The sequence below is a fragment of the Paenibacillus sp. FSL R7-0345 genome (assembly GCF_038595055.1).
Lineage (GTDB): Bacteria > Bacillota > Bacilli > Paenibacillales > Paenibacillaceae > Paenibacillus_AQ.
Map to the genome: position 1 here is coordinate 970,172 of NZ_CP152002.1, position 57,671 is coordinate 1,027,842.

Annotated in this window: 48 protein-coding genes (2 of these 48 running past the window's edge); 29 read left to right on the top strand and 19 right to left on the bottom strand. The window is 53.5% G+C overall.

Annotated elements, in window-relative coordinates:
* The 5 genes from NST84_RS04115 to NST84_RS04135 all read left to right on the top strand — a co-directional run.
* Nucleotides 1–1,410: the 3' portion of a DUF5696 domain-containing protein gene (locus NST84_RS04115; RefSeq protein WP_342564372.1), read on the top strand. It extends 1,170 nt beyond the left edge of the window; the window shows 1,410 of its 2,580 coding nt (coding positions 1,171–2,580); its start codon lies off the left edge, out of view; it ends in the stop codon at nucleotides 1,408–1,410.
* Nucleotides 1,407–2,306 carry a sugar ABC transporter permease gene (locus NST84_RS04120; RefSeq protein ID WP_342564373.1) on the top strand — a complete coding sequence of 300 codons (900 nt, stop codon included), beginning with the start codon at nucleotides 1,407–1,409 and terminating at the stop codon, nucleotides 2,304–2,306. Before NST84_RS04115 ends, NST84_RS04120 begins: the two co-directional genes overlap by 4 nt.
* Nucleotides 2,307–2,328: 22 nt before the next feature.
* Entirely contained in the window at nucleotides 2,329–3,333 is a 1,005-nt protein-coding gene (locus NST84_RS04125; protein ID WP_342564374.1) for a carbohydrate ABC transporter permease, read from the top strand.
* Between the two features lie 129 nt (nucleotides 3,334–3,462).
* Entirely contained in the window at nucleotides 3,463–5,385 is a 1,923-nt protein-coding gene (locus NST84_RS04130; protein ID WP_342564375.1) for a cellulase family glycosylhydrolase, read from the top strand.
* Nucleotides 5,386–5,505: 120 nt separating this feature from the next.
* Nucleotides 5,506–7,665: a class I SAM-dependent methyltransferase gene (locus NST84_RS04135; RefSeq protein WP_342564376.1), complete on the top strand. Its 2,160-nt coding sequence runs from the start codon at nucleotides 5,506–5,508 to the stop codon at nucleotides 7,663–7,665.
* A 105-nt stretch (nucleotides 7,666–7,770) separates the two neighbouring features.
* On the opposite strand, the gene NST84_RS04140 is transcribed toward NST84_RS04135, so the two are convergent.
* From NST84_RS04140 to NST84_RS04155, 4 genes are all read right to left on the bottom strand, one after another.
* Nucleotides 7,771–8,328 (bottom strand): SMI1/KNR4 family protein, encoded by a 558-nt coding sequence (locus tag NST84_RS04140; protein ID WP_342564377.1) that lies wholly within the window; start codon nucleotides 8,326–8,328, stop codon nucleotides 7,771–7,773.
* A 169-nt stretch (nucleotides 8,329–8,497) separates the two neighbouring features.
* Entirely contained in the window at nucleotides 8,498–8,848 is a 351-nt protein-coding gene (locus tag NST84_RS04145) for a nuclear transport factor 2 family protein (protein WP_342564378.1), read from the bottom strand.
* 132 nt (nucleotides 8,849–8,980) lie between these two features.
* Nucleotides 8,981–9,892: a YwqG family protein gene (locus tag NST84_RS04150; RefSeq protein WP_342564379.1), complete on the bottom strand. Its 912-nt coding sequence runs from the start codon at nucleotides 9,890–9,892 to the stop codon at nucleotides 8,981–8,983.
* 78 nt (nucleotides 9,893–9,970) lie between these two features.
* Nucleotides 9,971–10,888: an AraC family transcriptional regulator gene (locus NST84_RS04155; RefSeq protein ID WP_342564380.1), complete on the bottom strand. Its 918-nt coding sequence runs from the start codon at nucleotides 10,886–10,888 to the stop codon at nucleotides 9,971–9,973.
* A gap of 128 nt (nucleotides 10,889–11,016) precedes the next feature.
* On the opposite strand from NST84_RS04155, the gene yicI reads away from it, so the two are divergent.
* The 3 genes from yicI (at nucleotide 11,017) to NST84_RS04170 (ending at nucleotide 15,275) form a co-directional block, all read left to right on the top strand.
* Nucleotides 11,017–13,338, top strand: coding sequence for an alpha-xylosidase (gene yicI / locus NST84_RS04160; RefSeq protein WP_342564381.1), 2,322 nt, complete (start codon nucleotides 11,017–11,019; stop codon nucleotides 13,336–13,338).
* Nucleotides 13,339–13,728: 390 nt separating this feature from the next.
* Complete coding sequence (locus NST84_RS04165) at nucleotides 13,729–14,904, top strand: GDSL-type esterase/lipase family protein (protein WP_342564382.1); 1,176 nt, start codon at nucleotides 13,729–13,731, stop codon at nucleotides 14,902–14,904.
* Between the two features lie 56 nt (nucleotides 14,905–14,960).
* Nucleotides 14,961–15,275: a hypothetical protein gene (locus tag NST84_RS04170; RefSeq protein WP_342564383.1), complete on the top strand. Its 315-nt coding sequence runs from the start codon at nucleotides 14,961–14,963 to the stop codon at nucleotides 15,273–15,275.
* Nucleotides 15,276–15,352: 77 nt separating this feature from the next.
* On the opposite strand, the gene NST84_RS04175 is transcribed toward NST84_RS04170, so the two are convergent.
* The 3 genes from NST84_RS04175 to NST84_RS04185 all read right to left on the bottom strand — a co-directional run bounded on the left by NST84_RS04175 (nucleotide 15,353) and on the right by NST84_RS04185 (nucleotide 19,046).
* Nucleotides 15,353–15,448: a YjcZ family sporulation protein gene (locus NST84_RS04175; RefSeq protein WP_236337359.1), complete on the bottom strand. Its 96-nt coding sequence runs from the start codon at nucleotides 15,446–15,448 to the stop codon at nucleotides 15,353–15,355.
* Nucleotides 15,449–15,585: 137 nt separating this feature from the next.
* Nucleotides 15,586–17,226: a helix-turn-helix domain-containing protein gene (locus NST84_RS04180; protein ID WP_342564384.1), complete on the bottom strand. Its 1,641-nt coding sequence runs from the start codon at nucleotides 17,224–17,226 to the stop codon at nucleotides 15,586–15,588.
* On the bottom strand, nucleotides 17,223–19,046 hold the full coding sequence (locus NST84_RS04185; RefSeq protein WP_342564385.1) for a sensor histidine kinase: 1,824 nt from the start codon (nucleotides 19,044–19,046) through the stop codon (nucleotides 17,223–17,225). The genes NST84_RS04180 and NST84_RS04185 overlap by 4 nt, the downstream gene beginning before the upstream one ends.
* 134 nt (nucleotides 19,047–19,180) lie before the next feature.
* On the opposite strand from NST84_RS04185, the gene NST84_RS04190 reads away from it, so the two are divergent.
* From NST84_RS04190 to NST84_RS04205, 4 genes are all read left to right on the top strand, one after another.
* Nucleotides 19,181–20,062, top strand: a complete 882-nt coding sequence (locus tag NST84_RS04190) for a sugar ABC transporter permease (RefSeq protein ID WP_342564386.1) — start codon at nucleotides 19,181–19,183, stop codon at nucleotides 20,060–20,062.
* Complete coding sequence (locus NST84_RS04195; protein ID WP_342564387.1) at nucleotides 20,062–20,895, top strand: carbohydrate ABC transporter permease; 834 nt, start codon at nucleotides 20,062–20,064, stop codon at nucleotides 20,893–20,895. The genes NST84_RS04190 and NST84_RS04195 overlap by 1 nt, the downstream gene beginning before the upstream one ends.
* Nucleotides 20,896–20,961: 66 nt before the next feature.
* Nucleotides 20,962–22,269: an extracellular solute-binding protein gene (locus tag NST84_RS04200; RefSeq protein WP_342564388.1), complete on the top strand. Its 1,308-nt coding sequence runs from the start codon at nucleotides 20,962–20,964 to the stop codon at nucleotides 22,267–22,269.
* Between the two features lie 158 nt (nucleotides 22,270–22,427).
* Nucleotides 22,428–24,515, top strand: a complete 2,088-nt coding sequence (locus NST84_RS04205) for a beta-galactosidase (protein WP_342564389.1) — start codon at nucleotides 22,428–22,430, stop codon at nucleotides 24,513–24,515.
* Nucleotides 24,516–24,598: 83 nt separating this feature from the next.
* On the opposite strand, the gene NST84_RS04210 is transcribed toward NST84_RS04205, so the two are convergent.
* Nucleotides 24,599–24,820 (bottom strand): hypothetical protein, encoded by a 222-nt coding sequence (locus NST84_RS04210; protein WP_342564390.1) that lies wholly within the window; start codon nucleotides 24,818–24,820, stop codon nucleotides 24,599–24,601.
* A gap of 213 nt (nucleotides 24,821–25,033) precedes the next feature.
* On the opposite strand from NST84_RS04210, the gene NST84_RS04215 reads away from it, so the two are divergent.
* Nucleotides 25,034–25,951 carry a LysR family transcriptional regulator gene (locus tag NST84_RS04215; protein WP_342564391.1) on the top strand — a complete coding sequence of 306 codons (918 nt, stop codon included), beginning with the start codon at nucleotides 25,034–25,036 and terminating at the stop codon, nucleotides 25,949–25,951.
* Between the two features lie 888 nt (nucleotides 25,952–26,839).
* Here NST84_RS04215 and NST84_RS04220 read toward each other — a convergent pair.
* Nucleotides 26,840–27,676, bottom strand: coding sequence for an AraC family transcriptional regulator (locus NST84_RS04220; protein WP_342564392.1), 837 nt, complete (start codon nucleotides 27,674–27,676; stop codon nucleotides 26,840–26,842).
* Between the two features lie 120 nt (nucleotides 27,677–27,796).
* Between NST84_RS04220 and NST84_RS04225 the strand changes: the two genes are divergently transcribed.
* Entirely contained in the window at nucleotides 27,797–29,827 is a 2,031-nt protein-coding gene (locus NST84_RS04225) for a beta-galactosidase (RefSeq protein WP_342564393.1), read from the top strand.
* Between the two features lie 106 nt (nucleotides 29,828–29,933).
* Here the strand turns inward: NST84_RS04225 and NST84_RS04230 are convergent, their stop codons facing one another.
* The 4 genes from NST84_RS04230 to NST84_RS04245 form a co-directional block, all read right to left on the bottom strand.
* Nucleotides 29,934–31,124 (bottom strand): Ger(x)C family spore germination protein, encoded by a 1,191-nt coding sequence (locus NST84_RS04230; RefSeq protein WP_342564394.1) that lies wholly within the window; start codon nucleotides 31,122–31,124, stop codon nucleotides 29,934–29,936.
* Nucleotides 31,117–32,220 (bottom strand): GerAB/ArcD/ProY family transporter, encoded by a 1,104-nt coding sequence (locus NST84_RS04235; protein ID WP_342564395.1) that lies wholly within the window; start codon nucleotides 32,218–32,220, stop codon nucleotides 31,117–31,119. Before NST84_RS04235 ends, NST84_RS04230 begins: the two co-directional genes overlap by 8 nt.
* Nucleotides 32,221–32,246: 26 nt before the next feature.
* The gene (locus tag NST84_RS04240; RefSeq protein ID WP_342566342.1) at nucleotides 32,247–33,914 is read right to left on the bottom strand and encodes a spore germination protein; all 1,668 of its coding nucleotides are present in this window, start codon (nucleotides 33,912–33,914) and stop codon (nucleotides 32,247–32,249) included.
* A 148-nt stretch (nucleotides 33,915–34,062) separates the two neighbouring features.
* Nucleotides 34,063–34,761: a hypothetical protein gene (locus NST84_RS04245; RefSeq protein ID WP_342564396.1), complete on the bottom strand. Its 699-nt coding sequence runs from the start codon at nucleotides 34,759–34,761 to the stop codon at nucleotides 34,063–34,065.
* Nucleotides 34,762–34,943: 182 nt separating this feature from the next.
* On the opposite strand from NST84_RS04245, the gene NST84_RS04250 reads away from it, so the two are divergent.
* Entirely contained in the window at nucleotides 34,944–35,501 is a 558-nt protein-coding gene (locus tag NST84_RS04250) for a DUF1273 domain-containing protein (RefSeq protein WP_342564397.1), read from the top strand.
* Between the two features lie 35 nt (nucleotides 35,502–35,536).
* Nucleotides 35,537–35,857, top strand: a complete 321-nt coding sequence (locus tag NST84_RS04255) for a YciI family protein (protein WP_342566343.1) — start codon at nucleotides 35,537–35,539, stop codon at nucleotides 35,855–35,857.
* 23 nt (nucleotides 35,858–35,880) lie between these two features.
* Here the strand turns inward: NST84_RS04255 and NST84_RS04260 are convergent, their stop codons facing one another.
* Entirely contained in the window at nucleotides 35,881–37,338 is a 1,458-nt protein-coding gene (locus NST84_RS04260; protein WP_342564398.1) for an amidase family protein, read from the bottom strand.
* A gap of 172 nt (nucleotides 37,339–37,510) precedes the next feature.
* On the opposite strand from NST84_RS04260, the gene NST84_RS04265 reads away from it, so the two are divergent.
* Nucleotides 37,511–38,305, top strand: a complete 795-nt coding sequence (locus NST84_RS04265) for a DUF6612 family protein (protein ID WP_342564399.1) — start codon at nucleotides 37,511–37,513, stop codon at nucleotides 38,303–38,305.
* Nucleotides 38,306–38,415: 110 nt separating this feature from the next.
* Here NST84_RS04265 and NST84_RS04270 read toward each other — a convergent pair whose 3' ends face one another.
* From NST84_RS04270 to NST84_RS04280, 3 genes are all read right to left on the bottom strand, one after another.
* Nucleotides 38,416–38,913, bottom strand: a complete 498-nt coding sequence (locus NST84_RS04270) for a hypothetical protein (protein WP_342564400.1) — start codon at nucleotides 38,911–38,913, stop codon at nucleotides 38,416–38,418.
* An 85-nt stretch (nucleotides 38,914–38,998) separates the two neighbouring features.
* Nucleotides 38,999–40,408 carry a HAMP domain-containing sensor histidine kinase gene (locus tag NST84_RS04275; RefSeq protein WP_342564401.1) on the bottom strand — a complete coding sequence of 470 codons (1,410 nt, stop codon included), beginning with the start codon at nucleotides 40,406–40,408 and terminating at the stop codon, nucleotides 38,999–39,001.
* Nucleotides 40,396–41,076: a response regulator transcription factor gene (locus NST84_RS04280; RefSeq protein ID WP_342564402.1), complete on the bottom strand. Its 681-nt coding sequence runs from the start codon at nucleotides 41,074–41,076 to the stop codon at nucleotides 40,396–40,398. The genes NST84_RS04275 and NST84_RS04280 overlap by 13 nt, the downstream gene beginning before the upstream one ends.
* Nucleotides 41,077–41,243: 167 nt before the next feature.
* Here NST84_RS04280 and NST84_RS04285 point away from each other — a divergent pair, with 167 nt between their 5' ends.
* Nucleotides 41,244–41,960, top strand: coding sequence for a YceI family protein (locus NST84_RS04285; RefSeq protein ID WP_342564403.1), 717 nt, complete (start codon nucleotides 41,244–41,246; stop codon nucleotides 41,958–41,960).
* A 102-nt stretch (nucleotides 41,961–42,062) separates the two neighbouring features.
* Here the strand turns inward: NST84_RS04285 and NST84_RS04290 are convergent, their stop codons facing one another.
* Entirely contained in the window at nucleotides 42,063–44,174 is a 2,112-nt protein-coding gene (locus NST84_RS04290; RefSeq protein WP_342566344.1) for a penicillin-binding transpeptidase domain-containing protein, read from the bottom strand.
* Nucleotides 44,175–44,342: 168 nt separating this feature from the next.
* Between NST84_RS04290 and NST84_RS04295 the strand changes: the two genes are divergently transcribed.
* From NST84_RS04295 to NST84_RS04340, 10 genes are all read left to right on the top strand, one after another.
* A complete protein-coding gene (locus tag NST84_RS04295; protein ID WP_342564404.1) occupies nucleotides 44,343–44,738 on the top strand; it encodes a (deoxy)nucleoside triphosphate pyrophosphohydrolase in 396 nt (131 codons plus the stop codon).
* Between the two features lie 42 nt (nucleotides 44,739–44,780).
* Complete coding sequence (locus NST84_RS04300; protein WP_342564405.1) at nucleotides 44,781–45,131, top strand: hypothetical protein; 351 nt, start codon at nucleotides 44,781–44,783, stop codon at nucleotides 45,129–45,131.
* An 80-nt stretch (nucleotides 45,132–45,211) separates the two neighbouring features.
* Nucleotides 45,212–46,213, top strand: a complete 1,002-nt coding sequence (locus NST84_RS04305; protein ID WP_342564406.1) for a Gfo/Idh/MocA family oxidoreductase — start codon at nucleotides 45,212–45,214, stop codon at nucleotides 46,211–46,213.
* 594 nt (nucleotides 46,214–46,807) lie between these two features.
* A complete protein-coding gene (locus tag NST84_RS04310; RefSeq protein ID WP_342564407.1) occupies nucleotides 46,808–47,725 on the top strand; it encodes an ADP-ribosylglycohydrolase family protein in 918 nt (305 codons plus the stop codon).
* An 88-nt stretch (nucleotides 47,726–47,813) separates the two neighbouring features.
* Nucleotides 47,814–48,098: an alpha/beta-type small acid-soluble spore protein gene (locus tag NST84_RS04315; RefSeq protein ID WP_342564408.1), complete on the top strand. Its 285-nt coding sequence runs from the start codon at nucleotides 47,814–47,816 to the stop codon at nucleotides 48,096–48,098.
* A gap of 357 nt (nucleotides 48,099–48,455) precedes the next feature.
* Nucleotides 48,456–51,185 (top strand): discoidin domain-containing protein, encoded by a 2,730-nt coding sequence (locus tag NST84_RS04320; protein WP_342564409.1) that lies wholly within the window; start codon nucleotides 48,456–48,458, stop codon nucleotides 51,183–51,185.
* 190 nt (nucleotides 51,186–51,375) lie between these two features.
* Nucleotides 51,376–51,633: a hypothetical protein gene (locus NST84_RS04325; protein ID WP_342564410.1), complete on the top strand. Its 258-nt coding sequence runs from the start codon at nucleotides 51,376–51,378 to the stop codon at nucleotides 51,631–51,633.
* 99 nt (nucleotides 51,634–51,732) lie between these two features.
* Entirely contained in the window at nucleotides 51,733–52,764 is a 1,032-nt protein-coding gene (locus tag NST84_RS04330) for a DUF4097 family beta strand repeat-containing protein (RefSeq protein ID WP_342564411.1), read from the top strand.
* A 35-nt stretch (nucleotides 52,765–52,799) separates the two neighbouring features.
* Nucleotides 52,800–53,477, top strand: coding sequence for a response regulator transcription factor (locus NST84_RS04335; RefSeq protein ID WP_342564412.1), 678 nt, complete (start codon nucleotides 52,800–52,802; stop codon nucleotides 53,475–53,477).
* A gap of 16 nt (nucleotides 53,478–53,493) precedes the next feature.
* Nucleotides 53,494–54,963, top strand: a complete 1,470-nt coding sequence (locus NST84_RS04340) for an ATP-binding protein (protein ID WP_342564413.1) — start codon at nucleotides 53,494–53,496, stop codon at nucleotides 54,961–54,963.
* A gap of 519 nt (nucleotides 54,964–55,482) precedes the next feature.
* On the opposite strand, the gene infC is transcribed toward NST84_RS04340, so the two are convergent.
* Complete coding sequence (gene infC / locus NST84_RS04345; protein ID WP_342564414.1) at nucleotides 55,483–56,010, bottom strand: translation initiation factor IF-3; 528 nt, start codon at nucleotides 56,008–56,010, stop codon at nucleotides 55,483–55,485.
* 358 nt (nucleotides 56,011–56,368) lie between these two features.
* Between infC and helD the strand changes: the two genes are divergently transcribed.
* Nucleotides 56,369–57,671: the 5' portion of an RNA polymerase recycling motor HelD gene (helD, locus tag NST84_RS04350; protein WP_342564415.1), read on the top strand. It continues 1,127 nt past the right edge of the window; only the first 1,303 of its 2,430 coding nucleotides appear in the window; it begins with the start codon at nucleotides 56,369–56,371; its stop codon lies beyond the right edge, outside the window.

The following is a 57,671-nucleotide window of genomic DNA, read 5'->3' on the forward strand; positions in this document are numbered from 1 at the left end:
AAAAAGAATTCCTACAATTTCATTCACAGCAGCTATTCCTTGCGCGGCGAGGATGAGCTTGAGCTGTACACGGGAGCGACCATTCAGGAAATACAGCTGCTTAGCGAAGAAATTTACAAGGGCGATATTCAGGTCCGCTACAGCTTCCTGAATGGGGATAAAGCCAGCTATTCGGGGATGGCAGAGCTGTACCGGGATAAGCTGGTTGCGGAGAAGTCGCTCACGCCTCTGGCAGAGGAGCAGAGCATTCCGTTCTATCTGGATATGCTGGGCGCTGTCGACAAGCAGAAATCGCTGCTCGGCGTGCCTTACCGCTCCGAGATTTCCATGACCTCCTTCCGGCAGGCCGCACTGATTGCCGGGGAATTGAAGCAGGACGGCATCGGACGGCTGCTGATGCGGTACACCGGCTGGTCCGGCAAAGGCGTGAATCACTCCACGCCCGATAAGCTGAAGACCGAAAGCGTGCTTGGCAGCAAGTCGGAGCTGACCGCGCTGAGGGATCAGCTGGCACAGGCCGGCGGAACCCTGTTCCCGGATGTGGCTTTCCAGCAGATTTATCACAACGACGGCGGGTTCACACCCTCTTCCGATGCGGCAAGGTTTGTCACGCGGGAGGAAGCGGAGCTGTATCCTTACAACCGGGCGCTGAACCGGATGGATATGACGCTTGGAAGCTACTATTTGTTATCACCAGCCAAGCTGCCCTATTATGTGGACGCTTTTATGGATAAGTATGCCGGCTTTGGGATGGAAGGCGTGTCTCTGCGGGATCTCGGCAATGTGCTGAGCTCCGATTTCCGGGCCAGCCGGGTGATTCAGCGGGAAACGGCTAAAGCCATCGTGAAGGAGCAGCTGGACAGGATCAGCCAGGATGTCGGGCAGACCATGGTTTCAGGCGGCAACGCCTATGCCTGGCCTTATGCCGACCATCTGATTAATGTTCCTGAATCCTCAAGCGGGTTTGCGCTTACGGATGAAACGGTACCCTTTTACCAGATGGTGGTCCATGGCTTCATCAGCTATACCGGGGCACCGGTCAACCTGAGCGATGAGCAGGATATGCACACGCAGCTGCTCAGCTCTATTGAGCTGGGGTCAGCGCCTTATTTTTCATGGTCCTATGAGCCGTCTTCGAAGCTGAAGTTCACGCATTTTGACAGTATGTATGCGACCTCCTATAAGGACTGGTATGATCAGGCGGTTTCCATGTACAAGGAAGTGAATGAGGTGCTTGCCCCGGTACAGCGCGCGCAGATCGTAAACCATATACGCCATCAGGAGGGTGTTGTGGAGGTGCAGTACAGCAACGGGATATCTATCTATGTCAACTACACCGGCAAGGATGTCTCTGTGCAGGGAACAGCAGTCGGTGCCGGACAATATGTGATTGAAGGTGAACCGTCATGAACGGAAACAAGCTGAGCCTGCAGCATAAACGCTCTTTGCTGGGAATTGCTTTTATAACACCATGGCTGCTCGGATTTATATTCCTGTTCGCAGCACCGCTGCTGCGGTCCATCCAATTCAGCTTCAGTAAATTAACCGTTGATCCTTCGGGCTTTACGCTGGACGGAGTGGGCTGGGCTAATTTCAACAATGCTCTGTTTGTCGATGCAACCTTCAACCGCGTCCTGACCGAATCGGTCTGGGATATGGTGCTGAATGTGCCAATGATCCTGTTCTTCAGCCTGTTCTCCGCAACGCTGCTGAACCAGAAGTTCAGGGGAAGAATCGTCGCCCGGGCCATCTTTTTTCTGCCGGTTATTCTGGCCTCCAATGCCATATCGGCAGCAGAAGCTTCGGGGCTGATCAATCTGGTCGGTGATGCAACCGCGGTGAATGAACTGGGCCAATCAGGCTCCCAGTACAATGTCATGTCCATGGTGATGATTCTGAGCGATATCGGTCTGCCGCTGTCGTTCGTGGACTACATTGTGGATGCCATTCTGCGGATCTATGAGATTATAACCAGCTCGGGTGTGCAGATTCTGATTTTCCTTGCTGCACTGCAGTCCGTTCCCGGAGCGATGTATGAGGTTGCGAAGATTGAAGGGGCGACCGCCTATGAATCCTTTTGGAAAATCACGTTCCCGCTCGTGAGTCCGCTTATCCTGACTAATGTAATCTATACAATCATCGACTCCTTCTCGGGCAGTGCGGTAACGAAAATGATCTTCACAACGGCGTTCACCACCCAGAACTTCGGGCTGAGTGCGGCGATGTCCTGGATCTATACGGTGATCATAAGCATCATCCTGGTCATAGTGGGCTATGTGCTGTCCAAACGGGTGCATTACAACTGATTCATGCAAAGGAGGATACGGCATGCAGTCCCCGCAAGCTGTCCGTAAAGAAGCTCAGCATTACAGAATCCAGAAGGTGAGAGGCAGGGCAGTCGATATCCTGTACGCATTGTTCCGTTATGCGCTGGTAATAGGGATATCCTTCATCATTATTTATCCGCTGCTGATGAAGTTCTCCATTGCCTTCAAGGATAAGGCGGATATATATAACCCGACGATTTATATGATTCCCGTCCATTTCACGATGGACAATATCCGGATGGCAATGCAGATCCTGGATTACTTCCCGCTGCTCGGCAATACGCTGCTGTTCGTTGTCGTGACGACCCTGCTGACCACGGCCTCCTGTGCCCTGGCGGGGTACGGCTTTGCCAGATTTAACTTTCCGGGAAGCAACCTTCTGTTCGCACTGGTCATTCTGACATTGCTGGTGCCGACCAGCACACTGATGGTGCCGATGTACCTGCATTTCAGAAGCTTCGACATTCTGGGGATCATTCATCTGATCACCGGCAAGTCCGGGCTTAACCTGCTTAATACGTACTGGCCTTCCATTATTACCTCGGCAACCGCGATCGGTCTGAAGGCCGGCCTCTTTATCTATATCTTCCGCCAGTTTTTCAAGGGGATGCCGAAGGAGATTGAAGAAGCAGCCCTGATCGACGGCGCGGGCGGCGTAAAAACGTTCCTGCGGATCATGCTGCCCAATGCGGTCTCGCCGATGATCACAGTCATCCTGTTCTGCTTCGTGTGGCAATATAATGATACCTTTTTTACTTCGCTCTTTATGAGTGAGCTGGCGCTGATGCCTACCAAGGTAAGCTCGCTGGCGGCTCAGGCCAATGCCCTGATTCCGGGTATGCTGGGGGCAGGCGGGGGCGGGTCGGCGGTTAAGGCTGATCCAAACCACGTAGCCATGATTATTGACACCGGCATTCTGCTGGCCATTATTCCGCTGATTCTGCTGTATCTGGTTGTACAGCGGTATTTTGTGGAGAGTGTGGAGCGGAGCGGCATTATCGGATAAAACGGCTTCATGAAAAGAATGCTGGAGAGCTGCTTCGCTGCCTCCGGCATTTTTTTAAATATACAGAAACGGATCCTGTCCTGTTTAGGACGGCGTAGCCGTTTCTACTTGCAGGAAAGGGTGCGTACAATGAAAAATAAACATCTTTTCAGTCTGATCGTCCTGCTGCTGGCGGCTGCTCTGGCCTTGCCAGCACCGCTTGTTCACGCCAAGGCAGGGGATACTCCGCTGCAGGCTTATGTGGAAGCGTTGGGTCCCGGCTGGAACATGGGTAACACCTTTGAAGCCAGCGGGGATGAGACCTCCTGGGGCAACCCGCCTGTAACCAAGGCTTTTATTGAGCAGCTTGCCGCCGAGGGCTACAAGACGATCCGCCTTCCCATTACCTGGAGGCACCGGATGGGGGATGCCCCGGACTATGCCATTGATCCGGCCTTCATGGCGCGTATTCAGGAGGTGGTTGACTGGTCGCTGGAAGCGAAAATGCATGTGATGATCAACCTCCACCACGATTCCAACTGGATTATGAACATGGCGTCAGAGCATGATGAAGTGATGGCCAGATTTAATGCCGCCTGGACGCAGATTGCCGGCCATTTCAAGGCATATCCGGATACGCTGATGTTCGAGAGCGTCAACGAACCGCGTTACTCGGATGACTGGAGCAAGGATGAGCCTGAATATTTCACGATGCTGGATGAGCTGAACGTCTCCTTCCACAGCATTGTCCGCAGCTCCGGCGGCAACAACGGCAAGCGTCCGCTCGTGCTCTCTACACTGACTGCCGCCCCGACCGAGGCCAGGCTGCTGGAGCTGTCCAAGACGATAACGAAGCTTCAGGACAAGCGGCTGATTGCAACATTCCATTACTACGGCTATTATCCGTTCAGTGTAAACACAGCAGGCACTACAACCTTTGATGATACCGCCAGGCAGGATTTGATTCAGGCCTTCGACCGGGCGTACGACATCTTTACGTCCAAAGGCATTCCCGTTATCGTCGGCGAATACGGCCTGCTGGGCTTTGATAAATCACTGGAGACGGTGCAGCATGGCGAGATTCTGAAGTTTTTTGAGTACATCGGCTATTATGCCAGGGAGAAAAAAATGCCGCTGCTGCTGTGGGACAACGGACAGCACTTCGACAGACGAACCTTCAAATGGGTGGATGAGGAGCTGCATCAGGTGATGGTGCAGGGCTGGAAGGGGCGTTCCTCCAATGCGCAAAGCGATTCGGTTTACATTAAAAAAGACTCGACGCCGCAGGATACCGCGCTGGAGTTGAACCTGAACGGCAATGTCTTCAAAGAGCTGCTGGCCGGTGACAAGGTGCTTACGGAGGGTACGGACTATAGGCTAGAGGGAGAGCGGTTAATCCTTACCTCTGAACTGCTGAAGAGCCTGCTCACAGAGGAATACGGAGTGAATGCGGTATTGACCGCAAAATTTAGTAGCGGAGCTGACTGGCCCATAAAGCTGATTCGCTATGACACTCCTGTTCTGCGAAGCTCGCAGGGGCCGCAAGGAATCTATTCCCTGCCGGTCCTGTTTAACGGGGACAGCCTGGCTACCCTTGAAGCAGTCTATACCGCAGGCGGCAATGCCGGCCCGGATGAGTGGACCCCGTTCAAAGAATATATCCGCCATTTCTATCCGGACTACAAAACTGGCGAAATCAAGTTCACGGATGACTTCTGGGGCGGGGTGAAGGACGGGGAGATGCAGCTGCGGATGCATTTCCGCAGCGGCGAAATTGTTCCTTATACGATAACCAAGGAAGGCTTCTCGATTATCGGTGTGTCTGCTGAGGATGCATTGGCCGGGGTGGCAGTACAGCCGGCAGGACAACCGTCAGAGGCTCCTGAGATTTCTGCTAAGCCGGAGGAGTCAGCCGTTCCCGCACTTTCACCTGCCGGAGAGGAAGGTGGTTCTTCGCCTGGAATCGGTGGCAGCAAGCTGACCATGATAATAGTAGTTATAACGGGTCTGGTTGTCCTGGCAGCGGCTGGGATCTATTGGGGTAGAAGAGGAAAACGGAAGCGCGGCAGATGATACGACGGAGTTTTGTTACGGGGACGGAGTATGCCCTTTGGGCTATGCCTGATTCAAACGGCTTGAAGCGGGGCTATGGTATAGTAAGTACTAACTTATATCTTACATAGGAGGCCTCCCATGCTGAAATCATTGCAAGCCATTGAAGCTTACCGCGAAGGCCGGCTGCAGCCTTCGGCCGGACCGGCATGGCTGAATCTTATTGTGTCAGCCGAGATGCCGATCGTTAACCTGGAGCGGGTGGAATCGCTGCAGGAGCTGGATCAGCGCAATCCCGTGCTGGACTATGTGGAACGGAGTCTCAGTCTGCTTGACAGCCTGCAATTGTCTTACTGGATTAAGGAGCTGGCCGAGGAGACGCTGATCTGGTCGGAGACGGCCAAGGGCGGCACCCCGCGCCAGCGCCGGAAATGGCAGGAGGAGGGCATCAACTGCTTTGCCCATAATATAGGCTCCGCCCAGCTATACTGGCAGCACAACGCAGGGGAGACGTTTGATGTAACCGGAAGGCCGCAGGCATCTGCTCTCAGGGCGGCGGGTGTAGCGCAGGCGGAAACGCTGGTCATTGTACACCGGCTGATCGAGACGCACGGGCTGCTCGGCCAGCAGATCCGCGGCGAGGTTCCGCCGGAGGTCAACCAGCCGCTGGCTGCCATTGCCGAGGAAGGGCTGCTGACCGCAGATGAGCTGGAACGGCTGCTGTTTGCGCTGAACCACTGCATCATCGGTGCAGTCTCGCCGGTGCTGTGGCAGGATGTGCGCAGCGAGATCATGGAGCTGATCGCGGTCGTCGCATCCGGCGAGCCGGCTGAGCCGCTGCCGATGAAGGAGCGGCTGCGGCGCATGCGGTCCGGCCCGATCCTCCGCGGGGAGGATTTTGCAGCGGAATGGGGCCGTCTGGAGCAGGAGGGGCTGCCTGCAGAAATGCTTGAAGAGCTGCAGCCGGCTACCTTCTGGTATGCGGAATCCGCACTGCAGACCTTCTCGCTGGAGCAGTTTCTGAAGGTGCTGGCGCTGGCTGCCCGCGGCAGCGGTGGCGGCGACAGCAATGGCAACGGGAATGGCTTAGGTCATCTCAGCTTTGAAGCGGTGATGAATTCGATTTATTACGATTACAAGGGCACCAAGAAGATCAACGTATATAAGAAGCGGATTATCGAAAAGTATCTGTCCGGGCTAAGCTGGAGAGAGATTGCAGAGGGCAAGCTTACGCCAGGCAATCCGCATCTGCTGCACAGGCTGCGGCGGCAGGGGCATCTGCCGGATACGGTGTTTTTCGACTTCGAGTTCTCGCCTGCTGCAGAGAAGCTGATCGAGTTCTGTATGGAAGCCGAGAAGTCGGTGCTGTATGAGCGGGCCGTGCTCATGCTGTTCGATTTGTTTGAGCTGCGGCGTGACGCCTTTGACCGGTTCCATAATGAGGACAGCTACCTGAGCCAGATGAATGACACGGCCGATTATAAGTCCGTTATTCTTGATTATATTACCGGCAGCACCGTGCTGGACATTGGACCCGGCGGCGGTGTGCTGCTGGACCTGATCGAAGAGCGGATGCCCGGAGTCACACCGGTCGGTATTGATATCTCGAGCAATGTAATTGAAGCATTGCAGCAGCGCAAGGCACGGGAAGGGCGGCGCTGGGAGGTGCTGCAGGGCGATGCGCTGAACCTGAAGAAATATGTGGGCGCGGGCAGGGTGGACACGGTTATTTTCTCATCGATTCTGCATGAGCTGTACTCCTATGTGCCGATGGATGGTCAAAAATTTAATCACCGGACCGTTGCGGCAGCGCTGGTGAGCGCTTTTGAAGTATTGGCTGAAGGCGGAGTGATCATTATCCGTGACGGGATTATGACGGAGCCGGAGACGCAGCAGCGGAGAATCCGCTTCCTGGAGGAGAACGGGCTGGAGTGGCTGAAGCGGTATGCAGAGGATTTTGCCGGACGTGAGATTCAGTACCAGGTGCTTTCGGAACAGGAAGTACAGATGCCGGTGAACGATGCGATGGAGTTTTTGTATACGTACACCTGGGGAGCGGAAGCTTACGTTCACGAGGTCCAGGAGCAGTTCGGCTACTTTACCCCGTCACAGTATGAAGCTTTTATCCGCGAGCATTTAGGCAGCCGGGCGCAGATTGAGGTATCCCGCCACTATTTGCAGGAGGGTTACACCGAGGCGCTGCGCGAGCGGGTTAGCGTGATGGAAGAAGACGGAATAGAGGTGCCTCTGCCTGACAGCACGTGTTTTATTGTGATCCGTAAGGGGCAGGCGGCAGACTGAGCTTAGAAGGTAGTGGTATAAATCAGGCCTGAGACTGTATTGGCATAACGCCGAGCAGTTTCGGGCCTGTTGCATGCCCGGTATCTGGCGCGCCAGATACTCCGTCTACCCGTTCAGCTCATCGTCCACCGCAGTCGTTCCGCTGCACAGCTCAAGGAATGACCCGGCTATAACAATAGAATCGTCATAGCCGAGACTGCCGGAGTGGGACACCAGAATCGGATACTCCCCCTCGCTGTTCGCAGGACTGCGCATATTCCAGATATAATGATTGCCGCTCCCGTCCATCGCAAACGGCACTGCTCCCGGCATATACTCCGGAAACTCATAAGCGAGCATCATGGAGCGCAGCTCTCCGGCGCTGAAAAACTGGAAATACCGGCCGCCGTTTCCGAACTCGCCGCCATTAGAATACTGCAGAAAGTTCAGATAGCCTACCGGAAGCGGCATTTGTGGTATGGACCACAAGCCGGGATCAAACGGTGTGTACTGGGCATGCAGCGGATGCGTTGCCGGGAAGGGATTGCGCTGCCGCTTTATAATCTCCTGCTGCTCAATCTCTGTCAGCGGCTGATGCCAGCCGGCTGTGAAAGACTCCAGCTCCGCTGCGGAGATACCCGGCTGCTTCTGGTAGCTGCTGCTGAATACGTTGCTCCAATTCATATAAGGGGCCTCCTTATTAGTTTACCTGCTGAATGGATAATAACATTAAGCTTAATCAAGCAGCCGGGCTAATGCAATTACAGGCGGGAGAGCACCGCCTGCGGGAATGTAACTTTGGCAGGGGAATAGCAAAAAGGAGCCGCAAACGCGGCTCCAACGTGGCATCCATCTATTTTAGCGTAACATCCAGCGAACTGATTTTACCTTTACGAATCTTGAAGTCATGTCTGAACAGCTGCGGGGCGGGCACCCGGTTCCGGTTAAATTCGCCTTCCATCTCTGCCGTTACAGCGATCCTGTCTCCGGACTCCTCGATTTCATTAATGGTGAAGCGGACCTTGGCCGAGAACAGCTCTGCTTCGCCCCAGGCCTGAATGGCCTCCCTGCCCTGAATCTGCTTTCCGTTATCCCTGACTACGGCTTCTTCAGCGAACAAATCGATAAAAGCCTCCTGCTGATATTGATTGATGGTATTATAATATTCCTGTACTTCACTCGGCATAGTGACATGTTGGTTCATGGGATCTGCCTCCTGTAAGTAAATTTACCGGACGGGGAGACCCGTCCTTACAGGTACTTAACCGTATCGGGGAAGCGGTAAGCAGAGAAGACGCTGAATCGGAAGACAGGAATCCTGCTGACCCCCCCGGCCTCACGTCCCCACGCGGTACGTATAGACATTTTCAAATTGTAATTTTTTGAAATCATCCGCTTTGATAAAAAAGTGCAATAAACCCGACAAGTCCCATTCCATCCCGAGCGCATCGTCGGAGTCAGCCTGGAATAATTGAATCTCCCCGCTGGGATGGCCCCCGTATTGCAGCGCTGACATATGGCCCAGGAAACGGAATCCGATCCCGCGGTCGTAAATACTCATAAAATCCGGTTTGAATTCCAGTGAATAGCGGTCCAGGTCCGCTTTGTTGTTCATCAATTTGTTCGCTTCCAGATAATCTGAATCGGGAAGTGTTAATTCAAGCTTTTTTTCGAGCAGCGCGGACTTGAATATCTGCTCTTCCGATAGTGCTGCCGGCGGCTTCCTCCGGACCAGTTCAGCAGTTTCCGGTGCATAGTACACAACATTATTGTTCATCTTATCTTCATCATAATCCTCGTCGGTATACCATAACTCATAATCATACACATAGAAGAAGTAGAGAATCCCGGTGGACGGGTACTCCGGATTAACCAGATTCATAGGGAACTCTTCAAGATTAATCTGAGCGACAAACGACATGGGATGATTCTTCCACGAAGGCCACTGAAAGGAAGAGGGCAGATCGGGATATCCGCCGATTTTGCTGGTGCCCAGTTGGATGTCCGTGTCCGCTGTTATTGTTGGAACCATGTAGAATCCGGGCAGAATCTGATATTTTAACATGTCCCAATACTGTCCCAGCTCTGCTTCTTCCAGCATCTTGCGGATCTCATGTATCGAGGGGTCTGTAATCTGGTCAGAGGCCAGCGGGTGCTTGTATACGGGAGTATCAATGCCTGCTGCATTACCTGTAATTAAGAGGCGTAGTAACAAGATAACTGCAGTTAGTATCTTCAATATGTTCATAGTTTTCCCTGCCCTTCTAAATTGTTATTTTATAAGGACAGGTTAAATTTGTCAGCTTAAATTATTCTCCCTTTGACCTTATGGATGCAGCTGCCCCACACCCGTACCCTGCACAGCATCTTTACGGAATTCCGAAGGCGAGCAGCTCATTGCTTTACGGAACACTTTTATAAAATAGCTGACGTTATCAAAGCCGACCTCCAGCGCAATGTCGGAGATTTTGCGTTCAGTCTGCTGCAGCAGGGCGGCCGCCTGGCGGATGCGGTAGGAGTTGATGTAATCCACCGGCGTCTTGCGGGTCATGGCCTTGAAGAACCGGCAGAACTGGCCCTCGCTCATCGGAATCAGATCCGACAGGTCGCGGGTGCGGATCGGCTCCTGATAGTTCTCCTGGATATAAAGGATGACCTTTTTGAGCCGGTTGACCTTGGTGGTATCTGCGCTTTGCGATAAGCTATGGTTCACGGACCTGTCCGGTGCGGCGATCTGCGACAGCATAATTAACAGGGTTCCTTTCATAAAGGCCTCAAATCCGGGCATTTTATTAGCATATGCGTCCATCATCCGCTCCAGCTGGTGCAGGAGCTCCTGCTGCCAGGGAACGTCCGGCGTAAGATGCCGGGGAAAGCTCTGGCGCTTCTCCTGAAGCGGCAGGATGACCGTCTGCTGAATCGTATCGTACTGGGCACTGGCCAGCAGATCGGGATGGAAGACCAGCGCGCAGAAACGGCAAGGTCCTTCTTTCAGGACATGGGCGGCATGAATATCCCCAGACTCGATGAACACAGCTTCACCGACGCGGAGCGGGAAATAATCGGTATCCACCTGGAACAGAATCTCTCCTTCCAGCAGCATAAAAAACTCCGCTTCCTCATGCCAGTGTGTATCCAGAATGTGAGTTCCGGCCGGCAGCTCGATCCAGTAGGCAGCCAGCGGAAACATAACATCGCCGTGTACACGGTCTTCTTTTAACAATCGTTGGGATGTGCGGTCCATTAATAGGCCTCCTCGGCAGAAAAACATCAGAATAGTGTTATAAATAAGCTATATTATATTAGTTTTGTTGTTTTTTTATCGTTATAATGCAACTATAAACAGCAAATTGAAGGGTGGCAAGCACACACATGAAATTTACAGACGGCCTTTGGCTGGTTCGCGAAGGGATCAATATCAACGGCGCAGTGCAGAATTATGTAGTGGAAAAGACTGCTGAAGGTCTGACTGCAATTGCACAAACAACTCCAATTACAGGACGTGCGGCAACGCTGAACTCCACGCTCCTTACTGTTAAATTCCATTCCCCGCTTCCTGGTGTGGTAGGCGTGAAGATCATTCACAATGACGGCGTTATTGACCGCGGACCGGCTTTTGAGCTGACCAAGGGAACTGGCGATCACGTACAAATCGAAGAAACCGAAACACAAACCGTGCTGATCAGCGGCGGACTCCGTGTTGTCATCAACAAAGGCACACATTGGTCCGTAGACTTCTACCGCGGTGAAGAGCGCATTACCGGCAGCGGTTTCAAATCCATGGCTTACATTACCGATCAGGACGGCAACACGTTCATGCGTGAAGAGCTGGATATCGGCGTAGGCGAATATGTATACGGGCTGGGCGAGCGCTTCACTCCTTTTGTGAAGAACGGACAAGTTGTTGATCTCTGGAACAAAGATGGTGGTACCAGCTCGGAGCAGGCCTACAAGAACATTCCGTTCTATGTAACCAGCAAAGGCTACGGCGTATTTGTTAACCATCCTGAGCTGGTTTCGTATGAAATCGCTTCGGAAAAAGTGAAAAAAGCCCAATTCAGCGTAGCTGGAGAGAGCCTCGAATATTTCGTAATTGAAGGACCTTCGATTAAAGAGGTTATCAGCAAATATACTTCCCTGACCGGTAAGCCTGCGCTTCCGCCGGCATGGACCTTCGGCCTCTGGCTGACGACTTCGTTCACAACCGACTACGATGAAGCTACTGTTAACTCCTTCGTAGAAGGTATGGCTGAGCGTGATCTGCCGCTGCATGTGTTCCACTTTGACTGCTTCTGGATGCGTGAATACCAATGGACCGACTTCCAGTGGGACCCGCGCGTATTCCCGGACCCTGTCGGCATGCTGAAACGCCTGAAGGAGAAGGGGCTGAAGATCTGTGTCTGGATCAACTCCTATATCGGACAGCGTTCGCCGCTGTTTGAAGAAGGCAAGAAGAACGGCTATCTGATCAAAAAAGCGAACGGCGACGTGTACCAGACTGACCTGTGGCAAGCAGGAATGGGTCTTGTGGACTTCACCAACCCTGCAGCCTGTGAATGGTATGCCGGTTACCTGCGTGACCTGGTTGACATGGGCGTGGACAGCTTCAAAACAGACTTCGGCGAGCGTATCCCTACGGATGTTGTGTACTTCGACGGATCTGACCCGCAGAAGATGCACAACTACTACACCCAAATGTACAACAAGGTTGTGTTTGACGTACTGGAAGAGAAGCTTGGCAAAAATGAAGCAGCAGTGTTCGCACGTTCGGCTACAGCCGGCGGACAGATGTTCCCGGTTCACTGGGGCGGCGACTGCTATGCAGACTACGAGTCGATGGCAGAAAGCCTGCGCGGCGGCTTGTCGCTCGGTCTGTCCGGCTTCGGCTTCTGGAGCCATGATATCGGCGGCTTCGAGAATACGGCTCCGGCGCATGTATTCAAGCGCTGGCTGGCCTTCGGCCTGCTCTCCAGCCACAGCCGTCTGCACGGCAGCACCTCGTACCGTGTGCCTTGGGCTTACGATGACGAAGCGGTGGATGTTACCCGTTTCTTCACCAAGCTCAAATGCAGCCTGATGCCTTACCTGTATGATGTTGCCGGGCAGGCGCATGAGCAGGGCTGGGCTTCGATGCGGGCAATGGTAATGGAGTTCCCTGAAGATCCGACCTGTGAAGTGCTGGACCGCCAGTACATGCTTGGTGACAAGCTGCTGGTTGCTCCGATCTTCCAGGAGAACGGCGAAGTGAAATACTATCTGCCGGCCGGCCGCTGGACGCACCTGCTGAGCGGCGAAACCGTAACAGGCGGAGCATGGCGCAAAGAGAAGCATGACTTCTTCAGCCTGCCGCTGTTCGTCCGCCAGAACTCGCTGCTTGCTACAGGCAGTGAAGATACCCGTCCGGACTATGATTTTGCCGATGGCGTGAAGTTCGGCCTGTACTCGCTGGAAGACGGCGCTGCTACAACTGCGGTTGTCCGCGACATCAAGGGTGCGCCTGAGCTGACTGTTAAGGCTGAGCGCCAGGGCAGCAAGGTAACTGTAACTGCTGAAGGCAGCGGCAAAGCGTTCTCGCTGGCTGTGAAGGACCTGGGTGCCATCGCATCTGTAGAAGGCGCTGAGCAGGCGGATGAAACTACTGTGAATGTGGCTGCGGGAGATAAGTCTGTCTCCTTCACCATTACATTGAAATAGGTTAATACCAGCTCTCTAATGGCCGGGAACAGATTGTTCCCGGTTTATTAGGGAGTTTTTTTGGAGCATATAAAAGAACCTCTGAGAATAGGCGGATTCTATGTGATGATTGTGATTTTTCAGAGTTTTGCTTTAAGCTAAGTGGAATTATGCCATCTAATTGTCAGCCAACCGCTGCTTAGAGGGATACTAGGTGGAAAAACAACACTTAATTGTGCAGTATTCGCTGTATATGGGGTGTAAGGGCTAAAATAAGTGACGATTTTCCACTTAGTGATTAAAAAAGATGAAAAATAGTGAAATTAGATGGCGAAAATCCAACTAAACATTGGAGCCCGGCCTGGTTAGAGGGTACCGGATTGCCAGCGTAACAGAACAGGAGAAATGACTATGACCATTAAAGACAACAACGGAGTGCTCAGCCAGACTGAGTACTCATCGGCAACAGCAGTATCTGCTGCAGCGAATCAAATAATGATTTCTGCGGAGCCGTTCACTCATACATACCGGACTTATATACGTTTGCGGGAGAACGGCAGCCTGACACTGAAGTTCTGGCACAGCAACAGCGTGGATTCCACCTGGGATCTGGGGCAGGAAGCAAAAGGCGGCGAGCCAGGCGGGGAATGGGTGATTGAAGCCGCTTTTATCGCTGACGGCGGGCTGGTGCCGGACGGCACGGTAACGTCCGGGTCGCAGGTGACAGTCAGCTTTGCCGGAGCAGACTCCCGGCAGGTCGCTCCCGGCGAATGCTTCTGGAGCGATGAGGCGCAGCTTGAGCTGCCTGAGGGACATTATCTGGCGTTCACCTGGACGATCAGAACGCTGGCAGCAGGCAAGTCCTTCCCGTACAACGTGGAAGGGATGCTGGTCAGCGGATTCGATGCCCCGGGAAACCTGGCGGGCAGTGAGGCGGCCGCGGGATTCTCGGAGTCGGATAAGCTGCTGGTAGCACCAAGCTATATCGGCTACAAGAAGCAGGTAGCCAGGAAGCTTGTATTCCTGGGTGATTCCATTACCCAGGGCGTGCGCACAGAGAAGGATGCTTACACCTATTGGGCAGCACGTATAGCTGAAGGGCTGGGTACGGAGTATGGACTGTGGAATATCGGCTCAGGCTGGGGCAGAGCCTATGATGTGGCTGCAGACGGGCCATGGCTGAATAAGGCGAAGCAGGGCGATGAAGTACTGATGGTGCTTGGCGTCAACGACCTGGATATCGGCAAACGCACAGCAGAGGAGCTTATAAGCGACTTGACCGGGATTATCGCCAAGATCAAGGAGGCCAATCCGGCGTCCAAAATCATACTCAGCACCGTACCGCCGTTCAACTTCGCGGATGAGCGGGAGACCTACTGGCGCACAGTAAATTTGGCGATCCGCAATAATCCTCCTGCCGGCGTAGACCGGGTATTCGATATAGCCGCTGTATTGGCAGAGCCTGCACCGCAGGAGCACCGGATCCGTCCGGAGTACATGAGCAACGAATTTGATCCGCATCCGAACGGTCAGGCCGGCAAGGCGGTGGCTGAGGCCTTTTTGGCCTGGTACGGACAGGCCGAATAAAGAACCCTTGAAGCTCATTAGGCATACTATGGAGTACTTTAGATGAGGAAGGTAGTGTGCTAACAATGGGGATTCAGGCGGGGATGCAGCAAAAAGTGCTGTATCAGGCGGATAATCAGGCTGTCCAGAATTTGAAATCAGTCAGACATCATGTGCACAATGTGTGCAGACAGCATGTTAATCAGATTGTTCAGGTGCAGACGATGGACGGACAGATTGTAGTTGGCAGATTATTGGGCTGTGACAAGGGCTTCTTTTATATGGGAGTCCAGCAGCAGGGAGGACAGCGCGCCTTCTTCGGCGGCAGCGATGAAGCCCTTCTTACCCTTGTGCTGTATGAGCTGCTGGTTATTACACTTCTGTATACTTAATTTCTCTGGACCGGCACTAGCGGAGCCAGGCAGCCGGATTGCGGCTGCCTGGCTTCTTGCTGCATAGCTTCGATTATTTAGAATGTTCTAAGGATGATTACCAGCAGAATGTAGAGTACCAGGATTGTAGTAGTGGAAGTGAACATACCGCCGACATTTGCACAACCGCTCATTGTATTACCTCCTCCGCAAGATCATCTTACAGACCCATATTATGCATCATCCGCCTCTGGTGCATAGACATTTGACCTGCTTGATTATAATTTGGAGGTTCAAATAATGAACAGTCGTCATTCCGGCCTGCCGGACCTCAGAGAGCAACCTGAGCCCGGTAATCCTTCGGCGTAACTCCGGTCTGCTTCTTGAACACCTTGCTGAAATATTTCACATCATGGAAGCCGACCATTTCCGAAATCTGCAACAGCTTCAGGCTGGGGTTCTGCAGCAGAAGCTTGGCCTTTTCAATCCGCACGCTGACAATGTAGTCGGAGAAATTAATGCCGTACTCCTGCTTGAACTTGCGGGAGATATACTCACGGCTGACAAAGAATTTGCCGGCAACCTCCTGCAGCGAGAGGTCGGACTGGTAGTTCTGGTCGATATATTTAACGATCTCTGTCAGCGGATTGCGCTCCTTGATCTGTCTGGCCGACAACACCCGGGACAGGCTCTGCATCAGGGCATAGGACCAGTCCCGCCAGGCGAACAATGAGAAGGAGTAGCCGGTGGCGTAAGGAGCAGGATTATCGCGGTCGGCCAGCTCCAGCTCGGCCAGCGCGCTCTCGGCCTGGCTGCCCAGCGCTTCGCGGACGAGCCGGGAGCGGAACAGCAGGGCATCCGCTTTCCAGGAGCCGAGCATCTCCGGTGTGATAACGCCGCCGCGGCTGAGCTCCTCGGTCCAGTGCTGTGCGGCGGCGGACAGGGCGTCCGGGTTACCGCTGACGACTGCCATCTTCCAGTCCTCCTGGACATCGGCAAAGATCGGTCTCGCTCCGGCTGCGCCCGCATCCTGCCGGTATTCTGCCGAAGTTACACTGAAGTGGCTGTAATCCTCATGCCGCAGCAGATTGCGGCGCAGCAGGGCTTCAGCAGCCTCTGTGCGCTGTGCGGCCAGCCGGCCCGGCAAACTGCCGGCTGAGCTGATGCCGAAGTGCATCCGCAGCTGAAGGGTATGGAACAGGCCCTGGTTGATTTTGCCGATCAGCTCGGTAACGGATTCCTGCATATCCCACAGCAGGATGCCTATTTCCGGCGGACCGCCCCAATAGCGGAAGGCAATTCCCTTTTCCTGCGGCTGCAGAAATTCATTGCAGATATTAACGATGGCATAGTAGAGCAGCTCGCTGTCTCCGCCGAAACGCCGCAGCAGCGGGTTGTTGCCGGCATCCGTCTGCACCAGCAGCAGACGGGCGGCTCCGGCACTGCCGGGGATAACGCCTTCGGCAACCAGCCGGCGCAGCGTAGTCTCCGCGGTGACCGGATCATCAATCAGCGCCGACAGCAGCCGCTCGCCGTAGATCGGCTTGATCTCGTTCAGCCGGATGCTCTGCCGCTGCCGCTGTGTGCGTTCTTCGGCCTCCGAGCGCCAAGCGGAAACAGCCTTGGCAACGGCTGTATTAATCGCCTCGGGCTCAATCGGCTTGAGGATATAATCAATTCCCCCATGCCGGACTGTTTCGCGTACAAAGTCGAAATCATTGTGTCCGCTGACGACAATAAACTTGGTGCTTCCGGCGAATTCATTAACCCAGGTCATCAGCTCAATGCCGCTGCCGGATTCCATCATCATATCCATAATGACCAGCCCGGGCTTGTGCTCACGGATCAGCTCTATCGCCTCATTGCCGCTTCCGGCCTCCATAATCTCCCTAATCTGATGACCTTCCCAGTCGACCAGCAGCCGGACCGCCTTCCTGACTCTTGCCTCATCATCCACAATCAGCGCCTTCATATCCGTTCACTCTCCGTTAGTATGTCAATTTCCAGTCTGACCATTACGCCGCCTGCCGGCAGGTTGTCCACAGTAAGTGCAGCATCTTCCCCGCATACCAGCCGCAGACGGGCCAGCACGTTGCCGAGACCGATGCCTGCGCCGGGCGCGTCCCGTCTTTCTTCACTGTTTTTTAGCACAGAAACATCAAGCGGATCAGGCCGGGTAAGCTCCTGGCGCAGCCTTTCCAGCTTGGCAGCGGGGATGGAGGTCCCGTTGTTCAGGATCGTCATTTCCATTCGTCCATCGTCCAGCCTGGCTGCCGTAATCTCGATGAATCCGTCTGTCCGGGACAGATTAAAGCCGTGCTTGAAGTAATTTTCCACAATCGGCTGGAGAATCATCTTCGGCATAAATGCGCCAAGCAGCGCCTCTTCCATATCGTAGCGGAAAGTGAACTTATTTTCAAAACGCTCCCGCTGCAGCTCGATGTAAGCCTTGACATGCTCGAGCTCATCCTTGACCGTGACAATTTTCTCATCGTTATGCATGCTGTACCGCATCATCTTGGCCAGTGCCGAGAGCAGGGAGTAAATCTGCGGAACCTTCATTTCAAGAGCCAGCGTACCGATAATCTGCAGCGTATTGTTCAGAAAATGCGGGTTAATCTGCGACTGCAGCGCCCTCAGCTCATTGGTTTTATTGGATAGCTCCAGCCGGTATTCCCGCAAAATCAGATTGTTGATCGTGTCCATCATGCTGCGGAAATGCTCAGTCAGCACACCGATCTCATCATTGCCGGCCGGGCGGATATCCACCTCCAGATTACCTGTCCGCACCTGGTTCATATAACGGGTCAGCTGCTTGATCGGAGCCGTGATCCGGAACGAAATCAGCACCGTCAGGGCGATGATCATGCTCATCAGCAGGAACAGCAGCATAATGTTGATGCCTGCGGCTTCTTTGGCTTCACGGAACAGGTAGGAGACCGGAATCTGCTTAATCAGCGTCCAGCTGAGGCCGGTGCTTTGTATTTTTTGATAAATAAAAACAGATCCGCCCTCCTCAAAATACCCCTGAGGCTCAGTGTTCGCGGCAATCTGCCTGCTGTACCACCGTGCATTTAGCGGCTTGCCGAGAGCGGCTTCATCCCGGTCATAGACGACTGTTCCGTCACTGTCCACCAGATAAATGTTCTCCTGGTCCTGCTCGTACAGCTGTTCCACAATTTCAGTGAGCGCCGCCAGCTTGACATCAACGGACAGATAGCCGAGGGCTTGTGAGGAAGGGATGCGTTCAATCCTGCGGTGAAACGTGAACACCGGCTCGGGGACGAACTGGGTCAGCGGCAGGGTCAGCCCGTAGACATTACTGATATGCGTACTCTGCACCTTAACCGGTGAGGTGTCCGTCAGATTGGATTCTTCATAGGGAGTGCTCCCCAGCCAGCGCTTGGGCGTGGTGTTGTCGGTAATCAATGTAGCTTTGCCATCCTTGACCCCGTACAGATACACCTGCGAGATATTGGGCAGTGAAGTGGAGATGTAGCTAAGCGAATTATAAATAGCGATATCGGAGGAAAGATCGTCATATCCGGCCTCAAGCAGGCGGTAAAAATCAGAGTCGGAATATACGCTCAGCGACAGCCGGTTAATCTCCTGAATCAGACTGTCTATATTTTTGTAGCCTTGATAGAGCAGGTTTTTGTTCTCGTCGACAGCCCGTGTCCGCAACGACTGGGTTGTATAAGAATAGCTGATATACATAGTCGCCATAATACAGACAAGGGTCGGGAGGAGTAGAAAAACGATCAGTTTGGTGCGGATATTGTTCCATTTCATCGATTTGTGTCACATCCGATCAATATTTTACACCTGAAAGATCACTTGCGTAGGTGTAAGCGGCCCGTAAAAAAACGGATAATATGAATAGATCATAAACAAGTAAGTGAGTAAAAGAAAGGGGGGGCCAATATATGCGCGGCAATAAGTTGTCCCAACTCGGTCAACAGCTTTTTTTCGTTGGCCCGGCATTATTGTTTTTTACGATCGTCATGATTATCCCGTTTGTGATGGGAATGTATTATTCCTTCACTGACTGGAACGGTGTATCCGGGAATGTCGCCTGGGTAGGCTTTGACAATTTTAAAATGATTTTTACAAATGATTCTGATTTCTGGTCATCCTTCTGGTTTACCGTGCGGTTTACGCTGCTGGGGGTTGTACTGACTAACGTAGTGGGCTTTTTCCTGGCTTACTTCCTGACCAAAGCGCTAAAGACACGCAACATGCTGCGGACCATCTTTTTTATGCCTAACGTAATCGGCGGCCTGTTGCTTGGATTTATATGGCAGTTTATCTTCATCAAAGGTTTCTCCACTATGGGCGATCTTACCGGCTGGTCCTTCTTCAATCTTCCGTGGCTCGGCGATGCGACAACCGGCTTCTGGGCTATCGTCATCGTGTTCGTCTGGCAGTCCTCCGGTTATCTGATGGTTATCTACATTGCATCGCTTAACAATGTATCCAAAGAGGTACTGGAAGCAGCTCAAATCGACGGTGCCTCCCGCAGCCAGACCCTGCGCAACATCATCGTTCCGCTGATTATGCCTGCTGTAACAGTCGGACTGTTCCTGGCCATATCCTGGTCCTTTAAAATGTTCGACCTCAACCTGTCCCTGACCAAGGGCGGACCGTTCAAATCTACAGAGTCTGTAGCGATGAACATCTATAACGAAGCCTTCCTGAACAACCGATATGGACTTGGTACGGCAAAAGCATTGCTGTTCTTCCTGATCGTTGCCATCATTACGGTCATTCAGGTACGGATTACGAAGAGCAAGGAGGTTGAAGCGTAATGAAAACCGAAGGCAAAGGCAAGTGGAATTACGGCCTGGAAGTCATTATGATTCTCCTTGCGCTGCTGTTCCTGTCACCGTTCTATTTCCTGCTGGCTAACTCGGTGAAATCGTTCGGGGAAATTCTTAGCAATGCGGCGGCCTGGCCGTCCGAATTCGTCTGGTCCAACTACTCGCAGGCCTGGAAGCTGGCCCGTTTCTCGGAAGCCTTCCGGAACTCGATTATCATTACAGTGATCTGTGTAATCCTGATCGCCCTGTTCGCTGCTATGGCGGCCTACCGGATGGTCCGTGCAGATTCGAAGTTCAACCGGGTTCTGCTTCTGCTGTTCGTAGCAGCAATGGTCGTGCCATTCCAGACCATTATGATTCCAATCCTGCAGGTGGTTAACTTCTTGGGGGTTAACAATTCTATTCCCGGCCTGGTGATGGCCCAATTGGGTCTCAGCATTCCGATGGCGATCTTCCTGTTCCACGGGTTCATCAAATCCGTACCGCTGGAGATCGAAGAAGCGGCAACTGTAGACGGCTGCAATCCGCTGACAGTGTTCTTCCGGATCGTGCTTCCGCTGCTCAAGCCGATGCTGATGACCATCATCGTACTGAATGCACTGGGCATCTGGAATGACTATTTGCTTCCGTCCCTGATTCTTCAGGCACCTGAGCTGCGGACCATTCCGCTGGCAACGTTCTCGTTCTTCGGCCAGTATACGAAGCAATGGGATATGGCGCTTCCGGCGCTGACGCTTGGCGTAGCCCCAATTGTTGTGTTCTACCTGTTCATGCAGCGTTACATTGTTGAGGGAATCGCGGCGGGTTCGGTGAAGGGTTAATCCCTTCCCGAATCCTTCGTTCCATAGATTTATCAAGCATTTAATTTTATCAAGGGGGAAAATAGAATGAATAAGAAACGTACTGCAGTGATGATGTCCAGCGTAATGCTGATGTCTGTTGTGCTCGCGGCCTGCGGCGGCAATAACAATACCGCTTCCAATAACGCACAAAATGGAAGCGCTGGCAACTCCGCTTCCGGAGAAGTGAAAACGGTTAAAATCTTCCAGTTCAAAACGGAAATCGTAGAAGGCCTGAACGAGCTGAAGGTTGAATTTGAAAAAGAATATCCGAACATCAAGCTGGACATCCAGACTGTCGGCGGCGGTGCTGACTATGCTGCAGCCCTGAAGACGAAATTCGCTTCCGGCGATGCGCCTGATATTTTCTCAAACGGCGGTTATGCGGAAATGGAACTTTGGGGAGACAAGCTCGAAGACCTGTCCGACCAGCCTTGGGTTAAGGATCTGATTCCTTTGGCAGCTGAGCCAATGACCAAGGACGGCAAAACCTACGGTATGCCAATGAACCTTGAAGGTATCGGTTATGTCTACAACAAGGACCTGTTCGAAAAAGCAGGCATCACTGAAACGCCTAAAACCATCACTGAGCTGGAAGAAGCGGCTAAAAAGCTGCAGGCGATCGACGTTATTCCATTCGGTAACGCTTATCAGGAATGGTGGCTGCTGGGTAACCAGGGGATTAGCGTAGCTTTTGCACAGCAGGATAATGTAGATGAATTCATCGCCGGTCTGAACGGCGGAACAGCTTCGATCGTCGGCAACCAGGTGTTCAAGGACTGGAGCAACCTGCTGAACCTGACTGTTAAATACGGTCAAAAGAACCCGCTGACTACCGACGCTAACACTCACCTGGCTATGTTCGCTAACGGCGAAATCGCTATGATGCAGGAAGGTAACTGGGCACAGACGCTGGTGGACAATATCACTCCGGACATGAACATCGGTATGTTCCCTATGCCAATCAATGATGATGCCGAGAAGAATGACAAGATGACTGTCGGTATCCCGGCTAACCTGGTTGTGAACAAGGATTCCGCATCCAAAGAAGAAGCTAAGACGTTCCTGAACTGGCTCGTAACTTCCGACTTGGGTAAAGAATATATCACGAAAAAATGGAAGTTCATCCCTGCCCTGTCGACTATCGAAGCAACACCTGAAGATATCGGCGACCTTGGTTCTGACGTATTCAAATACGTGCAGGAAGGCAAAGTCTACGGACTGCAATCCTCCAAGTTCCCTGACGGTGTAACTCAGGAGTTCGCAAGCGTAATCCAGCAGCTGATCGCAGGCAAGGTTGATCAGGCAGGCTGGGAAACAGCTATGCAGGGTGCTTGGGACAAGCTGAAGAAGTAAGGATTTGATTTTGGGCCAGAGATATAGAGTCCTATAAAGGACCGTTAAAGTTGGATTTAGTGGACTTGCCGGGGGCGTTCCCGTCTTTCGCATCAGTGATGTGAGGCGGGGGCGCCTTTTTGGTAAGATGGAACCATGCAGGAAAGGAGAGGGAGCAAATGGGGATGAACGGTAACAGTAAAGAAGAGAGCGGTTACAGTATGGGGGACAGTGATTACAGCAAGGATAAGATTGATTACAGTGGGGAAAAGAGTGATTACAGCAACGTGCAGATCGGCGTTGACTATTATCCTGAGCATTGGGATGAATCCCTGTGGGAAGAAGATATGCAGTTAATGAAGGAAACGGGTGTCCGGGTGGTCAGGGTGGCTGAGTTTGCCTGGAGCAGACTGGAGCCGACAGAAGGGGAGTTTGACTTCGCCTGGCTCGACCGGGCAATTGATCTGCTGCACAGCTATGGTATGCAGGTAGTAATTGGAACGCCTACGGCAACACCGCCGCGCTGGCTGACAACGGGGTATCCCGATGTGCTGCCGGTATTTGCTGACGGGCAGATCTATCATCCGGGCGTGCGCGGGCACCGCTGCTACAACAGCACGTCACTGCGCATGTACGGCACGCACATCGTTGAGAAGCTGGCCCGCCATTACAGCGGGCATCCGGCTGTAATCGGCTGGCAGACCGACAATGAGTTCGGGATGATCGACTGTCACTGTGATGCCTGCAATGTGGCGTTCCGCAGCTGGGTTCAGGACAAGTACGGCAGCCTGGAACGGGTAAATGCCGAGTGGGGAACGGTGGTGTGGAGCGGAGAATACAGTGACTGGAAGGAGCTGACGGTGCCTTATGGGGGATCAAAGTTCCAGAATCCCTCGCTGCTGCTGGATTTCCAGCGCTTCCAGTGGGACGCGGTAGTGAAGTTTCAACAGACCCAGCTTGAGGTGCTGCGCGCCGAATGTCCGGGACATTTCGTCACGCATAACTTCCACAGCTATCCGCAGCGGCTGGATATGTATGCTGTCGGCGCTGATCTGGATGTGGCTTCCTTTGACTACTATCCGAATACCTCGCCGGATAAGCAGGCGACGACTCCTTACAGCGGGGCGCTGTCGCTGGATGTGACCCGCGGAATCAAGCGGAGTAACTTCTGGATTATGGAGCAGCTTAGCGGACCTCCAGGGTGCTGGATGCCGATGTGGCGTACGCCGCATCCCGGATTTATCCGTGCCTACGCCTGGCAGAGCATTGCCAGAGGGGCGGACACGGTTGTCCATTTTCGCTGGAGAAGCGCAGTTGCCGGTGCGGAGCAGTATTGGCATGGGCTGATTGACCACAGCAATGTGCCGGGACGCCGGTTTACCGAATTTGCACAGCTGTGCAGTGAGGTAAATCAGCTTAGCGGTAAGCTGAAAGGAACAGTGCTCAAGCATGAAGTGGCTATTCTGCATTCTCACGAGCAGAAGGCAGCACTGGATATCCAGCCGCAGGCTGAGGGGTTCGATTACTATGAGAACATCAAGCTGATCCACCGCGCCCTAACCAAGCTGGGCATCGGCTGCGATGTGATCCGCGCAGGCGAGCCGCTGGGCGGCTATAAGCTGGTCATTGCGCCAAGCCTGTACCTGCTTGGCGAGGAACTGGCCGGGCAGCTGGAGGACTTCGCAATTGCCGGCGGCACGCTGATCCTGACGAACCGTACCGGGGTGAAGAATCTGGACAATGTGTGCGTCATGCAGCCGCTGCCAGGTCTTCTGAGCCGCGCTGCCGGAGTCTGGGTACATGAATATGATCCGGTCGGCGGTGATTTTCATATGATCAGGGATCAGGAAAGTGACACTTTTGCCTGCAGCCAGTGGTGTGATCTGCTGACCCTGGTGACCGCAGAGCCTGTCGCCTGGTATAGCGACGATTTCTATGCCGGTACTCCGGCAATCACGGTCAACCGTTTCGGCAAAGGCGAGGTGTATTACTTCGGCACCCATGCCGAGGAACGTTACTGGTCAGGACTGCTTGGCAGTCTGGCCGCTGCTCACGGGATTAAGCGCTTCGCCGGTCTTCCGGACGGCGTTCAGGCTTCTGTACGCACAGGGGAGAACGGCAGCTTCCTGTTCCTGCTGAACCTCAGCCGGACGGAGCAGGCCGTGCCGCTGGCCCAGGATTACCGCAGTGCGTTTAGCGGAGAGGCGCGCTCCGGCCTGCTGCTGCTCGCGCCTTACGGGGTGGAGATTCTGGAGATGGAGGGCTAGCGGCCAGCCAGAAGCTAACGGACTGAGCAGCTCTTATTTGGGGCAAATCATACTTTTTTGCAGGCTGAAGGGGTGCTCATTGCTTAAGCTGAAGGATGCCGTCTTCTGCCTTTGCTGCTGAGGCGCCGTGAAAAGGGAACAGGGGCAGTTAGCGGTTTTCTTTCAGAACCGGGCTCCTGAGCTTCATCCACGCCGCGCACAATAGCGAGCAACTCATGCACACTGGTGATCCGGCTGATATCAATCGTCTTTTCGCTGCCATCCTGCCCTCCCGGTACTTTAAAGCTCCAGCGTTTGGTATCCATCTGATTCACTCCTTAAAAGTTTTGCAGGGTAGCCTTCACTCATATGACTTCCTAAACTGCCTGATATTGATTTTGCGGAATAGCTGGGGTGTGACAGCGCCGTCATCTTTTATAATTCCATCATATTCCTTGCAGCTTATCTTGTATAATGAAGGGAAATGATGGAGGGCATCACTGCAAGTGATGGCTGCTTGCGGAGGGGAGTAACGGAATATGGATATAGGACTTCTTAAGGTATTTCAGGCAGTGGCTGAGGAAGGGAGTATTTCCAAAGCGGCGCAAAGCCTTAACTATGTGCAATCGAATGTGACTGCGCGGATTCAGCAGCTGGAGCAGGAGCTGAAAACGCCGTTATTCTACCGGCATAGCCGTGGCATCACACTAACCTCAGCCGGGCAGACCCTGCTTGAATATACAGTCCGTATCTTCAAGCTGATGGACGAAGCGCAGCAGGCGGTTCTGGATTCACCGGTTCCCAAAGGCTCCATTATGGTCGGGTCCGATACAACCGCTGCTGTCCGGCTGCCTGTCATACTCTCCGCCTACCGGAGCTGTTATCCGGACGTTGAGGTCCAGCTGCAGATCTGCAGGCCCTCTGAACTGATCGACGCTGTTCTGCAGCATACTGTCCAGGGCGCCTTCCTGGACGGACCGGTCGAGCATCCGGAGATTGTACAGGAACTGGTTATTAATGAGCAGCTGGGGCTGATTATTCCGGATAGTATGGGCTACGAGGGCCTGCAATCCATTCACGGCCAGACCCTGCTCATGCTGAATGCAGAGTGTCTGTACCGGATGAGGCTTGACGCCTGGCTTAAAGAAGAAGGGATGCGGCTCGTCAAGGTGATGGAGTTCGGGACGATGGAAGGTCTGATGGCCTGCGTCAGGGCGGGGATTGGCTTCGCGGTGCTGCCAATTTCGTATTTCAGGCAGCTGAATATTACGCAGGGAATCTCCTGCTACCCGTTCCCGGACCGCTACGCCGAGGTGCCGACGGTATTTATCCGGCGGCGTGACCTGTATATGACAAGCGCCTTCCGCGAGTTCATTGAAGTGCTCAAGGTGCATCTGCCGGAAGTAGTCTTCAGCGAAGGGCTTCCTTCTGCCGGTGGCAGGCCGGTAGATGCCTGAGGCGGGCAGTCAGATACTGATAAATAAAGTAGGCTGCTGCTTTACGCCAGCCGTGAAAGCCTGAGATAAAGGAACAGGGCACCAGCCCCCGGGGAATATCCGGGAAGGCGGTGCCCTGTTTTATTGTGTTTGCAGTGCCCGTTACAATGCTCATACTTAACGCAAACGTCCAATGCTCAAGCCCAATGCTCAAGCCCAATGCTCAAGCCCAATGCTCAAGCCCAATGCTCAAGCCCAATGCTCAAGCTGGACTTAAGAGGGGAACTGCTTAATGCTCATACCAGCGCTCAAGTGATAGTCATAAGCTCAATGTTCTTGTCAATGCTCAAAGGCTCAAGCTAATCCGAATGCTCCAGCTCACAATCAGTGCAAATCGAATGTATAACGCTTAAGCTGAATATCTCCACGCAAAGCCATTGTTCACATGTGCTCCCTTAAACCAAGTGGATTTTCGCCTCTTGAATTCTCTGCAAAGGCTTCAGATGAGGAAACGAGTTGGACAAAGCACTCTTAATAGTAGCTTTGAAATTAGGGGATATGTCAGCATTAGCAGGTGTACGATCCGCCGAAATCAGAGGCAATTATGCCTCTGAATCCGCTCCAAAGCCTGGAACCGCCGAAATCAGAGGCATTTATGCCTCTGAATCCGCTCCAAAGCCCGGAACCGCCGAAATCAGAGGCAATTATGCCTCTGAATCCGCTCCAAAGCCTGGAACCGCTGAAATCAGAGGCAATTATGCCTCTGAATCTCCACAACAACAGTCTGCCTAACGCCATTCCAGATGTTAGAGGGCCATCTGCTCTTTTCCGCAGAAAACACAGCTTGCCACAAGGATCAATCTACATTGCTCCGGTCAGTGCTATCGCTGGATCTGATCCCTGTACTCTTCAGTGCAGCCGCCGGAACTGATCCGGCGTTGTGCCGGACTGCTTGCGGAAGGTGGCCACGAAGTGGCTGACATCGCGGAAGCCGACCAGCTGGGAGATGCTTTTGACGGTCATAGCCGGCTTGCTTACCAGCAATTCCTTGCTCTTGCGGATCCGCAGACGTACGAAATAAGCGTAAGGGGAGAGTCCGAAGGTCTGCAGAAACAGGCTGTTAAGATACCGGCCGGACACATCCAGCTGTGAAGCGAGGTCGTACAGGCCGATGGAAGGATCACCATAGTGGCTGTCCATCCACTTCAGAAGCGGCTGCAGCTTGTCGACATTACGCGAGATGGAGGTGTTATTGTGCAGATGCCCGTATTTGTTAAGCGTCAGCAGAAACCGGTAGGCATCCGTGGATACGCCCAGGCTGAACATGTCAGCAGCTGCATCATGCCGGTCGAGTATGTCCTGCAGCATGCCGGTCAGCGGTGATTCACTCTCCCAGCGGTAAAAGGAGTTCGAGTGCATGCCCGCAGATTCCAGAATATGCCGCGAAGAGCTGCCGCCGAAGGTGAGATAGTAGGTGCACCAGTTCTCTGACGAGAGAGCTTCATATCTGTGCGGAGTGCCGGGCAGCAGCAGCACGCCGCTGCCTTCGGGCAGCGTCAGCTTTTTGTCCTCAAAGTGGATGATCCCTTCCCCGGAGGCTGTCTGCAGCCAGTGGTAGACATAATAGCCGTCCGGGCGCGACACTTTCTCCTGGTCAGGATTATAGCCCATACTGTCCAGTGTAATCGGCAGATGCTCGCCGCCTTCACGGGCGAATACAATTCTGCGCGGGGGTGAAGCTAACAATAGAAGTCACCTCGATGTAATGCCATATTGTTATATGTTATGGCGTAAATTTTATATTTATAGCAGTAAGTTTAAAGGTTAAACTAAGTATATATTTATACTATAAAGGAAGTGCGTGAAGTGATCAATAATAAATTACCGAAAATATGGTACGGCGGTGACTATAATCCTGAGCAGTGGGATGCCCCGGTATGGGCAGAGGATGAGCGGATGTTCAAGCTGGCGGGAATTGATGTAGCGACAATTAACGTCTTTTCCTGGGCGATGATTCAGCCTTCTGAAGATACCTATGATTTCTCGGAGCTGGATCAGCTGATGGACCGGTTATACAAAAATGGAACCTATGTCTGTCTGGCTACCGGTACTGGAGCACATCCGGCATGGATGGCACACCGCTATCCTGAGGTGACCCGGGTCGATGTCCAGGGCCGAAAGCGCAAATTCGGCGGCCGGCATAACTCCAATCCGAACAGTCAGGTATACCGTAAGTTTTCAGCCAAGCTGGCCGGCAAGCTGGCCGAGCGCTATAAGGACCATCCGGCGCTTCTGATCTGGCATATCTCCAACGAATACGGCGGCTATGATTATTCCGAGGAGTCTGCAGCGGCTTTCCGGGTCTGGCTTAAGGACCGTTACGGCTCCCTTGAAGTGTTGAACAAAGCCTGGAACACGAAGTTCTGGGGGCATGTCTTCTATGACTGGGAAGAAATCGTAGTGCCGAATGAGCTTAGTGAGGAATGGAACGGCAACCGCACCAACTTCCAGGGGATTTCACTGGATTACCGGAGGTTCATGTCCCACAGCCTGCTGGAATGCTACAAGCTGGAGAAGGAAGCAATCCGGGAGCACAGCACTAATATTCCGGTGACCACCAACCTGATGGGCTTCTATCCTGAGCTGGATTATTTTGAGTGGGCCAAGCATATGGATGTGATCTCCTGGGATAACTATCCGGCGCTGGATACTCCGGTCAGCTTTACGGCGATGACGCATGATCTGATGCGCGGCCTGAAGCACGGCCAGCCGTTCATGCTGATGGAGCAAACGCCGGCCCAGCAGAACTGGATGCCATACAACTCAGTGAAACGCCCGGGTGTGATGCGCCTGTGGAGTTACCAGGCGGTAGCGCGCGGAGCGGACACTGTGCTGTTCTTCCAGCTGCGCCGTTCGATCGGTGCCTGCGAGAAGTACCACGGCGCGGTTATTGAGCATGTCGGCCACGAGCATACCCGCGTCTTCCGCGAATGCGCAGAGCTGGGCCGGGAGCTGGAGCTGCTTGGCGATGAGCTGCTGGATGCTCGCAGTGCGGCGCAGATCGGGATCATCTATGACTGGGAGAACCGCTGGGCTCTTGACCTGTCGAGCGGGCCGACAGTAGCGCTTGATTATGTAAAAGAAGTACACAAATATTATGATGCATGCTATCAGCAGAATATTGAGGCTGACATCATCGGTGTGGAAGAAGACCTGTTCAAGTATAAGGTGGTAATCGCACCGGTAATATACATGATCAAGCCGGGCTTTGCCGCCAAGGTTGAAGCTTATGTCAAGGCAGGCGGTACGTTTGTAACCACCTTCTTCAGCGGAATCGTTAATGAAAATGACCTGGTTACGTTAGGCGGCTACCCGGGGGAGCTGCGTAAAGTACTCGGCATCTGGGCCGAAGAAATCGACGCGCTGCTGCCGGAGATGAGCAACGAAATCGTAATGAACAGTGACTGGGGTGCGCTGAGCGGCTCATACACATGCAACCTGCTCTGCGATCTGATTCACGCTGAGGGCGCAGAAGTATTGGCAAGCTATGGCTCTGACTTCTACAAGGGTATGCCGGTATTGACCGCCAACAGCTTCGGGAAAGGTAAAGCCTATTATGTGGCTTCCAGCCCGGAAGCAGGCTTCCTGCATGGCTTCATCACAAACCTGTGTGACGAAAATGGCATCAAGGCGCTGGTTAAAGCGCCGGCAGGCGTGGAATCGGTACAGCGTGTGAAGGACGGTGTCTCCTATCTGTTCCTGCTCAACCACAATGAACAGGAGAGCACTGCAGATATCGGCGAAGTAGAGCGCACGGATCTGCTTACCGGCAGTATTTATAGCGGTACAGCGATTGTTCCGGGCCGCGGTGTGCTGATTTTGTCAGACAAGAAATAAGGGCGATTCCGGAATTTGAATATGACACAAAAAACCGGCAGGCTTCCGTATCAGGAGGCTTGCCGGTTTTCTTCTATATAAACTGGTATCGAATCTTGAACACATACTACTCAGTAAAAGAACCGAAATCTGTAATTTTCAGGTCGTATTTGAAGCTGATCCGGGAGCGGCTGAACGTTTCGTCCCAATGATCCTTGACCTTATTCCATGCCCGGGGCTGCTGGATGCTGAGCGCTTTTGAAAATTCGGCCACATCCGCTTTGTAATCCTGCTGCAGCTTGCCGATCATATGCTCCATCATCTGCTTCAGCTTGTCTTGGAAAATCTTACTTGCCCTTTTCGAATTATCATCTGCAGACAGGAGGATTGAAGTGTTCCATGTTTCAATCAGCCGGCCCTCTGTCTCAATCGACACATCAAACAGAATCTCATCCCCCTCAGTACGGGCCTTGATTTTGCTTTTCAACGCTTTCATCTCGTAGGTCATCGGCTCATTGTCCCAGTCATAGGCCTTGATGGCGCCGGTCCCAGCCTTGCCTGTCAGCCAGGTGAGGCACTCGGCATCTTCCTGGCTCAGGTTGCCGACCCACCGTCCCGAGTCTCCCTTGACAACCGCTGCTCCGGCAAACTCGGTCTCGCCTTCTGCAGTAACCAGATTCTGCAGCGCAAAGCTCCGCTTGGCGTGTATGAGCGCATCCAGCTTGGACAAAATGACCGGACTCATCACTTTACTTGTTCTGCCCTGATTGACGTGCATCTGCTGGATGTGAAAGGAGGGGATTACATCATTGCGTTTGGAGACCATCGTCTCATCTGCCCGGCCCTGACTGACAAACACCATGGTGCTGGGGCGGATATCATTATCACGGAGCACAAAATCCGTCAGCTGCTCTATCGACTGCTGCTTCAGCAGTTCAGCTGAGAAAACGATGACTTTTAGATGATGGCCGACGATCGGGCGCTCGTTCCGGATGGAGAACTGACGGAAAATCTCAAGCACGGAATCCCCGGTGCCTGAGACGTTCTGGTAATGCGCGGCTTGCTGGCCCCCTTGTTTGTCTATATTTCCTATAGTTTTGACTGGTACAATCTGGACCGTTGCTGTAACCTTGTTTCGTTTGGAATAGGAAATGCCCTTTTCCTCCAGCTCCTGCTCAGCCTTGGTCAGTTCTCCCGTATCAAGGGCCAGGCCGGTATAAAGCGCGACATCCTCGATTTCCTTGCTGCTCCAGCATCCGGTCTGGGTGGCAGTAAGTAGGGAAAGACAGAGGATAATCGGCAGTAACCGTCTATACATGCTGCTTCAGTCCTTTCGTGCGGATAAGCCAGATGATGGAGAGCAGCACGGGCAGCAGCAGAAACAGTACGAGCCCCATCCTGCCAATGAAATCCCCCAGACTGAACACATCATTAACGGTTTTAGGAATCATCGCCGAGATGAAAATGACCGGAACCAGCATATAGATCACCGGATGCACCTTTATCCTTAAGACCTGGGAAATGCCCAACGAGGCCTGAAAAAAGAAGCTGCAGAAGTTGCAGAACATTTGCATCAGCCAGATGACCATCAGCGGAAATTCCAAGCGCTCGAACAGAAAGCCGGTAATTTCAAAGCTGCGGATCAGGTCAAGCGTTGGCCAGGTGCTTGTAATAACGGAATCAATGGAGAGCCCGCCAATGACCATGACTACCGTCAAAAGATACAGTCCGACCGGAATGCCGATGCCGATCAGCATTGTTTTTACTGCTTGCTCCGGCCTCTGCATAAATGCCACAAGCGTTAGGATAACTTCACAGCCGCTGTACACGAGGACGGTTGCTTTCAGACCGTGAATGACAGGCAAAATGCCGCTTCCGAGGACAGGGCGCAGATTGTCGATATCGAACAGCCGGAAGCTGAGCGCGTAACAGATCAGCAGGATCATGATGCTGATCGGGAAGACGATCTGAAACACTCTGGCGATGGAATTGATGCCGCCGTAGACAAGATAGGTTCCCGCCCAGATAAAAGGCAGAACTATCGCCCATATGGGCGTACCCTCCAGAAGGAAGAATAGCGTAACTTCCGCCAGTGAACGGATTTCAAAGCCGGCCACGAGCAGAAAATAAAGAATCAGCAGCAGACAAAGCGCCGCACCGGGCACCCGGCCGATGATTTTGCCTGCATACTGGAAAATGGTTTTGCCGGGAAACTGCTGGCTGATCTTTACCATCAGGGTAACCACAGCCATCACGATGATCCCGCCCAGCATGACAGACAGCCAGGAGTCCGGGGTCTTTACAGCTTGGCTTACGCCCCGCGGCAGGGTCAGAATCCCGGCGCCAAGCACGGTGTTGTTAAGGAAGACTGCTGCTTGTGTAGTGGTGATTTTGTCGTCTGTACGAGTAAACATCATGCGGCCTCCTTTCAAGGCTAAGGTCAGGACTTGCGCCTGCTGTCCTGTGTTTTCATCATAGCCGGCCTGCGCTTCATGAGGCTGAGCGGTGAACGGAAGAACAGATCCTTCCAGTCACTGAGCCGGAAAGGGGATACTGGTGTAAGGTAGGGCACTCCAAAGCTTTTCAGCCTGGTGAGATGGCTGCAGAGCAGCAGGAAGAACAGAATCGTGCCGAACATCCCCAGAATGGCTGCGAAGCCCATGCCGACAAAGCGGAGCAGCCGCAGTGTAAGCCCTGTGCTGTACATCGGGATGGAGAACGAGGAGATGGCAGTGACCGCGACGACAATAACCAGAAAAGGGCTGACGATTCCTGCATTGACGGCGGCGTCGCCGATAATCAGACCGCCGACGATGCCCATCGCCGGTCCGACCGGCTTGGGCAGCCGGATGCCGGCCTCGCGCAGAATCTCGATGGAAATTTCCAGAATCAGCACCTCGATGACGGACGGAAAGGGAACACCCTGCCGGGTCTCTATTATCGACAAGGCGAGCTCGGTCGGAATCAGCCCGGGATGAAAGGAAATGAATGAAATATACAGGGCCGGAGCCATGAGTGCCATAAACGAGGCTGCGAAGCGCAGCATCCGGATCAGGGAACTGGGCAGCCAGCGCTCATAATAATCCTCGGGTGACTGAAGCAGCATGCTGAAGGTTACCGGAACAATCAGCGCGAAAGGCGTTCCGTCCAACAGAATAGCAATCCTGCCCTCCAGCAGGGCATTGATTACCCGGTCAGGACGTTCCGTATTCTGCACCTGCTGAAACGGGCTCAGGTAATTATCTTCAATCAGTTGCTCGATATATCCCGATTCCGCCAGAAAATCGATATCCAGCTTACTGATCCGGGTCTCCACTTCCTTGAGCAGCTCAGGATTCACAATGTCCTTCATGTAGGCTAGGACAATATCCTTCTGAATCCGGGTGCCTGCCCGGTATGAGATCATCTCCAGCTGATCATTGAGGCCCTGGCGGCGCAGGATGGAGGTATTCACACTGAGAACCTCCGAGAAGCCGAGCCTTGGCCCGCGCAGCAGCGCTTCCGAGACAGGCTCGCCAAGTGTACGGTCGGTGCTGCCTGGCGGCTCGATCAGCAGGCCCTGCGGCAGGCCTTCAACCAGCAGCCCGGCATGTCCAAACAGGACGGACTGGTTGAACGTGGTCAGATCGCTGGCCTCAGTGAGCTGGCTGAAGGGCAGCCCCGACCCGGACATCCCTTGGCCCGACAGGGACTCGGCGGTCGCTTCGGACATCAGATACTGCAGAATCTTCAGGTTTAGCTGCCTGTCGTCCTGCATACCGTCCACGAAGATAAACATGGCCTGCTTCTGCAGCCGGCCCATGGTAAATTCTTTGAAATGAAGATCGGAGTTTTTGCCTATGGTATCCTTGATATATTTGAGATCGGAGGCATAGTCGCCGCTGAAGCCTTTGTGAGCCGGAGTGGAATCACCGCCAGCCTTAGCGGCAGACGGCCCTTTGGGCGGTTTGCCTTTTTTGGTACCCGGAGATTCCACGGCTCTCCCGCTGCCTGTCAGCGAGTACAGTCCTTTATAAAAAAGATGACCCAGGAGCGGAAACAGCAGGGCAATGCCTGCCTGGCCAAAGATTGTCCAGTCCGGGATATAGGATATGATGGTAGCAAGCAATGAGATCACCCGACTTTTCTGGAGTAGACAGCTGTGTATATGAAGTTTTCCAAAGACTGCTTCAATTTAGTCATTTCTGCCTAAAAATAGTTTTAACGTAAAAAAAAAGAGGATGGCTCCCCTTCCGGGTTCCATCCTCTTACTGTGCTTAATTGCTGCCGGAGCCGGCTGCAGCTGAACCGCCGGCTGCGCTCTGACCGTTCCCGGCTCCGGGAGCACCGCCCCGGCCGCCTCCGCCGAAGCCGCCGGTACCAACGGTGATTTTTTCTGCAGTGGCCGTATCAGTCTGCAGGGTATATTGAATGATATCATCGGCTTCGAGATCTGCAAGGCTCAGCGCAATTTCCGTCTGCTCCCCGTTCCCAAAGGTAACAGAGACATACTCAGTATCCGCGGTGACGGTAATATCCGTCGTTTCCTCCGAGAAATTTTGCATCATGCCGCCCATACCGCCCATGCCGCCCTGACGTCCGCCGCCCTGCTGGCCAGCTTCACTGCTTTCTGTGCTGCCTTCCGGGGGAGTGCCTTGCTGGCCGTCAGCCGGTTTTCCGCCTTGTCCGCCTTCACCGTTATTTTGCGGCCGTCCTTCCGGCATTTGTGCGGTGTAGAGGGTGATGGTGCTGCCGCTGATGCTCTTGATTTTGCCGATATTCATGCCGGCTCTGTTCATGCCGCCCGGTCCCTGCTCACCGGCTGCGGGCTGAGCGGCGGCACTGTCTGCACCGGTCCCGGCATTTTGAGTATTCGCGGCCGATGAGACTGCGCTATTGTTGCCGGAGCTGCAGCCTGCCAGCAGAACGGCTGCGATCAGGCCGCTGGCCAGCATATAAGGCACATGCTTTTTCATATTAGATTCTCCTTTAAATGGAAGGCTCAACTGAATTTCGAAGTTACTATAGCAGATGTTCCTGAAAGCTGGCTTAAAGTCGGGATACAGTAATCTCCGGGGGGAAGCAGGGAAACAATTGTTATATAATGAAGGGAAGAGCACGAAAACACACAGAGAACGATTTTAGAAAAGAGGAGCACATGACAACCTTACTGGTAACAGGCTACCGTGCGCATGAGCTCGGGATTTTTGACAATAAGCATCAAGGCATTCCCTATATCAAAAAAGCGCTGGAACACCGGCTCACTCCGCTGATTGAAGACGGGGTGGACTGGGTGATTACGCCCGGACAATACGGTGTGGATCTCTGGGCCTGCGAGGTTGTACTGGAGCTGAAAAGGCAGTATCCGCAGCTGAAGCTGGGGATCATAACGGCCCATGCCAACCCGGAAGAGAAGTGGAAGGAGGACAAGCAGAACGAGTACCGGCGGATCGTGGCGGGGGCGGATTACTATGGTGCAGTCAGCAATGCCCCTTATGACGGAAGCTGGCAGTTCCGGGCCAGAGATGATCTTCTGTTTCGCAAAAGCGATGCGATTCTCCTGTTCTACGACGAGGAAGCGGCGGAAGGCAGCGCAAAATTTATGAAGGAGCGGGCGCTGAAGCTGCATGCCGAGAGTGACTACGGGTTCCATCTGATGCTGGCAGAGGAAATCCAGAATATTGCCGATGAGGAAAGCCGGAGTGATTATGAGTAGCAATATTTAGCGGGAAAAGAGGGGGGAGGTTGAGTATGGAAGCAGCGGAGATGCAGGAGGATATTTGTTATGTGATTCTGCTTAGTCCTACGGAGCAGGACCGCAGGGATATGGGGATTATCCGCGCCCATGTTGGGCATCTGCAGGAGCTGGAGCGCAGCGGCCAGCTGGTGCTGTGCGGCCCGTTCAGCGACTGCCCGGGAGGCATGGTCATTATCCGGGCGGCTTCACGGGAAGAAGCCGTCCGGATTGCTGAACGTGATCCGTATGTTCTGACCGGCATCCGCAGCTATGAGCTGCGCACCTGGGGGCTGTCACACGCAGGCAACAGGCACATGGGCATAGCTGCGGAATAACAGGCGGACCATTGCCGGGCCGTTTAGATGAAGCTGCGGAGCGAAGGCGCTTTGCGTACCTTGTAATGCTGCTCATAGGCATATGCCAGCTTGATCAGCAGCGGCTCTTGATAGGCTTGTGCAGAGAACGTGACTCCGAACGGAGCCCCGGCCGAGGTATAGCCGGAAGGTACAACGATGGACGGGTAGCCGGATCTGGAAGTGATTCTCGCGCCAAAATCGGCCGGGAACAGCAGCGCATCCAGCTGGTGCTCTTTCATGGCGGCATCAATCCCCTGTTCCTTGCAGAGCCGCAGATCAGTAGCCCGGTCGCGCAGATACTGCGGTTCGGTCAATGTGCCGGAGGAGGTGTACTCAGCATCTATCAATGTAGTTTGTCCATAACGCAGCGTCTCCTGCGGATGGGCATGGTTAAAGTCGATGATGTCCTTCAGCGTCCGCATTTTTGCCCCGGGTCCGAGCTTGGCCAGGTAAGCATTAAGAGAAGTCTTGAACTCGTTCAGCACAACGGAGGAATATTTGATCTCCCGTGCGGTGCGGATATCAGCCGGATCAATAATGACAGCCCCCAGCCCGCGCATCTTTTCTACAGAAGCATTGAACAGCGCCAGCTGTTCCTCCGTTAACTCTTCAAAATAATAATCCCGCGGAATCCCGATCCGCGCCCCCTTGAGCCCGTCCTGGTCAAGAAAAGCGGTATAGTCCTCATGCACCCTGCCGGTGCTTGTCCCCATTGCGGCATCGCTGTCATCCCGTCCCAGCATGGCGTTCAGCAGCAGTACAGCATCGCGCACGGTTCTGCCCATCGGGCCGGCCGTATCCTGTGTGTTCGACAGCGGCAGAATGCCGGAACGGCTGAGCAGGCCTACGGTCGGCTTGATGCCAACAATTGAGCCAAGATTACCGGGATTAAGGATTGATCCGGAGGTTTCGGTGCCTACTGAGACTGTGCAGAAGTTGCAGGCAACGGAGACAGCGGAGCCGGCGCTGGAGCCGCCGGTCGGCGTTGAAATATTGTAAGGATTCAGCACCTGTCCGCCGCGTGAGCTGTAGCCTGAGGGCATGCCGTTTGTCATAAAGTTGGCGAACTCCGTCATGTTCGCTTTGCCCATAATAATAGCTCCGGCTTCACGCAGCTTCTGCACAATGAAGGCATCTTCCCCGGCAAAAGAATCCGCAAGCGCCAGCGACCCCGCACTGGTATGCATTTTATCCCCTGTATTGATATTGTCCTTGAGCAAGACCGGAATGCCGTGCATCGGCCCCCGCGGACCCTGCAGCGTACGCTCGTGATCCAAAGCTTCGGCGATGAAAAGCGCATCGGGATTGATCTCCAGTACGGAGTTAATCGTCAGGCCGTTTTTGTCATGCTCGGCAATGCGTTCGTAATACATGAGCACCAGCTGCCGGGAAGTGATATCTCCGGCGTCAAGTGCAGCTTGAATCTCCGGAATAGTAGCCTCTACAATCTCAAAACTCATGCGGGTTCACGCTTCTTTCTCTCTTTGGATTTGGAGTGGTCCTGCGGTCTTCTTCTTCATCTAACCATAGTTTCAGGTGTGTTGATAGAGCGGTCTCCGGATTTTTTTGACGGCGGGCATTCCACTTTTGGTGTATAATCCCACATAAAGTTTATACGGGAGGACTATATTGGTGAATAAATGGGGAAAAGGTGTGCTGGCTGCGCTGATTACGTTTAGTCTGGCGGGATGTGCTGGTAGCGAAAGCCGGGATGCAAAGCTTCCGGATGCAGAAGAATTAATGGATAGAATCACTGAAGCAGGCAGCGGGCTGAACAGCTATGTCCAGGAGTCACAGTCCAAGATTACAACCGAAATATCGGCCGACATTGGGGTTAAAGAGATTATCTCAGAAACGGCGACAACATCAGAGTATATTTTAAACCCGCTGCAGTTGCACCAGACAGGCTCCACAATTGTAGACGATAAGCAACCGATGGATGCAGAGTCTTATTTGACGGACAGCGGCTACTATATGTATTACAACGGCTTTTGGCGGAAATTGCCGGATACTATGCTGGAAGACTTGAAATTTGCTGCGGAGGTACAATCCAGCCCGGTGCGGCGAATGGAGCAGCTGAAGACAATCCTTCCTTATGTGACCGTGTCCGAGGAAGGGGACGAATATGTTCTGAGCGCTCAGCTGTCCGGTGAGGAGACCAAGGATTTGGAGAGCTTTTATAAGCTTCAGTATAGCAATGACAATTTAGCCGGTGAGCAGCTTGCGGTGGTCAAGAGCATGAGTGTTGAATACCGCGTGAATAAGCAGACGTATTGGCCAACCGGGACAGTCGAAGAGCTTGTAACGGATGAGCTGTCGGAAGAAGAGGCCACTTACAGGGAAGTTAGGCAGACGGCCTCAATCGGACAGTATAACACCGTTAAGGAAATCATCATTCCTAAGGAAGCGCTGCAGGCGGCGGAATAGGCGGCATGACTGGCTGCCTTTGAATGAGCGGCCGCGCGGCCGCAACAAAAAAACCTGTACCCGCAGCATCTGCTGCAGTGTACAGGTTTTTGGCATATTACGGCAGGGAGCTAATTCCCCGCCGGACGGAAACCTTCTTCCGCCAGGTATTCCTCAGCTTCTTCGATGGTTTCAAAAGCCATCTCCAGCTGCAGCCCGGCGTAGAGGTACCACAGGTCCTCTTCAAATCTCAGGCTCAGCGTGTTGCCGTCAGCATTCGTCCAAAGGGTCTCTGCACCGGCAGCAGCAGCTTTTTTCTTGCGTTTGCTTGGTGCCGGAGCATCCGGAATGTACATCGATAAGGAGGCGATGGAAGCCTCAATCAGCTCGCGCAGCTCGGCTTCTGAATATTCGCGGATATTCACCAGCCCTTTACCGTCCGTTTCGTAGCCCCGCAGCAGACCGGCAAAAACAAAGCCATTCCCGTTCGGATGCAGATGGGAGGCGACAGTTTTTTTCTCATGCCGGCTTCCCTCAAAATGGTAATTTACCCGGCCAAGCGAGACATTTTTCCGCTCAAGTTCAGGGTAAGAATCAAAGATCGCTAATTTTTGTTCAAAAGTAAGCATAAACAGCCTCCGGTTCACGGTTCATCTTATTGTATTGCTCGTGCAAGTGATTATACCATGCGCGCAGGCTGCGGCACTACTGCCTCTACGTCTGCAGCGGCAGGGTGAGCAGAAATGTACAGCCCTCAGCCTGGTTATCCCCGAGTACAAGGCTGCCGCCCATCGCTTCCGCCAGCAGACGGCTGAAGGTCAGGCCAAGCCCCAGGCCGCGCAGCTGGCTCTGCTTGCTGCTGCTGCGGAAGAACGCTTCGAATACTCTGTCCCGGATTTCCGGGGCGATGCCCGGACCGTCATCAGCGATGCAAATCTCCGCGTATCCCCGTGAAACCCGGCGCAGCTGAACTGTCAGCTGCAGCGGCCTGCCCGCCGGCGCTGCCTGCACGCTGTTGTTCAGCAGATTAACGATAATCTGCTGGATGCGCAGCGGGTCGCCCCGCACAAAGAGCGGCTTCTCCGGCAGCTCAAGCACCGGCTCATTCACCTCTTCAGCCTGTGTCAGCCTCCACTGGTAAATGATTTCCGACAGAAGCGGCACCGCGTCCAGCCGGTCATGACGGACAGCGATAATGCCTGCGGTCAGCGCGTTATAATCCAGCAGATCGGCGACCATACGCTGCAGCCGGCCTGCTTCCTGCAGGGCGATGTCGAGAAACTCATCCGCTTCTTCGCCTTCAACTACACCCTCGCGGACGGCATGTACCAATCCTTTAATGGAAGTGACCGGCGTCTTCAGCTCATGGGATACCCCGGCCAGCATAACGGCCCGGGACTGCTCGAACTGCTGCAGCTTGCCGGACATCTCCTGAAAGGAGACAAGCAGCTCATGAATCTCCCGCTCTTTGGCTCCTGTATCCAGGATGATATTGTATTCACCCCCGCTGATCTGTGAAGCCGCTGCAGCCACCCGCTGGATCGGCTTGGCCAGCTTGCTGGATAACAGATAAATGGTCAGCCAGCTAAGAATAATCAGAAACAGGATCAGGATGGAGAAGAAGATAATCTCCTCCTGCGGAATATGCCTCAGCGAGCGTTTGGACTGGAGCACGATAACCTGCCCCAGGGTCTCGCCGTCTTCCTGGATCTGGGCCACAGCGGCTTTGAATTCCGGACTGCGGGAATCAGTCAGTGTATCGTTGAGCTTATAGCCCATCTCTTCCTGCGTCAGGGGCGGATCGGAAAACAGCAGCTTTCCGGCCGGGTCTGTAACAATGACACACATCTCCAGCGATACCTTGAAAAACCGTTTGCGGTCTTCAACCAGCTTGGCCAGCGTCGGGCTGATCTGCATCGTTCCGTCCCTGGCCAGGCTGCGGTCGGCAATCTCCTGGGCCAGCAGGCCGGTGGTCTGCATCCTATTGTTCATAGCCTCCTGCTGTATCCACCAGAAGGTCAGCAGGGCTGTCAGCAGCAGCCCGCTGCTGATAATGATGATGTAGCGGAGCGTCCAGTAGGTGAGAATGGAGGTGCGCCTCCGCGGTCTGCTTATTCGGTCCATAGCTGATACCCCGTACCGCGCAGTGTGCGGATCTCTCCTTCCCCGGCAGGCCAGTGCGAGAGCGCCTGACGCAGCCGCTTGATCGACAGATCGACAGCGCGGTCACTGCCGTCATAGTCCATCTCCCAGACCTGCTCGATCAGCTGATCTCTGGTGCAGATCTGGTTCGGCCGTTCCGCCAGGAACAGCAGTACTGACATATCGCGCGGGCTGAGGCTGACCTCTGCGCCGTTCAGAAAAATGCTGCGTGCACTGAAATCAACGAACAGGCTGCCGAAATGGCGCTTGCCGCTGCCGTCAGACCACTGGGAGGGACGGCGCAGCACCGCATTTACGCGGGCGACAACCTCCTCGGGAATAAACGGCTTGGACATATAGTCATCGGCACCGCCGTCAAGACCGGCCAGCCGGTCCTTGATGCCGTCCCTGGCGGTCAGCATGATGACAGGGCAGCTGCTGATTTTGCGGATCTGGCCAAGCAGCTCAAAGCCGTCCATTTCCGGCAGCATAATGTCGAGCAGTATAAGGGAAGGAGGCGACGCTCCGAAGCTCTCAAGTGCAGTTCGTCCATCGGCGGCACGGGTGACCTGGTAGCCCGCTTTTTTCAGATAGGCACTGAGCACGCGGGCAATGGCTTCCTCATCTTCAACAATCAGAACGGATTTCATCATAGCCCTCCTTTTGCGGACTGTGGTGTAGACAACACTTAAAATCACGACAATTTTACCACATTCCACCGGGAGGTGCTTTGACTTATTCCCGACATATTGCTTTGTTAGAATGGGGTCAAGCCGGACAAGGCGGAGAGAAAATCAGTTGGATGGAGGGAATAATGATGAATAAAAAAACATGGATATGGACAGCCGCTGGTGTCGTTGCCGCAGGAGCGATTGCAGCCTTTGTGCTTTTGAACAACAGCTTGGGCAATAACGTGGAAATCGAGTCGGTTATTCCTGCACAGGAACAGACAACAGCTAATTCGGGAACCGCTGCCGCGAATGCAGCAGAAACAGCAGGTGCTGCGGTTACCGCAGAGCAGCTGAACGGAGCATGGAGCATAGCCGATACTTCGAAAGTGTACTGGTCAGTCACAACCTCTAAAGAAACGGTCAACTTCGTAAACCCTACCGTTCAAGGGACATGGAATGTTAATCTGGATGACGCAGCCGCTATGACAGGAGAAGGCTCTGTTGAGATGAGCGCGCTGGATTCCGGAACCGCACAACGGGATGATCATGTAAAAGGAGCCGATTTCCTGGACGTTGAACAATTTCCGCAGTCGACCTTCGTTGTAAGCTCATTCTCCGAGCTGCCAACGGAATGGACTGAAGATAAAGCCGTGCCTGTGCAGATGCAGGGGACGCTGACTGTCAAGGGAGTCGATAAGGATGTTACCTTTGACTCGCAGGTGGTGTACAGCGGAGGACAGCTGATGCTGTCAGGAACAACAACCGTTACTTTTGCCGACTTCGGCCTGAGCAATCCGCACTCCATCGTGCTGGAAACCGAGAATGAGCTTGAGGTACGTCTGGAGCTTGTGCTGAATAAGTAACATTAATATATGTTCTTTATTATTGGAAAAATAGCGCATAACGAACAAGCCCGTTCCGTTTCCGGAATGGGCTTGTTCGTTATGCTTGATATCGTTCGCGGCTTAGTCCGTCTGCTCCTGCTCTGCCTCAGCTCCGTCGCCTGCTGCCCCGTCAGCAGAGCTTTCTGCTTGGGGGAGGTTTTTCTTAGGTACGCCGTTCAGGCCGTATTCCCAGTCATAGGCATCAAAAATCTTGCGGGCCACCGGAGCGGCACTGTTCGAGCCGAATCCCCCCTCAGGGATGACTACGGCTACGGCCAGCTTGGGCTTATCGCGCGGGGCGAAGGCGATGAATACGCCGTTATCGGCCAGGTGGCTGCTTTTATTTTCATAATACTGTTGCTGGGAAGTACCCGTCTTACGGGCGAAGTCATAAGGGAAATCCTTGAATGCAGGGACGCTTGTATTCATTCCCTTGATGATTTCGTTCCAATAGGCGTTGTCAAAAGTGACTTCACTCAGCACCTCACGGCCAAACGCCTTTACGGTCTTTCCCGCTTGATCGGTAATTTTACTCACCAGCTGCGGTTTAATCCGTACTCCCCGGTTAGCTAGCGTAGATGCGTACTGAGCAAGCTGCAACACTGTGTACTGGCCCTGCTGTCCGAAAGACGCATAGACCAGTGCGGACTGTGCGCTTCCTTTTTCCGCCTCTTTTTTATAGTTAATCAGTCCTTTGTGCTCTCCGGGAAGTCCGCTCTCCGGCAGCTCACCGAGTCCGAACTCTCTCATATATTTATCCCAGACATTTACTCCTTCAGAGCCATACTTTTCGTAAAGCCTCTTTCCTACTTTTTCAATCATAAAAACGTTGGAAGACTTCTCTATAGCCATTGCCGGCGTTTTGAAGTAACCGTACGCATGACCGCCTGCATTACGGACGGTAGTCTCGTGCCCGGCTCTGCCGAAGGTGGTGCTGCCTGTATCGGTATAGCTCGTGCTTGTTGTAATAAATCCTTCATTAAGGCCGATCAAAACGGTTAGCGGTTTAATGACCGAACCAAGGAAAACGGTAGAACTGAAGTTATGCCCTGACCGCCCCGAGGAAATTGGCGTCACCGCACCATTCTGATAGTTCAGCATCAGATCGTTCCACACCTCAGCAGGCATCGTACCTGTAGTCCACAGGTTGGTGTCATAGTCCTCCATACTGGCCATCGCCACAATATTGCCGGTATCCACTTCCATGGCTACCGCATAGCCGGTTTTGGCTTCCCGATGAACCTTGCCCTGCACCGGATTGCTGTGGACCCACTTGATCTGATCGAGGATAGCCTGCTCTGCTTTGAGCTGGATGCTTTTGTCGATGGTGGTCCACAGGTCATTGCCTTTGACAGGCGGGACGGTAGCTTCGATGCCTTCGGCCATATTCTTGGCATTCACACCCATGGTAAGATAGCCGTTGCGACCGCGGAGCTCCCTCTGATACTGCAGCTCAAGCCCGTCGAAGCCGACAAACTCGTCGTCCCGGTAGGCCAGGCCCGGATCGGCATCGTTTCTCATAGCAGCCTGGATGTTCAGATATATATCCAGACTCTCTTTCGACTTTTTGAAAGGCTTGATGTATCCCACCGTCTGCACAGCAACCGTATCCGGGTCATAATGGCGTTCATCCTCTTCACTGACTGTGAGATTCGGGTACTTGTCTCTGTGCTCCATAAAATAAGCGATTTCTTCCTTAACCAGACCGCGTTTGATCGGCCGCAGCATAAATCCGGAGTAGACCTTGGAATCGAGGTCCATCGCTTTGAGGATCACCCCTTTAGTCAGAACCTGATCCTCAGGTACTTTAGCGCCGTATTTGGCAAAATCAGCAGCAAGCTCAGCGGCCAGCAAATCTGCTTTGGCAACGGCTTCTGGAGTCCGTGCGGTAATTCCCGTATCTTTATCGGTAGCAGTCTGGGCATATTCACTTGTCAGCGAAAAATACAGCGTTTGCACCGGAGTAGAGTAAGCCAGCTTTTCTCCGCCCTTGGCATAGATGGTCCCGCGGATGGAGGCGAGCGGTACATTTTTGGTATCACGGTTCGCTTCAGCCTCGGAGAGCGTCGGGCCTTCGACAAACTGAAGGATAGCCAGCCGGACAATAATAATGCAGAATATAATAAATGTGCTGAAGAAAAATATATTGATGCGCAGACTGAGTGACTGGTTCGGCTTGGGTTCGTCCTTCATAACATTGGGCCTGAATATATCTTTCACATTTAGCCTCCTTGCAGAATGCATCTGCTCTATAAATCTATCAACCTTTAAAATTGTATACAGATCATATTTTACCATAATAAGCCACTATTTGGCATATTGCTTTAGTGCCGGGTATTGGGACAAAAGGAGCAAAAAACGATGATTGAAGTGGCTGCGGCGATTATCCATAATAAAGAAGGGAAGCTGCTGATCGCCCGCAGGAAGCCGGGCAAAACGCAGGCCGGACTGTGGGAATTTCCCGGCGGCAAGCTGGAGCCGGGCGAGGATGCTGACCGGTGCCTGCGCAGAGAGCTAATGGAAGAGCTAAATATCAGCATCCGGCCTTATGAGGCTTTTGGCAGCCATGAGCATGATTACGGTAGCATACAGATCAGGCTGATTGCCTGGAAGGCGGAGTATACCGGCGGAGAGCTCCGGATGAGCGATCATGATGCCTGGAGCTGGGTGGAGAAGCATAAGCTCGCGGAATACGACTTTGCGCCGGCCGATCTGCCCTTTGTGAAGCGGCTGGTGCAGGAAACAAGGAGTAGTTGAAGAGCTGCCGTATCGTTTTTTTTCTAGAGTGGGGGTGTTCGGGTGTTCAAGAACAAAATGACAATTTCCATCAGTTTTATTGCTGCTACTGTACCTATCATTTTGTATATGGTCCTATACCGGCGGATGCCGGATTTTGTCCCGGTACATTACGACGGTGCTGTAGCGGACAGATTCGTTGTGAAGGACAGCTATGAGGTTATTCTGATTAGTCTGCTCGGCTGGCTCAGCTTCGGAATGATCCGGCTGCTTCAGCTGCTGCTGCGCCGGCTGTTTTTGCGCAGTTACATCGAGAATCTGGCGCAGGTTCACCGGATCTGGAATGCGGCGGTGCTGCTGGTGACGATCTTATTCTCCGTACTGAGTGTATTTGCGCTGCTGGCGATGGTCTGAGCCGGCGGTAATCTTTTACACATGAAGCGCAGTTTGATAGAATCAATAGGAATCACAAGAACCCGGCAGGAGGGGAAACAATGACTAACGATAACGCTTACAAGGTGAAATGGGGGATTCTCAGCACCGGCTGGATTGCCCATAAGTTTGCAACCGATCTGGCTCATGCCAGTAATGGCATCGCTTATGCCGTCGGATCACGCACACAGGAAAGTGCCGATGAATTTGCCCGGAACCACGGTATCCCGGTGGCCTATGCTACTTATGAGGAGCTTGTCAGCGATCCGGAAGTGGACGCCATCTATATCGGGACACCGCATCCGTTCCATAAAGAAAATGCGCTGCTGGCACTACGCGCCGGCAAGGCTGTGCTCTGCGAGAAGCCGTTCACGGTGAACAGCTCAGAGCTCGAAGAGGTTGTGGCTTACGCCCGTGAACACAAGCTGTTCCTGATGGAAGCCATGTGGAGCCGCTATATTCCGGCGAATGTGAAGGTGCGTGAATGGATCGCGGCAGGAAAAATCGGGGATGTCCGTCTGGTCAAGGCCGACCTCGGCTTCCGCTCCGACTGGAATCCGCAGGGACGGCTGCTGAATCCTGAGCTGGGCGGCGGCGCGCTGCTGGATGTCGGCATTTATCCGGTATCCTTCGCTTCGATGATCCTTGGTCCGCACCCGGAGTCGGTATCCAGTTCTGTACATATCGGAGAAACGGGAGTAGACGAGCATTTCTCACTGCTGCTATCCTATGCGGACGGCAAAAGCGCCACACTGAACGGCGGAATCCGGCTCAAGCTGACCGAGGAGGCCCATGTCTTCGGAACCGAAGGTCACATTGTCGTCAAAGACACCCTGGTGAATCCGCGGGCAGCTGAGCTGTATATCGGCGGGGAGCTGGCAGAGACCTTTGAGGAGAACCGGACTGCATACGGCTATTACTTTGAAGCCGAGGAAGTGGGCCGCTGCCTGCAGGCTGGCCTGACGGAAAGTCCGGTCATGACGCTTGATGAGTCGGTAGCTATTATGAAGCTGCTGGATCAGGTCCGGGCCCAGTGGGGCCTTAGATATCCCGGCGAAGAATAATTTAATGCTATTTATTAATTAGTTAATCAACGGCCCCCAGAGAATGCAGTGAACAGCTCTGGGGGCTGTTATGCATTGCGGCAGCTGAGATGGGATGAGGGTATAAAGTGCTTAGAGTGCTTATTCAGGCTATACGCTGCTCAACTCAAGTGGAAGTATCTTTTAATGAGGCTGGTGCAGGATGACGCTAGATGGTACGAATGGGGCTCACTGACGCTGAATAGGTTGCTGGCTGGTGCTGACTGATACTGGCTGGTGCTCTGGAGTAATGCTAGTCAAGCTAAGTGGAAATTTGCCATCTATTTTGTAGTCCAGCGCTTGAAAGAGGGGTACTAGATGGAAAAACGTTACTTAATTCTACGATTTTTGCCCTAAATCGGGTTTGCGGGTAATAATAAGTGTTAAATTTCCAACTAATGTTTAAAAAAGCTAAGATAGAGTGAGATGAAGTAGCGAAAATCCAACTAAATACCGAAACGTCAACTAAATACCGGGAGACATATTTCCGGCGATTATCGATCTACCGCCAACTAGTTCATGCAACCGCCAAACATCTAAATGTCCATTATCCGCGACCATAAGGAGGATGAATTCATGGCATTAAATAAAGACCGCTACCGTGGCTGCCTGCACGGGCTGGCCGCGGGTGATGCACTTGGAACAACAGTGGAGTTCAAGGCCCCGGGCACCTTTGCGCCGATGGACGATATTATCGGAGGCGGAGTGTTTGAGCTGCAGCCTGGCCAATGGACAGACGATACGTCGATGGCCCTTTGCCTTGCGGAAAGCCTGCTGGAACAGCAGGGTTTTGATCCCGCTGACCAGATGCAGCGGTACCTGAAGTGGTTCCGCGAGGGCTATCTGAGCAGCACCGGTGAATGCTTTGACATCGGCAATGCCACGCGGGCTGCGCTGGTGAAATACGAAGAGGGCGGCGAGGCCTACAGCGGTTCCGCTGATCCGCTGGCCGCCGGGAACGGCTCCATTATGCGGCTGGCGCCTGTTGTCATGTATTATGCAGCTAATCCGCCGGAGGCAATCCGCTATGCGGCGCTCAGCTCCCGGACAACACACGGCGCAGCGGAATGTCTCAGCGCCTGCCGCCTGATGGCTGCTTATATTCTGGCCGGCCTGCACGGCTGGAGCAAGCAGGAGATGCTGGCTCCGGAAGCCTTCGCGGGCTGGCTGACAGATGATGAGTTGACACCGCACATTCTGGATATCAAGCACGGCTCGTATAAACATAAGGAACCTCCGGAAATTCAGGGCAGCGGGTATGTTGTTGAATCCCTGGAAGCCGCCCTTTGGGCCTTCCACCGGTCCACTACTTTTGCCGAAGGCGCGCTGCTGGCCGTTAATCTCGGCAATGACGCCGATACCACCGGAGCTGTCTACGGCCAGATTGCCGGAGCCTATTACGGTCTGGGCGGCATTCCGGAGGGCTGGATTTCCAAGCTGGCCATGCGCAGTCTGATTGATGATTACTCCTTGCGGCTCTGTACAGAACCATGAATTACCGGCTAGGGCAGCCGCTGTGATGGGATGAGAAACCGACTCTCCGGAGAAAATAGGGGAAATAACCTAAGGAGAGTGGATTAGGATGGCAAGAAGAAACCGTAAATATGCGGTACCAGGCGCAGCGCAGGGGATGCAGAACTTCAAAGCGGAAGTAATGCGGCGTGAAGGCTACACGGTAGATCCGAATCATCCGGATGATGTGAAGTTTGAGGTAGCCAAGGAGCTTGGCATCCCGCTGCAGTACGGTAACAACGGCAACCTGACAACCGAAGAGGCCGGGCATATCGGCGGCAGAATCGGCGGCTCCATGGTCAGGGAAATGATCCGTCTGGCTCAGCAGCAGCTGGCTGAGAAGGGGCAATCCTAATCCGCACTAATACTTGAATTTCCGAATCTGTCCGACAGCTGAGATCAACCCTGATCTCCCGGATTTCTTTGATTCTGGGATATACGTCTAATCTCCCGTAATAAGAGGCAAAAATGCTCTTGATTCTGTATATATGATCGGCTAATTAAAACGGACAGCTGCATTAAGGCCCTGCACTCGCGGGGCTTTTTTTGTTCGTTCCCGGAGCTACCTGCAGCAAACGTCCGGATATCACGCCCAACAGGTCCGGATAACGGCTGCAAAAGGTTTTATTATAAAGTTGCTTCTAAAATAAACCGTCCAGGTCCTAATGCAGCAAATGCAGCACAAGATTGTTACACACGGGAGGGGAAAGTAATGTTGAGAAAATCAGGCACCAGCAGGCTTCTGATCTATCTTCTGGTTTTGGCAATGGTAATTCTTCAATTTCCTGGTGCCCCAAAAGCACTGGCGGCGGCGCAGACGTATGAAGCGGAATCCGCCATACTGACGGGAGGAGCTGCGGCAGCTTCTGATCATGCGGGATACACCGGTACGGGGTTTGCAGGCGGGTTCACGGACAGCAACAAGGGAAATGCTTCAGTGAAGTTTAATGTAAACGCTTCCTCCGAAGGGGGCTACACGGCTGCCCTAAGATACGCGAACGGCACGGGGGCGGCAAAAACCTTGAGCCTGTACGTTAACGGGGCGAAGCTGAAGCAAATTTCGCTACCGGCAACAGCAGACTGGAACAGCTGGGGAGTTGCTGCAGAGACGGTAGCCCTGAATGCTGGCAGCAGCACTATCACGTACAAGTTTGATACAGCGGACAGCGGCAATGTAAATTTGGACAATCTGGCGCTGGAGCTCTCGTTAGGTGCGAATCTCGCCCTGAACAAAAGTGTCACCGCAAACAACGCCTTCTCCGGTTTCCCTGCCGGTAATGCGGTGGATGGGAATGCGTCCACCTACTACGAGGGGGCGGCCAACAGCTACCCCAATACATTGACTGTTGATCTGGGCAGTACGCAGACGGTTCATACCGTTCAGCTCAAGCTTCCGGCCGGCTGGGGCACAAGAACGCAGACTTTGTCTGTACAGGGCAGCACGAATAACACCTCATACAGCACGCTTGCCGCTTCGCAGGCCTATACCTTTAATCCGGCTGCGAACAATACGGTATCCGTTACCTTTGCAGCAGCATCGGCGAGATATGTGAGAGTGAACTTCACAGCCAACAGCGGGGCAACAGGCGGCCAGGCTGCAGAGCTTGAGGTTTACGGCTCAGGTTCAGTTACCCCGACCCCGGCACCGACGGCGACAGCCACACCTGCCCCAACGGCCGTACCTACAGCGACACCGGTGCCGACCGCAACGCCAGTACCTACAGCCTCACCGGTTCCTACACCAGCGCCATCCGCGGGAGCTTTTGGAGCAAATATGCCGTATGACACCTACGAAGCTGAAAATGCTGCCTACACCGGAGCGCTCATCGGCCCGTCAACAACAGCCGGAGAGCTTGCATCTGAAGCCTCAGGCCGAAAAGCGGTCAAGCTGACCACAGCAGGCCAGTATGTGCAGATCACGCTCGCCAAGCCTGCACAGGGCGTAACGATCCGCTATGCCATCCCGGATAATGCGGCCGGAACGGGGATGGAGTCGGCGGTCAGCATGTACGTTGGCGGAACGCTTTTCAAAGACATTAATCTCACTTCCAAATACAGCTGGAACTACGGGGAATGGGGGACAGAGGGCGGAGAGGTCCGGTGGTCCAATAATCCGAATGCGGCTTCCACTACACCTGCACATATGTATGATGAAGTATCTGTCCTGCTCGATAAATCCTATCCGGCCGGAACGGTAATCAAGCTGCAGCGGAATGCGTCCAATTTGAATTTTGGCTCAAACGCTTATGTCACAGTAGATTTGCTTGAAACAGAAGCCGTTCCTGCCGCGCTCACTATGCCGTCCAACTACGTAGCTGTTACCTCATATGGAGCTGTGGCAAACGACGGTGCAGATGATACGGCCGCTTTTAACAACGCAATTGCGGCTGTCAAAAACTCTGGCGGTACCTACAAGGGTGTATGGATTCCGGCGGGAACCTTTCATCTGAACAACGGCAGCAAAGGCGCCGGCTATGACGGCAGCGGAACAAGACTGTACCTCGACAGCGCTGTATCCGTAAAAGGGGCAGGCGTCTGGCATTCCACTCTGTCCGGCCATTATGCGGGCTTTTACCTGAGGGGCGGAAATGTAACCTTATCGGACTTTAAAATCAGCGGCAGCGACATCATCCGTGACGATTATAACGGGCTCACTGCGGTGGAGGGCAACGGCACGAATTCGGTAATTAACAATCTGTGGATCGAGCATGTAAAAGTGGGCTTCTGGTTCACGAATCAGACAGATAATGTTACAGCCTCCAACTCCAGAATCCGCAATGTCTGGGCGGACGGCGTCAACCTGCACCGGGGCACTTCGAACTCTACCGTTACGAACAACTCGGTCCGGAACAGCGGTGACGACGGCATGGCTATGTGGTCCGATACGTTCCTTAATACCAATAATACGTTCAGCTACAATACCGTGCAGATTCCGACTTTGGCCAACAACATCGCCATTTACGGCGGCAAGGACAACAAGGTGATCGGCAACCTGCTTACGGACACTGTGCGGACAGGCGGCGGGATTTCTTTTGGCACCAATTTCAATCCTCCGTCCATGACCGGTACGCTGACCATTCAGGGGAATAAGCTGCTGCGTACAGGCTCGGCCCATCGTGACTACGGCTATCAGATCGGGGCCATCTGGGCGTACTGGCTGAATAACAGCGGCAAGGCGCAGAACCTGACGGTTAACGTATCCGGCAACACGATCCAGGACAGCACGTACTCGGGGATTTTTGTAGAAGAACCGGCTCCGAATATTTCGGTTACTTATGCCGGCAATACCATCCAGAATTCCGGCACCTACGGCGTATATATCAATGGATCGGCTACGGGCAGCTCGGTGTTCAATAGTAATACGGTTACTGGTGCGCCTTCGGGTAAATTTGTGAATGCTTCTAACAGTTTTACCGTTTCGGGTACGGGGAACAACTGGTAGAAGGCGGACGAAATAACACTGGCAGACAAGGCCATCCATGTGCGGGTGGTCTTTTTACGTTCGGGATAACACTGGGAGAGCTAACATAGACGGATTCTTCCGGTGGATGGTATGTTATTACATATTAGGAAAAAGGTTTAGCGCTGCCAAAAGAGAGGAGTGAGCATCGTTGAATGTCCGAATACAGCGAATGTCCGCCGCAACAGCCTTCTTAGTAACTGCCGTTCTATTTTTTACGGACCTGTATTTGGTTTTTTATGACCACCCGCTCGATGGCATAGGTATCCTCAGTACCTTTATTTTGCCGCCGGCCGGGATGTTTATGGGATTCCTTGCTTATAGAAAAACTCATTCGCGCACTGATGGAATTCTGATCCTGCTTAACGCAGCTGCGCTGCTTAGTTTTTTTGCTTATATGTTCCTTGGGACTTTGATTCTTGGACCGTAAGCTTTTAATCAAACTCTAATTTGTCTGCAAAGCCTTTCTCATCCTTTCTGTTATACCATTAAGCCGAACAATCACAAGGGATGGGGAGGAAGAAAGCTTATGCAAAAAATGATGAAAATTGCAGTGACAGGATTCGCGGCAGCGGCGCTGCTGTATGCTGGCTCAGGATTCGGCAGAGAGGTGCTTGCCCGTAATCTGAATGAAGCTGATTTTGAGGTGAAACAGGCAGAGCAGGCGAAGATACCGGTTGCGGTTGAGCAGACGGGGGCGGGATTTTCTTTTGACAAAGGGACAACCAGCATTAATCCGGATACTGACCCAGACATGATCGCGGTTACCGGCGTGAACGGTTCAATTGAACTGGAGCAGGGCAGCGGCAAGCAGATAGAGGTGCACACAACGGTAGTGGTCGATCATGCATCCCGTACTGAAGCAGAGGCAATCGCGGCCAAAAGCGGAATCAAAGTGCAAAGCGGCAAAGAGCTCAGCATCAGGACCTACAGTGAACCGGCCAGGGCCGGCAGCCGCTACAGCACCAGTATTCATCTGACGGTTAAGCTTCCTAAGACAGTCAAAGGCAGCATCAAGGCAGCACTTAATAATGGAAATGTGCTTTTATCCAAAGTGACAGCGGGCGGCTCAATTACATTAGGATCGGATAACGGCAATGTTGTAGCAAAAGACAGCGGAAGCGATCTGATCCTTCATACGGACAACGGGGGCGTTGTAATAACAGGCGTCAAAAAGAGTGCAGCTGCCTCTGTAATAAACGGAAATATTGAGGCAGTTAAGGTTACAGGGCCGCTGGATATCCGGACTGTAAACGGGAATCTGTCGGTTGAGGATGCGTACTCTTCCATCAAGGCAGAGAGCGTTGCAGGCAATATCCATATTGAGTCTTCAAAGGTCGGCGGTCACTGGAATGTGTCCAATACGGCAGGTAATATTGGTCTGGCCTGGCCGAAAAAAGCGGATGTGCAGGTGGAAGCCAGTGTAACGTTCGGAAAGCCGGAAACGGAATTCCCGTTAACAGTAAAGGGCGGAAGGGTCAGCGGAACAATCGGCGCCGGAACGTATCGTATCGAGGTTTCTTCGCTGGCTGGTTTATCTCTTAGGTATAGCAATGACTAAACTGATAGTGTGAGAAGGGGAAGTGACGTTTGAGCTTGAAGGAACATGTCCTGATTATTGAAGATGAGGTTGCCATGGTCCGGCTGCTGGAGCTGGAGCTGGCTTATGAAGGTTATGATATTACCGTTGCCAGAGACGGTCTGGCCGGTGCCGAGCAGGCATTGCAGGGCAGCTATGATCTTATTCTGCTGGATCTGAACCTGCCGGGAATTAACGGAATTGAAGTCTGCAAAAGAATCCGCGCCGTCAAGCAGACACCGATCATTATGATTACCGCCAGGGATACCGTAAGTGAGCGGGTGCGGGGACTGGATACCGGAGCGGATGATTATGTGCCTAAGCCGTTCGCCATTGAGGAGCTGCTGGCACGCATGCGTTCCCTGCAGCGGCGGATGCAGCAGAGCCGGGAGCCGGAGGATCTGCTTGAAGCCAAAGACCTGTCACTCAGCGCAGCTGCACACCGGGTTATGCGTGGCGGCAGAGACATTGAGCTGTCGCAGCGTGAATTTGAGCTGCTCCGCTGCCTGCTGCAGAACAAGAACCGGCTGATGAACCGGGAGGCGCTGCTGAATCTCGTCTGGGGTTATTCCTATGAGGGCGAAACCAATGTGGTGGATGTTTATATCCGCTATCTGCGGTTGAAGGTGGATGAGGGTTACGCAGAGAAGCTGATTCATACCGTCCGCGGCAGCGGCTACATCCTGAGGGACTAAGGGAAGGTGAACGGACATGAAGGCTTGGACATTTTCCCGTAAGATCAGTGCGTCCATAGCGCTGGCTTCCCTGATTGTGGCCGCTGTACTCGGCGGCTTTGTATATATTAGCTTCAGTGAATGGACACAAAAGCAGGAGAAGGAGCTGCTGGCCGAAAAGCTGAAGCAGTTCGAGCTGCAGATAAAAGAGGTTACCTTCCTGCCGTCTCTGCTCAGGCCCGGCTTAGGTAAAGGGAGCGGGGCGGCTGCGGTGCTGAAGCCGGATCTGTCCTCTTTTGCCGCTGATCTGGATGAAGGCCAGACGCTGCAGATGCTGGATGCCAAAGGGCGCGTGCTCGCGGAAGAAGGCGCGGCGTTGGGAGTCGGTGCAGAGACAGGGAAGGGAGCAGCGATACAGGACGGTGCACAGACAGAGCAGAGCACTGGGGAATTGGGCAATGCAGAGGCAGAACGGGCCGGGCAGTATGAGGCGCTAAGCAGCCTGGCGCTGCCGGCATTCGGCACGGTCACCCTGCGGCTCATCGACAGCGGGTTCTCCGCAGCGGCCGCAGCCTCGCGCGAAGTCGGCCGGCTGCTGCTGCTGGGTCTGCTGCTGGCTGCCGGAGCAGCAGCGCTGGCCGGGTGGCTGGTCGCCCGCTGGGCCCTGAAGCCGATCCGCAGCATGATCGGCGAGGTGCAGGATATCGGAGCAGACAATCTGTCGCGCCGGCTGCCGTTGCCTGCAGCGCAGGATGAGCTGTATCAGCTGGGGGCGACCTTTAACACACTGCTGCAGAAGCTGAATGTATCGTTTGAGCAGCAACGGCGTTTTGTGGCGGATGCTTCCCATGAGCTGAAGACGCCGCTGGCTATCATTGAAGGGCATACGCATATGATCCAGCGCTGGGGCAAGCAGTCGCCGGAGGTGCTGGAGGAGTCGCTGGGCTTCATGATAGATGAGGCGGGCCGGATGAAAGAGCTGATCGCACAGCTGCTGCTGCTCGCCGAGACAGAGGAGCCGCTGCAGGAAGCCGCCGGGGAGGAATGTGATGTGCAGCAGGTATTACATGAACTGCTGCCCCAGACAGTACATTTAGGTCCGGGTGTTACTTTGAGCACAGATAACGATGGTAGCAACGGGCCGCTGCCGGTCCGGATGCCGGCCAGTGCGTGTTATCAGGTGCTGCGCAATATTGTAGAGAATGCGCTGAAATACACGCCCGGAGGCGGCAGTGTGCGTATTGCGCATACAATCGGCCCTCATCGGATCATTGTATCTGTAACAGATACAGGGATCGGGATTTCTTCTGAGCAGCTTCCGCATATATTTGAGCGGTTTTACCGGGCTGAAGGGTCGCGAAACCGGGCAAAAGGGGGCTCGGGCCTGGGCTTGGCCATTGCCAAGGCAATCCTGGAGCGATACGGCGGTTCAATCGCTATTGAGAGCATAGAAGGGGCGGGCACCAGAGTGCTGCTGACGTTCGTGCGGGGAGCAGGCGGTGATTGAACAACCACATTGCCCATTCCGGGGGCTGTTGCAGAGTCCGCAGCATAGATTACAGCGATCTGACAGAATGATTGGCGACTCCGCAAGGGGATAGGATCAAGAAGAGCATCTCAGCTTACCGAGGGAATTAGGGGTGGCCGACAGGCCAAGACCAGCTGATGATTGTAGGTGAGAGGAGTACATGCTGAGATTGTAACTAAAGCGGGACTGTAACTGATGCGAGAATACACCTGTTGCCGGATTCTAACGGACCCGGATGACGCTATTCGTTCGATTTCCGGCGCTTTAAGCTTCTAACGGACTCAGCCGCTGTTATTTCAATGAAGGAGCTCCGTTTGCTGCCGGTTTAGGCCAAATAACGCCCGTGGGGTCCGTTAGCTTGCGCAAATGCCGGTAAACGGCAGAATAAGGTCATCTCAGTCCGTTAGCGCTGCACAGACTGATTAGCCACAACAAAAAGGGCGACATACCAGCCATATCCCGGCTGTTATGTCGCCCTTTTGTAAGCTGCCGCGTAGCTTAGCGCGGGTTCAGCTGTACCTTTGCGCCTTTGCCGCCGCTCTGGATGCCGGTGTCCTTGACTCCGGATTCCTTCAGATCAGCGACGAGGCGGTCAATCACTGTCTTGGCTGCAGCGGCTTCCTTGGCGCCGGAAGCCTGGACATTCAGCAGCACCGGCTTGCCGGAGCGCAGGTGCTTGTCCGCCTGGCGCAGCTTCGTGTCATAATCGTGCTCCTCGATATGGGCGGTGAAGCGCAGCTCCTTGACTTTGACCTTGTCTTTGCCGCCGCTCCGCCCGGCGGCCTGGCCGGAACCGGACTTACGTGCGGATGCTGATTCCTTCTGGGCCGCTGCCTTTGCCTTGCCTTTAGGCATCAGGGTGCAGGGCGGGGGACTGCTCATCAGCGAGGTGCAGACCAGATCGGCCCCTTGGGACCGGGCCATCCCCAGCGCTTCCTCTCTGGAGACAACGCCGAGCTTCTCGCCCCGCAGTCCCGTAAGTACAACCTCGGACGCTCTTATTTGTTCGTTCATGAATACTGCCATTGATAGGTGACCTCCTGCAAACATAGATACTGTTATCATAACGGGAAGTTGTCCGCCGTTCAATCAGCAGAGCACGCCCCCGCCGTTAACCTTTTCTGAAAAGCCCTGCCTGAGAGCCCCGGCTAAATCCCCCGCAGAATAAAAAAGAACCCGGCAGCATCTGCCGGGTTCCCATCTATAAATCCGTTGCACGGTAAAATCCATTGTGATATAGTAGAACAGTGTCACTATATTTTTAAAAATAAGACATAAGTATTACATCTTATTTACACTATAATCTTACCATGCAGATTGCAGCTTTGTCAAACCTGATTTTTTGCAGAAGGGTGACCAGATTAAAAAGGAGCGTGTTCAGCGGATGATTAATGCGGACGATTGGCGGCAGGAGCAGGAACGGCTGGATTTGGTAACGGAAGAGCTGCAGGCAGCGGTTGCCGGGCTTGAACCGGAAGTAGCCGGACTGCATGAGCAGGTAACGGAGATCCGCAAGCGGTTCTGGGAGGAAGTTACGGTTAATACCAGTACTGATGAGGACTTTGAAGAGACCTTTTACAGCATCAAGCAGCAGGAGGCGCTGCTGTCTGAGCGGGAGCGCAGCCACCGGGTTCGGATGCAGCGTTATAAAAGCATGAAGCGGCTGCTGCCGTCCCCATACTTCGGGCGCATTGATTTTCAAGAGGAAGGGCAGGGGCACGGTGAGCAAATTTATATCGGCGTAGCTTCTTTTGCTACTGAAGACGGCCTGGACTTTCTGGTCTATGACTGGCGGACCCCTGTTGCAAGCATGTATTACGATCATTCCCCGGGAGCCGCAGCTTATGAGACACCAGGCGGAGAAATAGCAGGTATGATGACGCTGAAGCGGCAGTATCAGATCCGCAGCGGCGAGCTTCAGAATGTATTTGATACTAGCCTGACTATCGGCGACGAGCTGCTGCAGCAGGTGCTTGGCAAAGGTGCTGATTCACAGATGAGAAGCATTGTGGCGACGATCCAGAAGGAACAGAACACCATTATCCGTGATGACAAAAGCCGCATGCTCATCGTGCAAGGAGCAGCTGGCAGCGGCAAAACCTCCGCAGCGCTGCAGCGGGTAGCCTACCTGCTGTATAAGCACCGGGGACGGATAAGTGCGGATCAGATTGTGCTTTTTTCGCCGAATCCGATGTTTAACAGCTACGTGGCCACTGTTCTTCCCGAGCTCGGGGAGGAAAATATGCAGCAGACCACCTTTCAGGAATATCTGGAGTACTGGCTGGGTGCGGAGTTCCGGCTGGAGGACTCGTTCGGGCAGATCGAATATGCGATGAGTCCGGAGACGGAATCCGGGTTTGAGGCGCGGATGAGCGGAATGAAATATAAGGCCTCCGGTGATTTTTTGCAGGCGCTCCGGAATTATGCGCTGTGGCTGGGAACGGAGGGGATGTTATTCCGCAGCATCCGCTTCCGGGACCGTGAGCTGATTACGGCAGCACGGATAAAATCGCAGTTTTACAGCTATGCTCCTTCCATCCGCCTGGCTAACCGGATCGTTTTGCTGCGGGATTGGCTGCTGCGGGAGCTGGCGGCGCTTGAAGTAAAGGAACTGGAAGCAGACTGGGCCCGGGATGAGCTGGATTATCTCGACACGGAGCAATATGCCGAAGCCTACAGCACCCTGC

Bases quoted from the DNA above. Each gene is read 5' to 3' on its own strand.
- NST84_RS04180 (WP_342564384.1), bottom strand. From the start codon at position 17,226: ATGAAGGCGCTGATTGTGGATGATGAGGCAAGAGTCAGGAAGGCGGTC.
- NST84_RS04185 (WP_342564385.1), bottom strand. From the start codon at position 19,046: ATGAAATGGAACAATATCCGCACCAAACTGATCGTTTTTCTACTCCTC.
- NST84_RS04155 (WP_342564380.1), bottom strand. From the start codon at position 10,888: ATGGACCGCACATCCCAACGATTGTTAAAAGAAGACCGTGTACACGGC.
- NST84_RS04150 (WP_342564379.1), bottom strand. From the start codon at position 9,892: ATGAACATATTGAAGATACTAACTGCAGTTATCTTGTTACTACGCCTC.
- NST84_RS04290 (WP_342566344.1), bottom strand. From the start codon at position 44,174: ATGAAGGACGAACCCAAGCCGAACCAGTCACTCAGTCTGCGCATCAAT.
- NST84_RS04205 (WP_342564389.1), top strand. From the start codon at position 22,428: ATGGGGATGAACGGTAACAGTAAAGAAGAGAGCGGTTACAGTATGGGG.
- NST84_RS04190 (WP_342564386.1), top strand. From the start codon at position 19,181: ATGCGCGGCAATAAGTTGTCCCAACTCGGTCAACAGCTTTTTTTCGTT.
- NST84_RS04230 (WP_342564394.1), bottom strand. From the start codon at position 31,124: ATGTATAGACGGTTACTGCCGATTATCCTCTGTCTTTCCCTACTTACT.
- NST84_RS04215 (WP_342564391.1), top strand. From the start codon at position 25,034: ATGGATATAGGACTTCTTAAGGTATTTCAGGCAGTGGCTGAGGAAGGG.
- NST84_RS04270 (WP_342564400.1), bottom strand. From the start codon at position 38,913: ATGCTTACTTTTGAACAAAAATTAGCGATCTTTGATTCTTACCCTGAA.
- NST84_RS04255 (WP_342566343.1), top strand. From the start codon at position 35,537: ATGGAAGCAGCGGAGATGCAGGAGGATATTTGTTATGTGATTCTGCTT.
- NST84_RS04305 (WP_342564406.1), top strand. From the start codon at position 45,212: ATGACTAACGATAACGCTTACAAGGTGAAATGGGGGATTCTCAGCACC.
- NST84_RS04310 (WP_342564407.1), top strand. From the start codon at position 46,808: ATGGCATTAAATAAAGACCGCTACCGTGGCTGCCTGCACGGGCTGGCC.
- NST84_RS04280 (WP_342564402.1), bottom strand. From the start codon at position 41,076: ATGAAATCCGTTCTGATTGTTGAAGATGAGGAAGCCATTGCCCGCGTG.
- NST84_RS04315 (WP_342564408.1), top strand. From the start codon at position 47,814: ATGGCAAGAAGAAACCGTAAATATGCGGTACCAGGCGCAGCGCAGGGG.
- NST84_RS04260 (WP_342564398.1), bottom strand. From the start codon at position 37,338: ATGAGTTTTGAGATTGTAGAGGCTACTATTCCGGAGATTCAAGCTGCA.
- NST84_RS04330 (WP_342564411.1), top strand. From the start codon at position 51,733: ATGCAAAAAATGATGAAAATTGCAGTGACAGGATTCGCGGCAGCGGCG.
- NST84_RS04140 (WP_342564377.1), bottom strand. From the start codon at position 8,328: ATGAATTGGAGCAACGTATTCAGCAGCAGCTACCAGAAGCAGCCGGGT.
- NST84_RS04165 (WP_342564382.1), top strand. From the start codon at position 13,729: ATGACCATTAAAGACAACAACGGAGTGCTCAGCCAGACTGAGTACTCA.
- NST84_RS04175 (WP_236337359.1), bottom strand. From the start codon at position 15,448: ATGAGCGGTTGTGCAAATGTCGGCGGTATGTTCACTTCCACTACTACA.
- NST84_RS04325 (WP_342564410.1), top strand. From the start codon at position 51,376: ATGTCCGCCGCAACAGCCTTCTTAGTAACTGCCGTTCTATTTTTTACG.
- NST84_RS04210 (WP_342564390.1), bottom strand. From the start codon at position 24,820: ATGGATACCAAACGCTGGAGCTTTAAAGTACCGGGAGGGCAGGATGGC.
- NST84_RS04125 (WP_342564374.1), top strand. From the start codon at position 2,329: ATGCAGTCCCCGCAAGCTGTCCGTAAAGAAGCTCAGCATTACAGAATC.
- yicI (WP_342564381.1), top strand. From the start codon at position 11,017: ATGAAATTTACAGACGGCCTTTGGCTGGTTCGCGAAGGGATCAATATC.
- NST84_RS04130 (WP_342564375.1), top strand. From the start codon at position 3,463: ATGAAAAATAAACATCTTTTCAGTCTGATCGTCCTGCTGCTGGCGGCT.
- infC (WP_342564414.1), bottom strand. From the start codon at position 56,010: ATGGCAGTATTCATGAACGAACAAATAAGAGCGTCCGAGGTTGTACTT.
- NST84_RS04285 (WP_342564403.1), top strand. From the start codon at position 41,244: ATGAATAAAAAAACATGGATATGGACAGCCGCTGGTGTCGTTGCCGCA.
- NST84_RS04275 (WP_342564401.1), bottom strand. From the start codon at position 40,408: ATGGACCGAATAAGCAGACCGCGGAGGCGCACCTCCATTCTCACCTAC.
- NST84_RS04320 (WP_342564409.1), top strand. From the start codon at position 48,456: ATGTTGAGAAAATCAGGCACCAGCAGGCTTCTGATCTATCTTCTGGTT.
- NST84_RS04235 (WP_342564395.1), bottom strand. From the start codon at position 32,220: ATGTTTACTCGTACAGACGACAAAATCACCACTACACAAGCAGCAGTC.
- NST84_RS04340 (WP_342564413.1), top strand. From the start codon at position 53,494: ATGAAGGCTTGGACATTTTCCCGTAAGATCAGTGCGTCCATAGCGCTG.
- NST84_RS04135 (WP_342564376.1), top strand. From the start codon at position 5,506: ATGCTGAAATCATTGCAAGCCATTGAAGCTTACCGCGAAGGCCGGCTG.
- NST84_RS04250 (WP_342564397.1), top strand. From the start codon at position 34,944: ATGACAACCTTACTGGTAACAGGCTACCGTGCGCATGAGCTCGGGATT.
- NST84_RS04120 (WP_342564373.1), top strand. From the start codon at position 1,407: ATGAACGGAAACAAGCTGAGCCTGCAGCATAAACGCTCTTTGCTGGGA.
- NST84_RS04200 (WP_342564388.1), top strand. From the start codon at position 20,962: ATGAATAAGAAACGTACTGCAGTGATGATGTCCAGCGTAATGCTGATG.
- NST84_RS04245 (WP_342564396.1), bottom strand. From the start codon at position 34,761: ATGAAAAAGCATGTGCCTTATATGCTGGCCAGCGGCCTGATCGCAGCC.
- NST84_RS04295 (WP_342564404.1), top strand. From the start codon at position 44,343: ATGATTGAAGTGGCTGCGGCGATTATCCATAATAAAGAAGGGAAGCTG.
- NST84_RS04195 (WP_342564387.1), top strand. From the start codon at position 20,062: ATGAAAACCGAAGGCAAAGGCAAGTGGAATTACGGCCTGGAAGTCATT.
- NST84_RS04145 (WP_342564378.1), bottom strand. From the start codon at position 8,848: ATGAACCAACATGTCACTATGCCGAGTGAAGTACAGGAATATTATAAT.